Annotated in this window: 51 protein-coding genes and 1 tRNA gene (1 of these 52 running past the window's edge); 29 read left to right on the forward strand and 23 right to left on the reverse strand. The window is 58.6% G+C overall.

Annotated features, from left to right (window positions below; translation table 11 throughout):
• Positions 1-106 precede the first annotated feature (106 nt).
• A tRNA-Pro gene (locus IEX36_RS13050) sits at positions 107-183 on the reverse strand.
• Positions 184-283: 100 nt separating this feature from the next.
• A complete protein-coding gene (locus IEX36_RS13055) occupies positions 284-556 on the reverse strand; it encodes an oxidative damage protection protein (RefSeq protein ID WP_188760017.1) in 273 nt (90 codons plus the stop codon).
• A 42-nt stretch (positions 557-598) separates the two neighbouring features.
• On the opposite strand from IEX36_RS13055, the gene IEX36_RS13060 reads away from it, so the two are divergent.
• Positions 599-1,096 (forward strand): anthrone oxygenase family protein, encoded by a 498-nt coding sequence (locus IEX36_RS13060; RefSeq protein ID WP_188760018.1) that lies wholly within the window; start codon positions 599-601, stop codon positions 1,094-1,096.
• Here IEX36_RS13060 and IEX36_RS13065 read toward each other — a convergent pair.
• The 3 genes from IEX36_RS13065 to tyrS all read right to left on the reverse strand — a co-directional run bounded on the left by IEX36_RS13065 (position 1,093) and on the right by tyrS (position 5,988).
• The gene (locus tag IEX36_RS13065; protein WP_188760019.1) at positions 1,093-3,777 is read right to left on the reverse strand and encodes a ribonuclease R family protein; all 2,685 of its coding nucleotides are present in this window, start codon (positions 3,775-3,777) and stop codon (positions 1,093-1,095) included. The genes IEX36_RS13060 and IEX36_RS13065 overlap by 4 nt on opposite strands.
• A gap of 46 nt (positions 3,778-3,823) precedes the next feature.
• Entirely contained in the window at positions 3,824-4,564 is a 741-nt protein-coding gene (locus tag IEX36_RS13070; RefSeq protein ID WP_188760020.1) for a hypothetical protein, read from the reverse strand.
• Between the two features lie 182 nt (positions 4,565-4,746).
• Entirely contained in the window at positions 4,747-5,988 is a 1,242-nt protein-coding gene (tyrS, locus tag IEX36_RS13075; RefSeq protein ID WP_188760021.1) for a tyrosine--tRNA ligase, read from the reverse strand.
• Between tyrS and IEX36_RS13080 the strand changes: the two genes are divergently transcribed.
• Positions 5,979-6,500 carry an MmcQ/YjbR family DNA-binding protein gene (locus tag IEX36_RS13080; RefSeq protein WP_308422316.1) on the forward strand — a complete coding sequence of 174 codons (522 nt, stop codon included), beginning with the start codon at positions 5,979-5,981 and terminating at the stop codon, positions 6,498-6,500. The genes tyrS and IEX36_RS13080 overlap by 10 nt on opposite strands.
• Here IEX36_RS13080 and IEX36_RS13085 read toward each other — a convergent pair.
• The 4 genes from IEX36_RS13085 to IEX36_RS13100 form a co-directional block, all read right to left on the reverse strand.
• The gene (locus IEX36_RS13085) at positions 6,497-7,336 is read right to left on the reverse strand and encodes a cytochrome c oxidase assembly protein (protein ID WP_188760022.1); all 840 of its coding nucleotides are present in this window, start codon (positions 7,334-7,336) and stop codon (positions 6,497-6,499) included. The genes IEX36_RS13080 and IEX36_RS13085 overlap by 4 nt on opposite strands.
• A gap of 86 nt (positions 7,337-7,422) precedes the next feature.
• Positions 7,423-8,982, reverse strand: coding sequence for a trypsin-like peptidase domain-containing protein (locus tag IEX36_RS13090; RefSeq protein WP_188760023.1), 1,560 nt, complete (start codon positions 8,980-8,982; stop codon positions 7,423-7,425).
• A 27-nt stretch (positions 8,983-9,009) separates the two neighbouring features.
• Positions 9,010-10,341: a M56 family metallopeptidase gene (locus tag IEX36_RS13095; protein WP_188760024.1), complete on the reverse strand. Its 1,332-nt coding sequence runs from the start codon at positions 10,339-10,341 to the stop codon at positions 9,010-9,012.
• A 5-nt stretch (positions 10,342-10,346) separates the two neighbouring features.
• A complete protein-coding gene (locus IEX36_RS13100; RefSeq protein WP_188760025.1) occupies positions 10,347-10,745 on the reverse strand; it encodes a BlaI/MecI/CopY family transcriptional regulator in 399 nt (132 codons plus the stop codon).
• A gap of 500 nt (positions 10,746-11,245) precedes the next feature.
• Between IEX36_RS13100 and coxB the strand changes: the two genes are divergently transcribed.
• The 11 genes from coxB to IEX36_RS13155 all read left to right on the forward strand — a co-directional run bounded on the left by coxB (position 11,246) and on the right by IEX36_RS13155 (position 22,989).
• Positions 11,246-12,247, forward strand: a complete 1,002-nt coding sequence (coxB, locus tag IEX36_RS13105; RefSeq protein WP_229668990.1) for a cytochrome c oxidase subunit II — start codon at positions 11,246-11,248, stop codon at positions 12,245-12,247.
• A gap of 22 nt (positions 12,248-12,269) precedes the next feature.
• On the forward strand, positions 12,270-13,952 hold the full coding sequence (gene ctaD / locus IEX36_RS13110) for a cytochrome c oxidase subunit I (RefSeq protein WP_188760026.1): 1,683 nt from the start codon (positions 12,270-12,272) through the stop codon (positions 13,950-13,952).
• Positions 13,952-14,554 (forward strand): cytochrome c oxidase subunit 3, encoded by a 603-nt coding sequence (locus IEX36_RS13115; RefSeq protein ID WP_188760027.1) that lies wholly within the window; start codon positions 13,952-13,954, stop codon positions 14,552-14,554. The genes ctaD and IEX36_RS13115 overlap by 1 nt, the downstream gene beginning before the upstream one ends.
• Positions 14,555-14,556: 2 nt before the next feature.
• A complete protein-coding gene (locus tag IEX36_RS13120; RefSeq protein ID WP_188760028.1) occupies positions 14,557-15,423 on the forward strand; it encodes a hypothetical protein in 867 nt (288 codons plus the stop codon).
• Positions 15,420-16,202 (forward strand): c-type cytochrome, encoded by a 783-nt coding sequence (locus IEX36_RS13125; RefSeq protein ID WP_188760029.1) that lies wholly within the window; start codon positions 15,420-15,422, stop codon positions 16,200-16,202. Before IEX36_RS13120 ends, IEX36_RS13125 begins: the two co-directional genes overlap by 4 nt.
• The gene (locus IEX36_RS13130; RefSeq protein WP_188760030.1) at positions 16,199-16,888 is read left to right on the forward strand and encodes a QcrA and Rieske domain-containing protein; all 690 of its coding nucleotides are present in this window, start codon (positions 16,199-16,201) and stop codon (positions 16,886-16,888) included. The genes IEX36_RS13125 and IEX36_RS13130 overlap by 4 nt, the downstream gene beginning before the upstream one ends.
• Entirely contained in the window at positions 16,876-18,375 is a 1,500-nt protein-coding gene (locus tag IEX36_RS13135) for a cytochrome b N-terminal domain-containing protein (RefSeq protein ID WP_188760031.1), read from the forward strand. The genes IEX36_RS13130 and IEX36_RS13135 overlap by 13 nt, the downstream gene beginning before the upstream one ends.
• A 190-nt stretch (positions 18,376-18,565) precedes the next feature.
• On the forward strand, positions 18,566-20,062 hold the full coding sequence (locus IEX36_RS13140; protein ID WP_188760032.1) for a hypothetical protein: 1,497 nt from the start codon (positions 18,566-18,568) through the stop codon (positions 20,060-20,062).
• Between the two features lie 70 nt (positions 20,063-20,132).
• Positions 20,133-20,690 carry a bifunctional pyr operon transcriptional regulator/uracil phosphoribosyltransferase PyrR gene (gene pyrR, locus IEX36_RS13145; RefSeq protein WP_188760033.1) on the forward strand — a complete coding sequence of 186 codons (558 nt, stop codon included), beginning with the start codon at positions 20,133-20,135 and terminating at the stop codon, positions 20,688-20,690.
• Complete coding sequence (locus IEX36_RS13150) at positions 20,690-21,688, forward strand: aspartate carbamoyltransferase catalytic subunit (protein ID WP_188760034.1); 999 nt, start codon at positions 20,690-20,692, stop codon at positions 21,686-21,688. Before pyrR ends, IEX36_RS13150 begins: the two co-directional genes overlap by 1 nt.
• Positions 21,685-22,989 carry a dihydroorotase gene (locus IEX36_RS13155; RefSeq protein ID WP_188760035.1) on the forward strand — a complete coding sequence of 435 codons (1,305 nt, stop codon included), beginning with the start codon at positions 21,685-21,687 and terminating at the stop codon, positions 22,987-22,989. The genes IEX36_RS13150 and IEX36_RS13155 overlap by 4 nt, the downstream gene beginning before the upstream one ends.
• An 8-nt stretch (positions 22,990-22,997) precedes the next feature.
• On the opposite strand, the gene ligA is transcribed toward IEX36_RS13155, so the two are convergent.
• Together ligA and IEX36_RS13165 are read right to left on the reverse strand one after the other, a co-directional pair.
• Positions 22,998-25,121, reverse strand: coding sequence for an NAD-dependent DNA ligase LigA (gene ligA, locus IEX36_RS13160; RefSeq protein ID WP_188760036.1), 2,124 nt, complete (start codon positions 25,119-25,121; stop codon positions 22,998-23,000).
• A 54-nt stretch (positions 25,122-25,175) separates the two neighbouring features.
• On the reverse strand, positions 25,176-25,703 hold the full coding sequence (locus IEX36_RS13165) for a hypothetical protein (protein ID WP_188760037.1): 528 nt from the start codon (positions 25,701-25,703) through the stop codon (positions 25,176-25,178).
• 101 nt (positions 25,704-25,804) lie between these two features.
• Here IEX36_RS13165 and IEX36_RS13170 point away from each other — a divergent pair, with 101 nt between their 5' ends.
• Complete coding sequence (locus IEX36_RS13170) at positions 25,805-26,848, forward strand: metal-dependent hydrolase (protein ID WP_188760038.1); 1,044 nt, start codon at positions 25,805-25,807, stop codon at positions 26,846-26,848.
• A 95-nt stretch (positions 26,849-26,943) separates the two neighbouring features.
• Positions 26,944-27,498, forward strand: a complete 555-nt coding sequence (locus tag IEX36_RS13175; RefSeq protein WP_188760039.1) for a DUF6580 family putative transport protein — start codon at positions 26,944-26,946, stop codon at positions 27,496-27,498.
• A gap of 47 nt (positions 27,499-27,545) precedes the next feature.
• Here the strand turns inward: IEX36_RS13175 and IEX36_RS13180 are convergent, their stop codons facing one another.
• Both IEX36_RS13180 and IEX36_RS13185 read right to left on the reverse strand, forming a co-directional pair.
• Complete coding sequence (locus tag IEX36_RS13180) at positions 27,546-28,178, reverse strand: YqaA family protein (protein ID WP_229668991.1); 633 nt, start codon at positions 28,176-28,178, stop codon at positions 27,546-27,548.
• A 15-nt stretch (positions 28,179-28,193) separates the two neighbouring features.
• Positions 28,194-28,712: a MogA/MoaB family molybdenum cofactor biosynthesis protein gene (locus tag IEX36_RS13185; RefSeq protein ID WP_188760040.1), complete on the reverse strand. Its 519-nt coding sequence runs from the start codon at positions 28,710-28,712 to the stop codon at positions 28,194-28,196.
• A 178-nt stretch (positions 28,713-28,890) separates the two neighbouring features.
• Between IEX36_RS13185 and IEX36_RS13190 the strand changes: the two genes are divergently transcribed.
• The 3 genes from IEX36_RS13190 to IEX36_RS13200 all read left to right on the forward strand — a co-directional run bounded on the left by IEX36_RS13190 (position 28,891) and on the right by IEX36_RS13200 (position 31,873).
• The gene (locus tag IEX36_RS13190) at positions 28,891-29,955 is read left to right on the forward strand and encodes an energy transducer TonB (RefSeq protein ID WP_188760041.1); all 1,065 of its coding nucleotides are present in this window, start codon (positions 28,891-28,893) and stop codon (positions 29,953-29,955) included.
• A gap of 166 nt (positions 29,956-30,121) precedes the next feature.
• Positions 30,122-31,084, forward strand: coding sequence for a tRNA (adenosine(37)-N6)-dimethylallyltransferase MiaA (gene miaA, locus IEX36_RS13195; RefSeq protein WP_229668992.1), 963 nt, complete (start codon positions 30,122-30,124; stop codon positions 31,082-31,084).
• A gap of 39 nt (positions 31,085-31,123) precedes the next feature.
• Positions 31,124-31,873, forward strand: coding sequence for a Bax inhibitor-1/YccA family protein (locus tag IEX36_RS13200; RefSeq protein ID WP_188760043.1), 750 nt, complete (start codon positions 31,124-31,126; stop codon positions 31,871-31,873).
• A gap of 81 nt (positions 31,874-31,954) precedes the next feature.
• Here IEX36_RS13200 and IEX36_RS13205 read toward each other — a convergent pair whose 3' ends face one another.
• Positions 31,955-32,851 carry a hypothetical protein gene (locus IEX36_RS13205; RefSeq protein WP_188760044.1) on the reverse strand — a complete coding sequence of 299 codons (897 nt, stop codon included), beginning with the start codon at positions 32,849-32,851 and terminating at the stop codon, positions 31,955-31,957.
• Positions 32,852-32,974: 123 nt separating this feature from the next.
• On the opposite strand from IEX36_RS13205, the gene IEX36_RS13210 reads away from it, so the two are divergent.
• Complete coding sequence (locus IEX36_RS13210) at positions 32,975-34,192, forward strand: glycine C-acetyltransferase (RefSeq protein ID WP_373283048.1); 1,218 nt, start codon at positions 32,975-32,977, stop codon at positions 34,190-34,192.
• Positions 34,193-34,804: 612 nt separating this feature from the next.
• Complete coding sequence (locus tag IEX36_RS13215) at positions 34,805-35,659, forward strand: hypothetical protein (protein ID WP_188760045.1); 855 nt, start codon at positions 34,805-34,807, stop codon at positions 35,657-35,659.
• A 96-nt stretch (positions 35,660-35,755) separates the two neighbouring features.
• Here the strand turns inward: IEX36_RS13215 and IEX36_RS13220 are convergent, their stop codons facing one another.
• The gene (locus IEX36_RS13220; protein WP_188760046.1) at positions 35,756-36,307 is read right to left on the reverse strand and encodes a DUF4262 domain-containing protein; all 552 of its coding nucleotides are present in this window, start codon (positions 36,305-36,307) and stop codon (positions 35,756-35,758) included.
• A gap of 346 nt (positions 36,308-36,653) precedes the next feature.
• A complete protein-coding gene (locus IEX36_RS13225) occupies positions 36,654-39,992 on the reverse strand; it encodes an alpha-mannosidase (RefSeq protein WP_188760047.1) in 3,339 nt (1,112 codons plus the stop codon).
• A 343-nt stretch (positions 39,993-40,335) separates the two neighbouring features.
• On the opposite strand from IEX36_RS13225, the gene fusA reads away from it, so the two are divergent.
• Positions 40,336-42,492 carry an elongation factor G gene (gene fusA / locus IEX36_RS13230; protein WP_188760048.1) on the forward strand — a complete coding sequence of 719 codons (2,157 nt, stop codon included), beginning with the start codon at positions 40,336-40,338 and terminating at the stop codon, positions 42,490-42,492.
• Positions 42,493-42,658: 166 nt separating this feature from the next.
• On the opposite strand, the gene IEX36_RS13235 is transcribed toward fusA, so the two are convergent.
• Positions 42,659-43,042, reverse strand: a complete 384-nt coding sequence (locus IEX36_RS13235; protein WP_188760049.1) for a DoxX family protein — start codon at positions 43,040-43,042, stop codon at positions 42,659-42,661.
• A 167-nt stretch (positions 43,043-43,209) separates the two neighbouring features.
• On the opposite strand from IEX36_RS13235, the gene IEX36_RS13240 reads away from it, so the two are divergent.
• Genes IEX36_RS13240 through IEX36_RS13260 form a run of 5 tightly spaced genes read left to right on the forward strand, consistent with a single transcriptional unit; the run spans position 43,210 to position 47,209 of the window.
• The gene (locus tag IEX36_RS13240) at positions 43,210-44,076 is read left to right on the forward strand and encodes a hypothetical protein (protein ID WP_188760050.1); all 867 of its coding nucleotides are present in this window, start codon (positions 43,210-43,212) and stop codon (positions 44,074-44,076) included.
• A 26-nt stretch (positions 44,077-44,102) separates the two neighbouring features.
• Complete coding sequence (fabZ, locus tag IEX36_RS13245) at positions 44,103-44,642, forward strand: 3-hydroxyacyl-ACP dehydratase FabZ (RefSeq protein WP_188760051.1); 540 nt, start codon at positions 44,103-44,105, stop codon at positions 44,640-44,642.
• A gap of 14 nt (positions 44,643-44,656) precedes the next feature.
• Positions 44,657-45,436, forward strand: a complete 780-nt coding sequence (lpxA, locus tag IEX36_RS13250) for an acyl-ACP--UDP-N-acetylglucosamine O-acyltransferase (RefSeq protein WP_188760333.1) — start codon at positions 44,657-44,659, stop codon at positions 45,434-45,436.
• A 20-nt stretch (positions 45,437-45,456) separates the two neighbouring features.
• Entirely contained in the window at positions 45,457-46,029 is a 573-nt protein-coding gene (locus tag IEX36_RS13255) for a hypothetical protein (RefSeq protein ID WP_188760052.1), read from the forward strand.
• A gap of 16 nt (positions 46,030-46,045) precedes the next feature.
• Positions 46,046-47,209, forward strand: coding sequence for a Gfo/Idh/MocA family protein (locus IEX36_RS13260; RefSeq protein ID WP_229668993.1), 1,164 nt, complete (start codon positions 46,046-46,048; stop codon positions 47,207-47,209).
• Here IEX36_RS13260 and IEX36_RS13265 read toward each other — a convergent pair.
• On the reverse strand, positions 47,198-47,941 hold the full coding sequence (locus IEX36_RS13265; RefSeq protein ID WP_188760053.1) for a hypothetical protein: 744 nt from the start codon (positions 47,939-47,941) through the stop codon (positions 47,198-47,200). The two genes, IEX36_RS13260 and IEX36_RS13265, sit on opposite strands and share 12 nt — an antisense overlap.
• Positions 47,942-48,107: 166 nt before the next feature.
• Here IEX36_RS13265 and IEX36_RS13270 point away from each other — a divergent pair, with 166 nt between their 5' ends.
• Both IEX36_RS13270 and IEX36_RS13275 read left to right on the forward strand, forming a co-directional pair.
• On the forward strand, positions 48,108-48,959 hold the full coding sequence (locus IEX36_RS13270) for an LpxI family protein (protein ID WP_188760054.1): 852 nt from the start codon (positions 48,108-48,110) through the stop codon (positions 48,957-48,959).
• A gap of 124 nt (positions 48,960-49,083) precedes the next feature.
• Positions 49,084-49,635, forward strand: coding sequence for a peroxiredoxin (locus IEX36_RS13275; protein WP_188760055.1), 552 nt, complete (start codon positions 49,084-49,086; stop codon positions 49,633-49,635).
• A gap of 82 nt (positions 49,636-49,717) precedes the next feature.
• Here IEX36_RS13275 and IEX36_RS13280 read toward each other — a convergent pair whose 3' ends face one another.
• The 3 genes from IEX36_RS13280 to IEX36_RS13290 form a co-directional block, all read right to left on the reverse strand.
• Positions 49,718-50,341 (reverse strand): hypothetical protein, encoded by a 624-nt coding sequence (locus tag IEX36_RS13280; RefSeq protein ID WP_188760056.1) that lies wholly within the window; start codon positions 50,339-50,341, stop codon positions 49,718-49,720.
• A 158-nt stretch (positions 50,342-50,499) separates the two neighbouring features.
• Positions 50,500-52,365, reverse strand: coding sequence for a lytic transglycosylase domain-containing protein (locus tag IEX36_RS13285; RefSeq protein ID WP_229668994.1), 1,866 nt, complete (start codon positions 52,363-52,365; stop codon positions 50,500-50,502).
• Positions 52,366-52,470: 105 nt separating this feature from the next.
• Positions 52,471-53,994, reverse strand: a complete 1,524-nt coding sequence (locus IEX36_RS13290; RefSeq protein WP_229668995.1) for a glycoside hydrolase family 30 protein — start codon at positions 53,992-53,994, stop codon at positions 52,471-52,473.
• Between the two features lie 120 nt (positions 53,995-54,114).
• On the opposite strand from IEX36_RS13290, the gene lepA reads away from it, so the two are divergent.
• Positions 54,115-55,917: a translation elongation factor 4 gene (lepA, locus tag IEX36_RS13295; RefSeq protein WP_188760057.1), complete on the forward strand. Its 1,803-nt coding sequence runs from the start codon at positions 54,115-54,117 to the stop codon at positions 55,915-55,917.
• A 351-nt stretch (positions 55,918-56,268) separates the two neighbouring features.
• Here lepA and IEX36_RS13300 read toward each other — a convergent pair whose 3' ends face one another.
• Together IEX36_RS13300 and IEX36_RS13305 are read right to left on the reverse strand one after the other, a co-directional pair.
• Complete coding sequence (locus IEX36_RS13300) at positions 56,269-56,919, reverse strand: OmpH/Skp family outer membrane protein (RefSeq protein ID WP_188760058.1); 651 nt, start codon at positions 56,917-56,919, stop codon at positions 56,269-56,271.
• A 40-nt stretch (positions 56,920-56,959) separates the two neighbouring features.
• A protein-coding gene (locus IEX36_RS13305) for an OmpH/Skp family outer membrane protein (RefSeq protein WP_188760059.1) crosses the window boundary here: on the reverse strand, positions 56,960-57,179 show its end. The gene runs 440 nt beyond the window's last position; only the last 220 of its 660 coding nucleotides appear in the window; its start codon lies off the right edge, out of view; it ends in the stop codon at positions 56,960-56,962.

Below are 57,179 nucleotides of genomic sequence, written 5' to 3' on the forward strand. Positions count from 1 at the left end.
CGCCGACGCCGAGAGTAGAAATCGGCGTTTCCGGGTAATTGAACCCATCTGCACCTGCGTTTGCACCTATTTGCATTACTTGCAGTAGCTAAGTTGTTGAGGTAATTGGTCGGGACGACTAGATTCGAACTAGCGACCTCACCCACCCCAAGGGTGCGCTCTACCAGGCTGAGCCACGTCCCGACTCTGTTAGCACGCAGTCCATGTGAACTGCGGCGGGGTATCAAGCAGTCTTAAGTGTACACTGCGTGAGCTGTTTTTGTGCCGACTGCAATTGCCACAGCTACTGTGAGGGAGGAACATATTCTTTGGGAAGCGCGCTGCCTTCGCCAAAGAAATAGGCATTCATCTGCTCGACCAGGAATTCCTGCGCCTCGCGTGTCCAGGGTTGGAGGCGGTACTCATTCAGCAGCATTTTCTGGTGCTCAACCCACGCGGCCCAGGCCTTCTTCGAGACATTCTTGTAAATCTTCTGGCCAAAGTCTGAGTCGAATGGAGGCTCGTCAAGCCCTTCCATCTCTGCCTTGTATTTTGTGCAAAAAACCATGTGTGCCATGCGTTCATGAGCTCCTGCCACTATTTTACGATGCCTTCGGCTATGCCGGAGCATCTGATCTCTATGTCGATCACTTACGATGTAGTGGCTGCCACCGTTACCGGGACAATGGTGGGAAATGAGATCGCCGTTGCTGCCTTTGTGCATCCGCAGTTGCGCCGCATGAGCGGCAGGGTACATGCGCAAGCCGCGTCCATGCTGGCCTCTGTGCTGGGCAAGTTTATGCCGTTCTGGTATGCACTGGCGCTGATATTGATCATCGGCGCTGCCTTTGAACATCGTCCTCTGGCTAACGGCACAGGGCTGCTTATTATGATGGCAGCGATTCTTCTGGCTGTTGCAATTGTGTTTAGTGTCGCGCAACTTGTGCCCATCAACAATCGCATTGCGCGCATGGATCCTGAACACCCTCACGCTACATGGCTCCAGGACCGCTGCCGCTGGGATAGGTTTCATCGGGCCCGTGTTGTCATTCTGACAATGTCATTGGTGTTGCTGCTTACCGGCATTATTCAGAGCTCTATCGTTGCTGCGTCTTAGCGACGTTCGCCTTTGGGCTTGCCTCTGTGCGGCTTGATTTTTTTGGCAGCTTTCCCTCTGCGCTTCGAGTTATTTTTTGTCGGCGTTCTGGTTTCGCCGGACGGTTTCGATCTTGTTTTACGTGCTGTTCGTGGCCTGCCTTCGGTATCGCCGTTTGATGGAAGCAGCGCAAACTGCAAGCGCCGCTGCTGGCGGTCGATGCGGTCGAGCAGCACACGCACTCGCTGGCCCATGCGAAAGTTGCGCCCTGTGCGGCCGCCGACGATCTGCCTGTCTGTGTCACGGTAGAAATAGCGGTCGTCGTCCAGTGTTCCGATTGGTACCAGTCCTTCGATGAACAGGTCGTCGAGTTCAACGAAGAAGCCATACTTCGTGCAGGAAAGAATGATTGCGCTGAAGTCTTCGCCCACGCGGTCCTGCATAAACTTTATCTTCTTCCACTCGATCAGTTCACGCTCGGCATCGTCAGCTCTCCGTTCGCACTGGCTTGACTCGGTGGCAATCGCCTCCAATTCCGTGGCTGGAATTGGGCTTTCGCCTTCATGCGGAACGATTCTCTTTGCTTTAGCGGGTGCGTTGTGCCATGGCTGCGGGTCGCTGGATAGAATCGGTCCACCGCGTGGGTCCGCTCCACCACGAAGCAGTTCGCGCAGCAATCGATGCACAATCAGATCAGGGTATCGCCGGATCGGCGAGGTGAAGTGGGTGTAGCAGGGCGAGGCTAGTGCGAAGTGGCCTTCGTTCTTCTCGCTGTAGCGAGCCTGCTTAAGCGAGCGCAGCATGAGGTAGGCGAGAATTCGCTCCTCAGGCTTGCCTTCGATCTTTGCAGTCAGGCGCTGGTACATCTGCGGCGTAACTGGAATCGAGTCGGCAATTTCGTGTGTCTTCGCCTGGCGTCCCGAACCGCGAGTGTCCCGGCGGTCGCCCTTCGTTTGAATTTGCTTTACTGGCAGATGGCTGATGCCGAGAGAATAACCCATCTGGTTGGCGGTTTCTTCAAACTCGACGATACGTTTGGGATCCGGTGTCTCGTGGATGCGGTAGATGCTTGCAACACTTTGTGCTTCGATCCAGTGCGCGACGCACTCGTTTGCGCTGAGCATGAATTCTTCGATCAGCCGGTGCGCCCAGGCTCGTTCGGAACGCACGATGGCCTGCATGTTACCTTCGGGGTCGAACTGGATTACGGGCTCGGGCAGGTCGAAGTCAATCGAGCCGCGGTGCTGGCGCTTCTTGTTGAGCTTCAACGATAGCTCCCGCATGCGTTCGAATTCGGGCACCAGTGCCGCGAACTCGGCGCGCGTTGAGGTGTCGCCATCGAGTACCGCTTGCACCTGTGTATAGGTCATTCGTCGTGCGCTACGAATGATTCCTTCGCATACCTCGTAGCTCAGCACTTCGCCGCGATTGTCGATTTCCATGATGCAGCTCTGAACGAGGCGGTCTTCGTCCGGACGCAGACTGCATATTCCGCTTGAAAGCTCGGGGGGCAGCATTGGAACCGCGCGATCGGGAAAGTACACCGAAGTTCCGCGCAGGCGTGCTTCCAGGTCGAGCGCTGTTCCCGGTCGCACGTAGTAGCTGACGTCGGCGATATGAACCTGAAGCTCCCAATTGCCGTTGTTGAGAGGCCGCACCAGCACGGCATCGTCGAAGTCACGGGCCGATTCTCCGTCGATGGTAACAATCGGCAGTCCGCGAAAGTCGCGGCGTTCGGCCAGTTCGTTTGCTTCGAGCTTTGCAACTGTTTGCTCTGCGGAGGACTGCGCCTCTGTGAGTACGTTTGCTGGAAATACGTGTGGCAGATGGTGTTTGCGGATGATGATCTCAACATCGACGCCAAACGCATCTGGAGGGCCTAGTACCTCGATCACGCGGCCTTGCGCCGGCCGTCCGGGCTTTGGGAAGTCCGTGATCTCGACATCGACGGCTAGCCCTTCGAGTGGACTGTGCGGATCAACCTCGCCCGATAGCAGTGATGACCAATGCACGCGCTGTGCTTCGGCCTCTTCACCTATGACTCGATGCGGGCTGTCTTTCAGGACAGCTTGTGCCTCTGCGCCATCGGGAATGTGAATCGGTTGGGTCATGCGCTCGTCGAGTGGCGTGACGAAGTTGCCATTGACCACAACGCTACCGTTCCATGGAGTGCGGCCTCGGCGCGATATCGCATAGTGGAACACGCCGACTACAGTAGGGTTTCTGCGTGTCACTACACGCGCAATGCGGCCGGAACGACGTCCATCGCGTCCGCGCGGGGCTTCATCAACCAGCACTTCGTCGCCTTGCATCGCGTCGTTCAGCGCGTCGGGTGGGATGAAGAGATCATCGTCGCGGTTTGTGCTGCCGTGCAGTCTGACGAATCCATAGCCGTCACGGTGCATGTCCAGACGTCCCGCAACCAGGCGGTCGCGCGTGGCCCGCAATGGTAAGGATTCATTGCCGCCTCGTGCTGTCTTCTCTGGAGCAGCCGAAGGCAGGCTCCACTGTTCCTTGTCCAGCTTTACCAGATCGCGGCGAGCGGTCATGCGGGCAAGTTGCTCCAGCAAGAGGCGCCGCTCGCGTCCGCCGCCAAGGCCCAGTTCACGGACAAGCTGCTTGTATCCGGCGCGATGGCCAGGTGAGCGCTCAATCCTGCGAAGTAGCTCTCGGTCTGTCTGGGGATAGGGTGTCTTTGCCATCAGTCAGAAGCATACCGCTTCATTGTCAGTTCTTTTGCCGCTCGTGCTATCTTTCGCGCGTCTCAGCTTGCTCGTCTGGCGATGAATTCAGTAATTTGACGGCCTCTTCGAAGGTGGTTGAGAGGGGAACGCTCGTGAAATTCGACGAGATCTCATCCTGCTGCTGGCCGATGCTTTTGAAGAAGAGCGCGCGTCCGTTGATGTGCACGTGCGTCTCGACGATCTGCCAGATTCCGGGAGCAATCTCCCGGCGTTCCACATCGAACGTGCCGCCTTTGCGAAGCTTGCCCAGGATTCCCCAGCCGATTGAAACGTCGTCGGTGAGCTCGCCTTTGATGGTGCGGATTCTGTGCGCCTTTCTGTCGATGACCATCTCGCCTGACATTGTGCCCAGGACGCGCGACTTGATGTCTGGCGCATCGAAGTCAGGATCGGGGTCGAAGTGCAGGGTCGTCAGATCGTCCGTCTCGTTCACGATCTTCCACCGAAAGGCGCGCGGCAGCAGGCGCAGTAGATCTTGGGCGCTTTTATCATCCTGTGCGTCATCGCGTTGTTGTTTACGAATCTGTGAAGGGCTGTGGATGAAGTTCTCGATGCGCTGCCGCTCAGCCTGGGAGTCGGCGGCGGAGAGTGATTTGCCGTCGCGCTCGATCAGTTCTTTCACGCTGCCTTGCGAGGTCTGGACGACGATGTAGACGCTGCCGATGTCTTTGTGGTCGTCCCGGTAGCGCCACAGAGAGTGATCTGCCTTGCTCGCCGCGAGCTCTTCGTCCACGGCACGTTGCACAATCTGTCGTGCATCCTGCGCATATGAAGATGTGCAGGTGATAACAATGACCGCTAAAGCCAACGAACGCAACCGCCACCGAGCACTCATATTGATTGAGATGCTGCCTCAGGCGTCCATGTTAGTGCAAGCCCTGAAAAAACACAGAGTTGGCCGGTTACGATGTGTGTTAACAGGCCGTATCAGTCTGCCCATTCGACGCGCACGCTTCGCTTGCCCAGGCGGAGCACAGGTGCTGAGCCAAGAGCTTCTTTGCCGATTAACTTGCCGGTAAATTTCTCGCCGTTGAGGCTTACGGCATTCTCTGCAATCTTCCTCGTCGCTTCTCCAGCTGAGCCGGCCAGTCCGGCGAGCTGCAACAGCTTCGCAACACGAATGCCGCCGTCTTCTTCGCCTAGCGCGGCGCATGAAACTTGCACTACCGGGACATCCTCGCTCACACTTTTCTGCTGGAACATCTTTGTCCAGCCTTCGGCGGCGGCATCTGCTTCTTCGGCAGAATGGAAATCGCGAGTAATCGTCCATGCCAGATTTTTCTTCGCCTGCATCGGATGCAGCTTGCCGCTTGCAACGTCGGCTTGCATGCGAGAGATCTCCGAGCCACGCAGGTCTGTCAGCATCGTCCAGTACTTCCACATCAACTCGTCCGAGATAGACATCAGCTTGCCATACATCTCGGTAGCGGGCTCATGGATGCCGATGGCGTTGCCGAGCGACTTCGACATCTTCTGCACGCCGTCGAGGCCTTCAAGGATGTTGTTCATCAGGATGATCTGCTGCGGCTGGCCGAAGTGTTTCTGCAGGTCGCGTCCACGCATCAGGTTGAACTTCTGGTCGGTTCCGCCCAGCTCCACATCGCACTCAAGCGCGACCGAGTCGTAGCCTTGCGCGATTGGGTAGATCATCTCGTGCAGCGCAATCGGCTGCTCGTCGTTGAAACGCTTGTGGAAGTCTTCGCGCTCGAGCATCTGCGAGACGGTGAACTGCGCGAGCAGCTTCACGATGTCGTAGTAGCTCAGCTTGTCGAGCCACTCGGAGTTGTAGCGCACCTCGGTCTTTTCGGGGTCGAGGATCTTGAAGACCTGTTCTTTGTATGTCTCGGCGTTGGCGGCGATTTGTTCCGGCGTTAGAGGCTTGCGCGTGACGTTGCGTCCCGTCGGGTCGCCGATGAGTGCGGTCGAGTCGCCGATGAGGAAGATGACCGTGTGGCCGAGTTGCTGAAAGTGCTTGAGCTTGCGGATCAGTACGGTGTGGCCGAGGTGCAGGTCGGGCGCAGTGGGGTCAAAACCGGCCTTGATGCGCATGGGCACGCCGGTGGCGATTGACTTGGTAATGCGCTCCTTCAGAGCATCGAGCGGGATGATCTCGGCCGCACCTTTGGTAATCAGATCGAGCTGATCTTCAAGCGATGGAAATGTGGGCATATCTCTTCAAGTATAAAGACAGGCTGCGACCTGCACTTGTCCCGATTCATCTTCCTTATACTTTTGATATGGATGCCGAACGCATTCGCGCGCATTTGCTCACGCTCCCGCATGTGGTCGAGACGATGCAGTGGGGTGCGAACCTCGTCTTCTGGGTTGGCGATAAGGCTATCGGGGGTAAGATGTTCGCCCTCGTCAACCTCGATGACGACCAGCATCGGCAGGTTATCGCGTATGCTGCTGGTCCCGAGCGCTACTCTGAGCTACTTGAGGTCGAAGGTATCTTCCCTGCGCCTTACATGGCCCGCATCTACTGGGTTGCCGTTGAACGATGGAGCGTCTTCCGCTCCACGGAGTGGGAGCAGGAACTTGCGGCGGCGCACAGTATTATTTCGGCTAAGCTACCGCCACACACCCGCGCAGCGCTTGCTTTACCATCAAAAGAGCAGAAACGCCTGATTGCTGAGCGCAGGAAGCTGCTTGCCGCTAAGGCCAAAACGAAGCAGCGTTAGTCCAGGGCGTAGCCACTCCGGCCTTTTGGTTGCAGCATCTGGATGGTGAGAAAGACCACCGGAATAAGGAAGACCAATGAGCCGATCACCCACATGATCGCTGCTCCCGCGGCCTGGTCGGCAAGCGGACTTGCGCCGAAGGGGTTCGGTTCGTGCAGATAGAACGAGTACACTGGCCGGCCGCAGAAGGCGAGAAAGGCCGAAAGCGCAGTGTTGACCAGATCGGCGAGCACCAGGTAAGGGATCATCATCCATCCGAGTGGCTTTAAAGTTGTGGGCCAAGGACGGATGAGCGGCCACCAGAAGAGGATTGACGAGAAGAGGAAGCAAAGATGTTCGATGTCGTGCACGAGTTCGTGCTCGAGCGCAAAGTCGTAGGCTGAGGGGATATGCCAGCTGAGGAAGAAGATGTTCATCAGGAGCCACGCGACCACTGGCGTGATGAGGAAGTGACCGAGGTGGCGTAGTGGCTTCATGCGAATGAGTGGGCCAATGATGTATCGGAGAACGGGGCGGGGAAGTCCGCGCAGCAGTGGCACGGAGGGCTGGCCGAGGAGTACCAGGGGCGGCACGAAGGACATCAGCAGAAGATGCTCGACCATGTGCGCGCTCAGCGACGTGTCGGCGAAGCCGTCCATAGGCGAGCCGATTGAAAGCCAGAGAACAGCAAGGCCGCCGAGAAAAGATGCAAGTCGCCAGTCGGGGAACTGTGCGCGGCGCGTTTTGCGGATGGCGAACCAGCCTCGTGTGTAGACGATGGCCGTCAGGATGGTCATCGTGGTGAGGAAGATCGGCGGAGACCACTCCTCGAAGATGGCATGGTACGCAGAGGGCATTGCTTCTAGGGTAGCGTTTTCCATCAGCGGTTTCGAGGGCATGAAAAAGCGGGCCACTCTAAGCGGCCCGCTTCTGTGAAGCAATACTACTGATTATCGGGGTGGATAATCCGGTAGCTGGCATTGCCCTGCGACCAGACCAGCAGCAGAACGTCTTTGCCTGTCGGGCTGTCGTGAATCGCGTTGACAACAGCATCTGCAGAGGAGACCGCGCGGCGGTTGACCTCCATGATGACGTCGCCAGCGGCGAGCCCCGCGTCGTCAGCCGGACTACCGGGCCGCACGCTCTCGATTACCGCGCCATGGACGCTGCCCGGGATATTGAACTGCTGCCGAACATCAGAGCTGAGGTCGCCAACGGACACGCCGATCTTTGCATGCGAGTTGCCGGGACCTTCATTGCTTGCCGACTCGCTTCCGTTGCCGTGGAATTCGCCCACCTTGACGTGGATGGTCATCGGGTTGCCGTTGCGGATGATGCCGAGTGCGATATCTGTGCCCGGAGCATCTTCGCTGACAGCGACCTGGAGCGCGCTGCCATTTTCCATCTCTTCGCCATTCAGCGATTGGATGACGTCTCCGGGCTTCAAGCCTGCATTGCTGGCCGGAGAGCCAGGCGTCACCTGCGAGATGATTGCGCCGGTTGAGTGCTTCAGGTTGAAGAAGCTCGCATTGGCTGGGGTCACATCATTCATCGCAATGCCCAGATAGCCGTGGTGCACCGAGCCAGTCTTGATGATTTGCTCAGCTACAGAGTGAGCAAGCTGCGAGGGGATTGCAAAGCCAGCACCTGCAAAGGATCCGCTGTTCGAAATGATGAACGTGTTGATGCCGATCAGCTCGCCGTGCGCGTTCACCAGCGGCCCGCCCGAGTTGCCAGGGTTGATGGCGGCGTCAGTCTGGATGAATCCACCGGGTTTGCGAGCGTTATCAGAGTACGGATTTGGCCGATTCAGCGCGCTGATGATGCCGTGGGTTACAGAAAACTGGAAGTAGCCGAACGGGCTGCCAAACGCAAGTACAGTCTGACCTGGCTTCAGCTTGGTCGAGTCACCCCACGCGATTGCAGGCAGGTTCGTTGCATCGACCTTGATAACGGCGAGGTCGGTCAGCTTGTCTACGCCAACGACCTTCGCGTTCAGCACGCGTCGATCATTCAGCGTGACGCGTACATTGACAGCACCGTTGACCACGTGGTCGTTGGTCAGTATGTAGCCGTCCTGAGAGATGATGACACCGCTACCGATGCCATGCTCAATCTGCGGGCGCTGCGGCCCTTGCTGGAAGCCGAACGGACCGTTCGGCCCGAAGAACTGCGAGAAGCCCGGAGGCAGGTTCTGCATTTGTCCTTGCCCCTGCTGGCTCTGGTTCTGTGCGCCGTCGCTGTCAGGTGTTTCCTTAGACGTGACTGCGACGTTGACCACTGAGGGTGTCACTTTGGCTGCGACTGCTTCTACTGCGTGATCCAGTGAAACCAGAGCAGAAACGCTGTTGTCGTCCAAAGGGGTTCCTGAACTCATGCTTGCCGCGTGGACTCCATCACGGTGCGCAATTAGTGTGCCTGCCAGTACAAGTGCGACAGCCACTCCAGTCAATCCGCCGATCCGGGCTATCTTGCCGACTAATTTATTAGTTGAATCTGTCATACTTACACCTCATGTGAATTAAACGAACTAAAGTTGAAGTAAGAGCCAGCCGTCGACGGTTGGCACAGCCGCATAAGACGGACCTGCTCCGCGATTATCCGGCACCGTAAATACCATCCTTGAAACTCCCGAAGTGCCTGTTGCGCCTGATGCACTCCACGAGGTCATCACCACCCATTGCTGTACAAGCTGTGGCTTGGGTTGGACCTTCTTTATCCTCTGCAAGACAGCACCACTGCTAGCGTGCTTCCGTTGCCGATGTACGGCGGGCAGGACTGTTGCAGGAGAAGTGGCTCTGAGCAGCGTTTCATGCGGAGCGTTCTGCTCTGTCAATGCAACCTGGTGATACTCTGCAGGCGATATCGTCGCGGAAGCTTGTGTTGCAGGGGATACGCTGGCGAAGGAGACGATTCTCGGACACCGCGCCAGTTCAGTTGCTCCGCCAACAAGCGCCAGCAACAGCATGCCGAGGACGACCCGCGCCTGTATTCGGCCCATGCCTTCGCATCCCCGCAGAATGCTGTGCACGCGTCGGCCCAGCTCAGACCGCCGCTCCCATGCTCCCAGAGTCAGCGCCGCACTCTGCCGCTCCATTCGCTGCTCGGCAAGGTTCGTAAGGCAACGCGCATATGCCTTAGGCGCGCGGGTCTGGCGCAACACGTCGTCGTCGCAGGCCAGTTCGCGTTCGAAGCAGAGACGCCGCTCGATCCACACGAGCGCTGGATTGAGCGGGAACAATACCAGAGCAATCTTCTGCACAAGATTGGACCAATCATCTCTGCGCCGCAGATGCCCCATCTCGTGCAGCACAATCTGCTCCAGCTCCTGTGTGGACAATCTTTCAATAAGGCTCTCAGGAATCAGGATGCGTGGAGAAAAGAAGCCGATCACGCTCGGACGGTCTACGTCGTTTGAGACGCAGAGCGTGGCACCGTGCAATCCTGCGCTCTGTGCGATTGACGACGCAGCAACCGGAACTGCACGCTTCCAAATCTGGTGAAGTCGCAGCCCGCTTGCCAACAGTCGCGCCGCACGCACCAGTGACAACGTAAGCCAGATGCCCGCAATTACAAAGGTCCACCGAACGTTGAGTCGAAACATCGCGCTATTTGCGGTAAGCGCTGCTCCTGTCCGTCCGGTATAAGCATGAAGGAATGGCAACACGGCGAGTACGGTGAAGACTGCTATCCATACTGCGAACCGGATTGTGGCGGAAGCTCTCGGAAGCATTCGCAGGCAGGCCCAGGCTGCAGCCGCAAGCGCCAATCCCTGCCAGAGACCTGCGACAAATGCGCCGGCTGCCATCTGCGACAACCCCGTGAGCAACTCGCCCGCCCAGTGCATCAAAGTCGCATCCATCGCTGTTATGCTTCCTCCGTCCGGTCGTCCGCCGCACGATCAATTGCCTCTCTCAGGCGCTTCAACTCCGCCGGTGTCACCTCATCGTCACCCAGCAGCGAGAGCAGCAGCCGTTCGCGGGAGTTGCCGAAGAAGCGTCGCATCATATTGCGTACCTCGGAGCGTTCTGCTTCCTGTTCGGCAACGCACGGGCTGTACACAAACGCACGGCCTACCTGTCTGTGCCGCACATAGCCCTTTTGCTCAAGAATCCTGATGGTTGTCAGCACGGAGTTGTAAGCAAGAGCCGCCCCATTGGGCATCGCTGCTACCAGATCGCCGACAGCAGCCTCACCGCGTTCCCATAGGAGCTTCATCAGCCTCAATTCGGCTTCGGTCAGCGTGATGGATCTTTTTGGCGGCATGCTGTCCATCGCAGGCCAACCTATACATCCAACTAGGGTAGGCTTGCGTCCTAACCAGACAGACGGACAACTAATCCATTAGTTAGCAGAGTAGTCGAGATTTTCGCGGAGGAGTCTTTAGGAAGGCTCGCGTCAGATGCAATCACATCTGAGGGCAAGAACGCAACGACATCAGCCCGCGCTTTCTGCCAGCTTTCCAATATATACAACGGAGAAGGCTACAACGAAGAAGAGCCAATTAACCATTACAACAGACCGGAACGATAGTCGGCAAAGCATCGGCGATTACCGGTGAAAGTTCAGCGATTACCGGCGTTTTTTTGCTTCGCCGCGGCAAATCCTTTAGCTATTGAAGTAGCATGTCCACGATGCATGGTGCGGTAACATGCGTTGGGCAAAATAAAGCTTCGTGAGGTCACACTGCTTTGTTGCCATTCGCCAGACACTCGACAGCATCTATCGGCAGGACGTTTCGACTGCCTGGCCAAGCTGTATGCTGTGTGCTCGGTGGCCTGGCACTGACCGCAACTGCCCATGCCGGTTCGGCTACGAGCATCTTTTCTCCAGCAGGCACCCCGGCCCAGTCGATCTTCAGCCTGTCGATGCTGGTGCTTTCTGTTACAGCGGTCATCTTTCTGATCGTTGCGGGACTCCTGCTTTACGCGATCCTTCGCTATCGTCATCGTCCTACTGACACCGACCGCGAACCTCCGCAGATCTATGGCAGCAACCAGATTGAGCTCTCCTGGACCGTCATTCCGATTCTGATTGTGGTGATGCTCTTTCTCACTACGACGCGCGTCATTCTTGGGACCGAACACATTCCCAAACCTGCCAATGCGCTCGACGTTACCGTGGTTGGTCACCAGTTCTGGTGGGAGTACAGCTATCCGAAGTATGGCGTTGTTACGGCCAACGAGCTTCACGTGCCGGTCAGCGATCCGGCCAGCATGACGCCCACCTACCTGAACATGACATCGGCCGACACCGACCACAGCTTCTGGGTGCCGCGCCTTGCCGGGAAGATGGACCTGATTCCCAACCGCATCAATACGATGTGGATCGATCCGCAGCAGCCGGGGCTTTATCTCGGTCAGTGCGCGCAATATTGCGGCACGCAGCACGCCAAGATGCTCCTGCGCGTCTATGCTGAGACTCCCGCGGGCTTTGCTGCCTGGATCAAACATCAACAGCAATCGGCTAATGAGGACTTTACGGGTAATCCAGAAGCGGCAGCAGGCAAAGAAGTGTTTATGCACAACGCGTGCATCAACTGCCACACTGTTCGCGGCACGGTAGCTACCGGACGTTTCGGCCCTGACCTCACGCACTTGGCCAGCCGCGACACGATCGCCTCAGGCGCATTTCCGAACAATGCGGCCAACCTTCGGCAGTGGGTTGATGACCCCAACTCGATGAAGCCAGGCTCTCTGATGCCATCGATGCATCTGAATCAGCACGACCTCGACCTCATTACGGCTTATCTGATCACGCTGCACTAACCAGCAATAGGAAACGAGCGCAATGTCACCCGCAACCCGCGTCATGGAAGCAGTCGATGAGACCCAGGCAGTCAAACGCCCGGCGTTTGAGGTCATCTACGACTGGGTCACGACTGTCGATCACAAAAAGATCGGCATCATGTACATCGTCTATGCGCTAATCTTTCTGGTGATCGGTGGCGTTGAAGCCATCCTGATGCGCATCCAGCTCGCAGTTCCGAATAACCACTTCGTTTCACCGCAGGTTTTCAATCAGCTCTTCACTATGCATGGCACGACCATGATTTTCTTCATGGCGATGCCCATCTTGTTCGGTTTCGGCAATTACCTAGTGCCGCTGATGATCGGCGCGCGCGACATGGCCTTCCCGCGCCTGAACGCGTTCAGCTTCTGGGTCTCTGCTTTTGGCGGGTTCTTGCTCTACTTCAGCTATTTGGGTGGCAGCGGACTCTATGCCGCGGGATCGGCGCCGGATGTTGGCTGGTTTGCATATGCTCCACTTACTGCGAAGGTCTTTTCGCCTGGACACAGCACCGACTATTGGACACTCGCAGTTCTGCTGAGCGGCATCGGGTCCATCGGCACGGCTCTCAATACAGTCACGACGATCCTCTGCATGAGATGCCGAGGTATGAAGCTAACGAAGATGCCGTTGTTGCCCTGGCTCTATCTCGTCATGAGCGGCATGGTCTTCATCGCGGTCAGCCCGCTGACAGCGGCGCAGATCATGCTGATGCTTGACCGCTATGTCGGCTCGCACTTCTTCGATACGCAGGCGGGCGGTTCGGCGGTGCTGTGGATGCACTACTTCTGGATCTTCGGACATCCGGAGGTCTACATCCTTATCCTGCCGACGTTCGCGTTCATGAACGAGATCATTCCGGTCTTCTCGCGCAAGGCCATCTTCGGCTACCCCGCAATGGTCGCGGCATCGGTTGGCATCGGCTTCATCAGCCTCGGCGTCTGGGCGCACCATATGTTTGCCGTTGGTATGGGGCCTGCGGGCAACACGTTCTTCGTCTTCGCCACGATGGTCATCTCGGTGCCGACTGGGATCAAGATTTTTAACTGGCTGGCTACGATTTGGGGAGGCAAAGTCATCTTCTCCCTGCCGATGATGTTTGCCATTGGATTCCTGTTCCAGTTCCTCATCGCGGGACTCACAGGAATCATGCTGTCGGCCGCGCCGTTCGATTGGCAGCTCACCGGGTCGTACTTTGTGGTCGCGCACTTCCACTACGTCATCGTCGGGGGCATTATCTTTTCGCTCTTCGCGGCCTTCTATTACTGGTATCCGAAGGCGACAGGCCGCATGTTGAACACGACGCTGGGCAAGTGGCACTTCTGGCTCTTCCTCATTGGCTTCCATCTGACGTTCGACTTCATGCACATCCCCGGCATTCTCGGGATGCCGCGCCGCATTTATACCTACGAGGCCAGCCGCGGATGGGGAACATGGAACTTCATCATCGGCGTCGGTGCCATCTTTCAGGCGATTGCCGTCATCATCTTTGCCTACAACCTTGTCCGCTCCTACTTCAAGGGAGATATCGCAGGCCACGATCCATGGGATGCCTGGACGCTTGAGTGGGCTACGCCTTCGCCTCCACCGGTCTACAACTTTGCTCACGATCCTACGGTCAACAGCCGCCGTCCTCTATGGGACCTGAAACATCCGGAAGAACCGGACTCGGACTTTGAATAATGACAACAGCCAGCACCATCCCGATCAGTACCGAGAGCGAAGCTCCCTGGCAGTTGCCCTATCGTGGCACGGTGGGCATGGTCTGCCTCATCATCGCTGAGGCTGCTATTTTTGCCATCTTCTTTGTCTCTTATATCTTCTATATCGGCAAGAGCCTCTCCGGTCCAACCCCACGCGAGGTGCTGGAGCTTCCCATCTTCGGCACCATCTGCCTGCTTTCGAGCAGCATTACCGTCCACTGGGCAGTTGCCGCGTTGCGTAAGGACAACATCCGCAGTTGCGCGCTTGGGCTTGCTTCGACAGTTCTTCTTGGCGGCATCTTTATGGTGAGTACGGCCGAGGAGTGGTACCACCTGATTTATGAGAAGGGCCTTACGATCCGCACCAACCTCTTCGGCACAACGTATTATTCGCTCGTCGGTTTGCACGCAACGCACGTTATCGTTGGACTCATTCTGCTCTCCATAGCGCTCTTTACAGCGCTCACCGGGCGCATCAAGGAAGAGCACTCGGAGAAACTGGAGGTAGTTTCGCTCTACTGGCACTTCGTCGACGCCATCTGGGTCGGCGTCTTTCTCGTTGTTTATGTGATCGGCAGATAGATATGGAACATACGAACCTTATCCATCACGAAGACGGCCACACCCACATGACGGGTGAGATTCATCTGCCAGCACCGACAGCATGGCCTTTTGTACTCTCGCTCGGTATCGCCCTGATGATTGCCGGGCTGGTTACGCATTGGGCTGTCAGCCTGCTTGGCCTGCTGCTCACGTTGCGCGCGGCCTGGGGATGGTTTTTCCAAGTTCTGCCGCATGAACACCACATCAATGTCCCGGTCCAGGCTGAGCTGATCGAAATTTCTAGCACTCGCACTACGCAGGAGCGTCTGCCGGTCAGCGAGCGTCACCGCAAGATGATCCCCCTCGAGACCTTTAGCATCACTGCGGGCATCAAGGGTGGTCTTATCGGCGGCTTTGCCATGACGGTTCCGGCGGGCATCTTCTCGGTGGTGAAGTTCCACAGCTTCTGGTATGCGGTGAATCTGCTAGCGGCTGGTGGTTTCGTCAGTTGGGCCAACCAGTCCGACGCGTTTCTCGGACAGTTTCATCTCGAAGGCCTGCTTGCAGCGACCGCGATCCATGGTCTTGCTTCGGTGCTAATCGGATTGCTCTATGGAGCGATGTTGCCGATGTTCCCGCGCAAACCTATCCTCACCTGCGGGTTCATTGCGCCATTTCTCTGGACGGGGATTCTGTATACCGCGCTCGGGGTCATCAGCCCGATTCTGGATCAGCGCATTGATTGGCTCTGGTTCATCGTTTCGCAGGTCGCCTTTGGCCTGGTCTGCGGTTATGTTGTCAACCGCCAGGTAAAGGTCCGCACCTCGCAGTTCCTCGCTCTGCCGTTTTCCATACGCGCCGGACTTCACGGCGCTCATCCGCCCGAACCGAAAGACACTGACCAATGATTCAGGCTTCACATCCATTCAGACGGAGCGGCGCCTTCCTTCTCGTCGCAATCTGCTTTGCGGCGCTTGGCTGCAACCACATTCCGGGACGTCCTGGCCCTGGCCCGGAGGTTGTGCGCCCAGAACAGGTGCTCGACTTTCCGACACTCTACAAGCAGAACTGTTCCTCCTGTCACGGCGTCACAGGCAAAGACAGCGCAGCGCTTCCACTGGATAATCCTGTCTACCTTGCGCTCTCCGGCGAAGACAACATCCGCAAAATCATCGCAGGCGGGGTATCGGGCAAGCTCATGCCGAGCTTTGCCAAGTCTGCCGGGGGCTATCTGACCGATCAGCAGGTGAGTGTGCTTGCTCACGGTGTCATGCAAACGTGGGGCAAGCCTGGCGTGTTGGATGGCCAGAATCCGCCGCCCTATGCTGCAACGCAACAAGGAGATGTTGCTCGCGGCCAGCAGGCATTTACAGCTTCCTGTGCGCATTGTCATGGAGCGAATGGCGAAGGCAGCCAAAATGGCAAATACAGGCAAGGTTCAATCGTCGATCCTTCGTATCTTGCGCTCATCAGCGACCAAGGTCTGCGCAGCATCATCATCGCTGGTCTGCCCGACCGCCACATGCCTGACTGGCGTGGCGAGGGTGCGGCTGGCCATCCTGCTCAGCCGCTGACCGATCAGCAGATCACAGATATCGTCGCGTGGCTGGCCTCGCACCGCACTGCGAATCCGGGTCAGCCTTACCCCACTGCACCATCGCAGACATCCGCAGGAGCCGCACAATGACACCAAACGATCCGACAACAAACGAGCAAACTTCGCAAAACGCTCCCCCGCTGATCCCGCACGCACCTGTCAATGCCGAGTCTGCCGGACATTCACGTCGCGTGTTCCTCTTCAAGCTCTCGCTGCTACTTAATGGGGCTGTGGGTGTCGTTCTCGCCGTGCCGATCATCGGCTATCTGCTTGGGCCAGCAGTTCGCAAAGCTGCCGCGGCCGGTTCATGGGTTCCGCTTGGCCCTCTGACCGATTTCCCTGAAGGCGGGACTCGGCTCGTTGATTTTCGGAACCCAGTGACCACGGAGTGGGATGGCAAGACGGGAAACATTCCCTGCTGGGTTCGTCGTATCTCGGGCAATAAGTTCCAGGTCTTTGCTATCAACTGCGCTCATCTTGGATGCCCAGTGCGCTGGTTCTCGCAGTCGCAGCTCTTCCTGTGCCCGTGCCACGGCGGAGCCTACTATGCCGATGGCTCCCGCGCTTCTGGGCCGCCGGAGCGCGGCCTCTTTGAGTATGACCACAGGGTTATCGCCAATACGCTCATGATCAAGGTTGGCAAGATGCCCAACCTTGCACGGCAGACTGCTTGCGTCGGCCAGAAGCCGCTCGTCAACATCGAAGGCACAAGTCAGATGGCTTCAATCGAAGCGCCAAGCTCTCAGAAATCAGGATGCAGCTCATGCCAGGGATGAAACAACGCGCCACCGCTCTTTATCAATGGTTCGAGACGCGCCTCGGCATCGGAGCTCCTGCCATCGACGCTGCCGTGCACCCTGTACCAGCAAACACCTCAAGCTGGTGGTATGTCTTTGGCAGCGCCGCAACAGTCATTCTGGTGCTGCAGGTAGTCACAGGCATCCTGCTCGGTCTTGTCTACACGCCTTCGGCTAACCATGCGTGGGCCAGCCTCGAATTTCTGAACCACAGCGTGCAGCTCGGCTGGTTCCTCCGTGCACTGCATGGCTGGGGCTCAGATTTCATGATCGCCATCGTGCTTATCCATATGGCGCAGGTCTTCATGTTCGGCGCCTATAAGTTCCCGCGTGAACTGACCTGGATTATCGGTGTCTTTCTGCTGTTGCTCACGCTGGGGATGGCCTTCACTGGTCAGGTCCTGCGCTTCGACCAGGACGCCTACTGGGGCCTCGGCATCGGGGCATCGATTCTCAGCCGTGTTCCTTACATCGGCCAGCGGTTAGTCGACCTTCTGCTCGGCGGGCCCATCATTGCTGGCCCTACACTTACGCGCTTCTTCGCGTTGCACGTCTTCATCATTCCCGGCATTCTGATCGCCTTCGTTGCACTGCACATCCTCATGGTGGTGCGTTTAGGTATCAACGATTGGCCGATGCCCGGTCGCATTGTGACGCGTTCCTCCTATCAGCATGAGTACCAGGAACTTACCCACGAGACCGGCATCCCCTTCGTGCCCGATGCGGCATGGAAAGACGCCGTTTTTGCCGCTGCGATACTGCTTGCCATCATTGCTTGTGCGCTCTTCTTTGGCCCATTCGGTCCCACGGGGCAGCCCGATCCCACCATTATCCAGACTGCGCCGAAGCCAGATTTCGCTTTCCTCTGGATTTACGCGGTGCTCGCATATCTGCCCCCTGCGCTTGAGACGCCGTTCATCTTCATCGTTCCCACAATCGTTATCATCTGCATGCTGCTTCTCCCGCTTGTCGCAGGAGAAGGCGAGAAGCACTGGTCGCGCCGCCCTGTCGCCGTTCTCTCACTGGCGGTCATCGCGGTAACGCTCGGTGTGTTCACCAGACTCGGCACGTACACCCCATGGAGTCCGGTCATGAATGCCTGGACCAGTGCACCTATCCCGACCAAGTATCTGCATGACCGTACGCCGCTTGAGCGTGAGGGAGCCCTTGTGTTCCAGTACAAGCAGTGCCGCGACTGTCACTCTATTGGTGGCGAAGGCGGAATGCGTGGTCCTGCACTGGACTCCATTGCCTCGCGCATGACGGAGGATCAGATCATCCGCCAAGTCCTTCAGGGCGGGGGTAATATGCCTGCCTATGGCAACTCGCTGAGCCCTGCGGAGACAACGGCGCTAGTCCGCTTCCTTACTACTCTGCGTGGCAAGGATCTTGCGCCTGCCATCGATGCCTCGCGTCAGGTTATAGATAATGGCAAATTGCCTACCTCTACTCTGCCTGAGCACTAATGCTAAGAATCTGAACGTCTGTATTTCTTTGTCCGGACGATCCTTAATGGGTTGTCCGGTTTTTGCTGCTCTGTAGGCAAGCTCGATACTTCGCCCATATATCGCCGGTGTTTCTAATCTCTCTGTGTGCTCCTGGCGGTAAAATCAAAGCATCCTTTGCACAATCGAGCAGGAACTAGCCAGAGGTGCCATGAGGTTTCAGGTCAGCGAGATGGTGGAGACGCAGGACGCCGAGCTGGTCTCGCGAGTGCTGGAAACGAACCTGCGGGCGCAATGGAGCGATGTCCTCCGCGAGGGAGATACCATCGTTCTGCACGGTCTGGGGCCGACGCACCGAGTCAATCGCAAAGATCGCGCGATTTTTGCAGTGAAAGCGGTGGAGGGTGGAAAGACTGCCATCGAGATAGATGTAACGTACCTCGCATCGGCTTTGGTCGGAACCGCCGCACCGCAAAACGAGATCGTTCAGCGGAAGCTCGACGGCGTGCTCGAACTCGTCCGTATGGATGTGGACCTGGCGCAACGCCGGAAGGCCCTTGAGAGGGACCGTGGGCTTAAACCCAAACTTGTCATCAACAAGGATGAGTCCTCTTCGGTCGCAGTCGCTGTATCCGATGCAGTTGAACATGATGCCACTGCTGAAGTCGTGGAGAACAAGGCTGCAACTCAGGTTGGTGAGACAGGCGAGACCGTCGCAGCTAGAAAAGCCCCCGTGGATGAGAACATTTCCGTCGTCGAGGAGAAGGCCAAAGACACGCCCATTCCCTCCGAGGATACGTTGAAAAAAGTGCTCGAGAGGATGACACAGCGGGAGAGAGAAAGCGCGATTGTTTCTGAGTCAAAAGGCGACGACATTGGGGATGATATCTTCTCCCCGAAGCGGGCCGATGTTCTGGCGAGGAACAAGGCTGCAATGCAGGCCGCGCAGATAAAGAAGCCAGCTTCATCTGCTATGAACCTGGCTTCTCCGGCATCAGATATGCAATCGACAGTGGAACAGCGCTTGGTTCACCGCGGGGATGTTGATATTGTAGAAGAGGGCGGTAAGCCGGAGCGCATGAAAGAGCGTTCGGCGGGATTGATCTTCGCGACCTTGCTGGTCACGTTTTTTCTCGCCTTTTTGGCACAAATAGGGTGGCAATATCGGGCACAGGTTAGCCAGCAGCTCACAAGCTGGCGTGCGATTTGGAGCGCCGAGCGCGTTGATCAAAGCCAACCCGGCTTGCCTAAACTCACGCCTGATCAGCAAGCCGCCCAGCAACGTTCCGAACGACTCGCTGCCGCAGCCGACGCTGAAAAGGCAGCGGAAGCAGCCAGGCTCGCAGAGCCTGACCCAAAGCAGTGGCTTGAAAATTGGGTAGACACGATGAAAGGGACCGATGCCGGCGCACAAGCTGCTTACTATGCCAACCCTGTCGACAAGTACTTTCTGCGCTATAGCGTGAGCAGGGCCGATGTGATGGCAGCCCGTCAGGATGCGATTGCCAAGCGCAAAGGCACATGGACCATGCGTCTGGATGATGTTGTTGTGGCCCAGCAGACCGATACAACCGCGCGAATCCTGTTTATAAAGTACATCGCGACGGACGAAGGTTCAGGGGTTGTGGAACAGAGGTTGCCGACACAGATCAAGCTTAAGCGCATCGATGGACAGTGGCGGATCGTCTCTGAGCAAACGCTCGGTTAGCGGACAGCTTCATCGGCAGGGGGTGCTGCTGGTATTATCAAGCGCGAATGGTATGAGCGAGACGACTGGAATGGGAACCCAAAAAATCCGCGAGAAGGGGAGGCTGATGTCGGCCTCGGAGATCGAGCGCACGCTGGTGCGGCTGGCGCATGAGATCGTGGAAAAACATGATGGTAGTAAGAACGTAGGCCTCGTTGGCATCAAGAGGCGCGGTGTCCCGCTGGCACAGCGGCTTGGCGCGATGATCGAAAAGATCGAAAAGCACCCGGTTGATACGGGCACGCTCGATATCAGTTTCTATCGCGATGATCTTTCGACAGATGGTCCACGCCCGAAGGTTACGTCTGGAGCAATTGGCTTCGACGTGACCGGACGCGACATCATTCTGATGGACGACGTGCTATACACGGGCCGCACCATCCGTGCGGCGCTCGACGCGCTATTTGATCATGGTCGTCCCAAGAGTGTGCGGTTGCTTGTGCTGATCGACCGCGGCCACCGTGAGCTTCCCATTGAGGCTACGTATGTCGGCAAGAGCGTGCCGACGTCACAACGCGAGATTATCGAAGTGAAGCTGGCCGAAGTCGATGGGCAGGACCAGGTGCTGCTGGTTGAGCGGGTGGATTGATGGGGAGTGCAACGACGCCGAAGGGCTCTGAGTATGCGCCGGGTTCGCTCTTAACAATTTCTGATGTGCCACTTGAAGAGGTCTCCGCGATTCTTGCCGAGACGACGCGAATTGAGCAATTACCTCGCTCTGAACGTGCGCAGATGCTTGCCGGTCGTACGGTCGCGCTGCTGTTCTACGAATCGAGTACGCGGACGCGCACTTCTTTTGAGTTAGCTGCGAAGTCGCTTGGCGCAACTACGACACTGGTCAGCGACAAGTCGTCCTCCATCGAAAAAGGGGAAAGCCTCAAGGATACCGGTCTGACGTTGCGCGCTCTTGGGGCAGAGTGCATCATTCTGCGCCATCCATGCTCTGGTGCACCATTTCTGCTTGCACGCATGACAGGATTGCCAGTTCTGAACGCTGGCGATGGTATGCACGAGCACCCATCACAGGCTCTGCTTGATCTGCGGACAATCCTTACGCGCCTGCATGGCGTTGCGGCGGCGACCACGGCACGGCAAGATTCGCTGCGCGGTGTGACCATAGCGATTACGGGAGATATCCTGCACAGTCGTGTTGCGCGTTCTAATGCACTCTTGCTGCCAAAGTTAGGTGCACGAGTCGTGCTCTGCGGACCGGAAGAGTTATTGCCCGAGACTGCACTCGGCCTCGGTCCTGGCGTTGAGATCGAGCGCAATTTCGATGCCGCGCTCGAACGAGCACAGGTTGTCATGATGCTGCGCATTCAGAAAGAACGGCTGGCTGGTCTCGAACTTGATCTTGCCGATTATGTCGCGCGGTATCAATTGTCCAGCCAGCGCTTCACGAAGCATGCAGCTAGCGCGCTGGTGTTGCATCCAGGCCCTATGAATCGTGGCGTGGAGATCGATGGGGAGGTAGCCGATGGACCGCAGTCCGCCATCACAGAACAGGTGGCACATGGGCTAGCGGTAAGATCGGCGTTATTAGTCCGCGCTTTAGGTGCTGGCAGGTTTGAGAGTGTAACTGTATGAGTGATGTACTCATTTTGAATGGCCGTCTTGTTGATCCAGCAAATGGCATCGATGCGGAACGAGATCTCCTGTTGCGTGATGGCCGAGTGGCAGCAATAGAAATACCTGGTGTGCTGAAGAACGTTGCGGCAGCGGAGACCATCGATGCCTCCGGTTGCATCGTTGCTCCAGGATTCATTGACGTGCACGTACACTTGCGCGAGCCCGGGCAGACGTATAAGGAGTCGATTGCCACCGGAACGGCTGCTGCTGCTGCTGGCGGCTTCACCAGCGTTATTGCTATGCCGAACACAGTTCCAGTGAACGACTCGGTCGCGGGCCTTGAGTGGATGCTCGACGCTGCGCGTGGTTCTGTAGTGAAGCTGTTTGCAATGCCAGCTGCGACGATGGGGAGCATGGGCATTGAGTTGAGCAATTTTTCTGCGCTACGCAAAGCTGGTGCCGTAGGTTTTACTGACGACGGGAAGCCCGTGCTGGAGGATGATGTGATGCGTGCGGCTCTGGTCCGTGCTGCGCGGCTCGGAGTTCCTGTCTCACAGCATGCAGAAGACACGCGACTCACTGGAGGGTGCAGCATGAACGCGGGCCCGGTGGCCTTTCGCCTCGGCTTGCGGGGGATGACTGTCGAAGCGGAAGCGCGCATCGTCGAGCGCGATATTCGTCTATTGCGCGAGATTGAAAAGGCAGAAGGGCTGCGGCCGCATCTGCATGTACAGCATGTCTCAACGGCGCGCGCAATGGAGGCGATCCGCGCAGCTAAACGTGAGGGCCTGCATGTGACCTGCGAGGTCGCCCCGCACCATTTCACTCTGACCGATGAAGCCGTAGGCAACTATGACACGCATGCGAAGATGAATCCCCCACTACGTGTCGAAGCTGACCGCGTGGCAATGGTTGCGGGGCTTATGGATGGAACTGCGGACACGATTGCTACTGATCACGCACCTCATGCTGCGCACGAGAAGGAACAGGAGTTTGAGCGCGCTCCAAACGGAATCACCGGGTTGGAGACCGCCCTTGGACTGACGTTGCGCGTGCTGCATCGCGGCCAAGGAATGACATTGTCGCGCGTGGTTGAGTTAATGAGCGTAAACCCTGCGCATGTAGTCTCACTTGAAGGACGAGGTGGGCTAGCCGTTGGCAACCATGCTGATGTGGTAGTGTTCGATCCCAACACTGACTGGACTTTCCAGGCGACGAATTCAAAATCGAAGTCACGTAACACGCCCTTTAATGGAGCCGCGATGCTAGGTCGAGTCCGGTTTACTATCTGCGAGGGGCGGATTGTGTTTTCGAATTAGCTGACGGTTCACACAGCTTTTGGGCCATGTTCTATCAACTTCAGCAGGCCGGCCTCATCGAGAACAGGAACACCAAGAGAATTGGCTTTGTCGAGTTTTGAACCAGCTTCTTCACCTGCAACCACATAATTTGTCTTTTTGCTGACTGAGCCTGAGACTTTGCCTCCGGCCGACTCAATCTTCTCTTTTGCCTCTTCGCGGGTCAGATTGGGCAGCGTTCCGGTCAGTACAAATGTCAGTCCTTCAAGGATGGTGCCGCGAACTCGCTTTTCTGCAGTAAAGGTAAGTCCAGCCTTACGGAGACGCTCGACAAGATCACGATTCCGTTTGTTGTCGAAGTACTCTCGGATTGCTTCAGCAACCTTGGGGCCGACATCATGGATGCGAGTGAGGTCATCGACACTTGCTTCCATCAACGCATCCAGGCTGCCAAACTCTTCTGCCAGCGCCTGCGCAGTTCGCTCACCGACATGCCGAATACCCAGTCCGAGAAGGACGCGGTTGAGCGGCTGCTGTTTTGAGCGCTCGATCTGTTCAAGCAGTGAGTCAGCCGTCTTCTCGCCAATACGCTCCAGCGTGAGCAGATCTTCTTTCTTCAAGTGATAAATATCAGAGATCGAGCGAACGAGCGCGGTGCGGGTTGGCGTCTCTGCTTCTACGTCTTCGTCATCTGCGGCAGCGGCTGAGATTTGCAGGATGCTATGGCCCAGCAGTTGCGCGACTAATACCTCGCCAAGCCCTTCAATGTTCATCACTGCACGCGAAGCAAAGTGACGCAGCTCTTCTTCGAGTCGCGCAGGACAACTGGCATTCACACAGCGCCAGTCGACCTCGCCTTCTTCACGGACCAGTGGGGTCTTGCAGCGGGGACAATCCCCAGGAAAAGTAATCTCGCGGCGTGCGGTCTTCGAATGTTTCTCTTCCACAACGTGGGTGATCTTCGGGATCACGTCTCCGCCGCGCTCGACTTCAACCAGATCGCCGATGCGCACGCTAAGGCGGGCAATCTCGTCAGCGTTGTGCAGCGTTGCGCGAGTGACAGTAGTGCCACCAATGAAGACAGGTGCAAGTGCAGCTACAGGGGTTACCTTGCCTGTGCGGCCCACCTGGAAAAGCACGTCTTCCAGCCGCGTCGTGCCTGCGCGCGCTGCGAATTTGTACGCGATAGCCCAGCGTGGCGCCTTACCCGTGAAGCCAAGTCGGCGCTGTTGTGCGGTCGAGTCGACTTTGATTACAACGCCGTCGATCTCGTAGCCCAGAGCGTCTCGCAGTTTCTCGGCATCGTTGATAAAGCCGATAACCTTGTCGATGTTCGCTATAGTTTTCGCGTGCTGGTTTACTCGGAAGCCAGCTACTCGCAACGCTTCCAGCGTCTCCGACTGCGCAGGCAACAGCGTCTCCCCATCCTTCAACAAGAAGTAGGCGTAAAAGTCGAGCCTGCGCTGAGCAACGATGTTCGGCTCAAGTGTGCGGATGGTGCCGGCTGCCGCATTGCGGGGGTTCACAGCAGGTGCGAGTCCTTGTGCTACGCGGTCTTCATTCATCTTGACGAATGCGGCCTGTGGCAAAACAACCTCGCCGCGCACCTCGAATGCCTGGGGAAGCTCCGCCGTCTTAAGCTTTGCGGCGGAGATGCTCAGTGGCACAGAACGGATGGTTCTTACATTGGTGGTAACGTCTTCGCCAATTGTGCCGTCGCCACGCGTCAGCCCGCGAACGAGCTGCGCGGTTCCGTGCGGGCCAGATTCATAATGTAGCGCCAGAGAAAGGCCGTCGAGCTTAAGCTCGCAAACGAATTGGACTGGCTCGCCGCTCGGCAGCGCATCCCGAACGCGCTGCGCCCAGGCGCGAAGCTCATCTTCGTTATAAGCATTGTCGAGCGAGAGCATCGGGCGCGAATGTGCGGTTTTGACGAAGCCTTCGCGCGGCTTGCCACCGACGCGCTGTGTGGGTGAGTCCGGCGTAACCAGATTCGGATGCTCGGACTCCAGCTTCTTCAGCCGGTTCATCAGCGTGTCGTACTCGGCGTCGCTGATCTCTGGCGTGTCGAGTACGTAATAGAGGTGCTCGTGGCGGCGCAGTTCGTCGCGCAGCGCGTCGATTTGTCGATCGGGAGTCAAAGCCGCAGCCATAGTCAGGATTATAAAGAGCGCGTGCTATCACAATGCCAGGCTGCAAAGAGAGCACTACTGGCTCGATGCAGGTGCGGCCTGAGCCGTGGGCTGTGCCGTTCTAATCGGGGTGTCTTTGCCGTGTTCTGGATCGTACTCGTGCTTCATCATCCATGCTTTGAAGTCAGCGATGGGTTCTGATCCCATTCGGCCGTCGTGGGCGAAGTAAGCAAAGTCTTTGACGTCTGTCTTCAGATTACATGTGAAGTAGACCCCGCTCTTTCCGAAGACAGGGAACAGTACGACAAGCTCACGGCCGGGCTTCTTCCATTTTGCCGGGTAGGTCTCAAAACCGAAGGATGCCCTGATCTTGTCTGAGCAGTCGTAGCTGAAATCGACCCCTTTGGGTTCGCCGTTCTCGAACAGATTCGCGCGGCCATCGCCCTTCGACTCGTCGTTGAAGCGGTTGTGGTACCAGGTTGTCTGGTTGCGGCCGAAGATATGGATGCGCAGAGGATAGTCCGCCGGGTTTTTGCTTTCGGCGATGAGCAAGGCTGAGACACAGACGAGACCAAAGCAGAGCAGTTGCCTGAATCGTTTCATGAAAAGACTCCAGTTCAGATGCATCGTACCGAAGCGGCAGGCGCGGGGCAATGATTTTTTGTGATTCTGTAGTGTGCCTGTGAGCGGATATGCTGAACGTTATGGAACCCGTAACCCATCTGATGACAGGCGCTGTGCTCTCTCGCGCAGGGTTCAATCGCAAGGCGGCTTACGCTACGCTGGCCATGACGCTTGCTGCGGAAGCTCCTGACCTCGACACACTATGGTCGATCAAAGGTCCGGTCGCGGTCTTCCAGCATCATCGCGGATGGACCCACACCTTTCTCGGATTGCCCATAGAAGCCGCCATCGTGGTCGGCGTTGTGTGGTTGCTTCACCGATGGCGTATCAAACGCAATCCAGCCAAAACTACGGCTGCACCAGTGCGATGGTGGCTGCTCTTCTGCTTCTCGCTGATTGCGCTACTGAGCCATCTGCTGCTGGACTGGACCAACAACTACGGCCTGCGCCCGTTTTTTCCGTTCAACCCAAGATGGTATGCAGGATCGTTCGTATTCATCTTCGAGCCAGTCATCTTTGCTCTTCTGCTGATCGCGCTCATTGCGCCGCCATTGTTTGGGCTGGTCAGCAGCGAGGTCGGCGTACGTAAGGCGAAGTTTCACGGGCGCGGATGGGCCATCGCCGCGTTGGTTGGCATTGTTGCGTTTTGGGGTTGGCGCATCGTGGAGCGGCAGGACGCCATTCAGATTGCGCAGGCACAGAACTACGGAGCGCCTGTTACGAGAGTCTTCGCCAGTCCGCACATGGTTAATCCTTTTCGCTGGAGCGTCATCGTCGAGACACCCGATTTCTATCAACTGGCCACTGTAGACACGCTCGACGACACGGTCGCGACCAGCAAGGAGTCGGACATCTTCTACAAGCCGCCAACCACGCTCGCCACGCTTGTAGCCAAACGTAGCTGGCTTGGACAGGTATATCTGGACTGGTCCAGCTTTCCGCTGGTCACACAGACGTATACGAGCAATGAAGGTTTTGCCACGGTCACCTTCCGCGACCTGCGCTTTATGTACGACGCCTCGTTCCTTACCGGGCGCGAAGACCCTCCGCTCTCCGGTAAGGTCATCTTGAATACAGATCGCCGCGTGGTTCGAATGGAGATGGATGGCCGGGTCCAGCATTGAGACGGCGAAGGACCGAAGTTGACCCTGCCGCACTTAAGTTTGAAAATCGTAGATGTATCGTCATTCGCACGAATCTGGATCGACAGAGGTCTCCCATGGCTGCTTATCTCGTTCTTCTGCTAGCGGTTTTGAGCCGCATCCTGCCTTACGCATTTCATCAGGTCAATCTTGGATTCACAGCCGTGGGTGGCGGTTTGTTGTACTTCGGCGCTCGCCGCAGCCGGTGGCAGACTGTCTTTGCCGTGCTCGCTCTGATGGCGACTGACTACTACCTGACATCATTCGTCTTCAGCTATCCGTTCCACGCGAAGGACTATCTGGTGACCTGGGGATGGGAAGCTGCTGTTTGCCTCATGGCGCATCAGGTCCTCAGCCGCAAGAGTTCGGCCCTGCGGGTTGGTGGAGCGGTGGCTGCGTCCTCGACCTCATTTTTCCTGCTCAGCAACTTTGCAGTGTGGGCGGGAAGCGCGATGTATCCGCATACTGCTGCTGGTCTCGGCGCTTGCTATGTTGCGGGCATTCCGTTCTACGCGAATGACCTGATCTCGACGGCCTTCACCGCAGCTGCGCTCTTCGGTCTGCCTGCACTGGCCCGCAACATCGCGAACACATTGCATGAGACGGGAAACAATAATCTTCCCATGGCGTAACGCGTGCAAGGAGTGAAAAGGCCGCGAGTGTTCGCGGCCTTTTTGCTTTAATCCTCAACAGGAAACTGTGTACCGCGCCGCCGGTCGAAGAGCTTGCGAACGACGTACACGACGATCAGCACAACGACAATTCCTCCCGCTCCTAGAACATATCCCAGGTGGTCGTGAACGGCTTTCGTCATGGTGCTGATGATCTTCGGGCCATAGAGGATCGTAATCACGGCCCAAAGCATAAAGCGGAGGAATTTGCCGGTCAGCATCGCCGAAAAAAACCATGCCGGCTTCATCTCGAAGACTCCCGCAGCCAGCTCGAACAATTTGATCGGCATCGGAGGAGGAAGCATGGCCGGGACCATGATGGCCAGGAACTCCTGCTTCTCGAAGCGATCGCGCAACTGCTCATAACGTTGGCGATTGATGCGCTTGAGTAAGATCAACTCGCCGCCCGCGCGGCCCAGGTAGTACGGCACCAGGCTGCCGATGGCCGAGCCCAGTGCAGCAATCAGGCAGTAAATTACAAATCGCGAATGATTTTCAGCGACGTCCTTGATCAAAAGCGCGTCCAGCGGCATGGGCACCGACGACGAATCGACCAGCGCCATGGCACCCAGTCCCCACACCCCAAGGGCCTGCAAGGCGACGTTCGCTTTATGTATCCAGATAGAGGCGGGAATCTTCACGGGGACATATCTATTCTACCCGTGCTGAGTACTCTTCGCCTCGTGGGTGGTGCGTCCTGCAAGCAGGTCGAGCGCGTGCGGCAGCAGTGGAAGAATTGCAGCCAGAGACGTCTCTGCTCCTGCCACGCTCCCCGGAAGATTCACAATCAGCGATTCGTCCAGTGCTCCGCAGACACCTCGGCTGAGCGCGGCCAGCGGTGTGTGTCGTGAGCCCTCGGCTCGCATCCGTTCTGACAGCCCTTCGATGATACGATCACAAACCGCGCGTGTTGCCTCGGGAGTTACATCACGCGGTGCAAGGCCGGTTCCCCCCGTGGTTACGATCAGCGGTGATGTTGCCGCATGGCGACGTAGCGCCGCTGCAATCTGGTCGCGCTCATCGGGCAATGTCTCTGCATCGATTACTGCTATGCCAGCTTCTGAAAGCAGCTGCGCAACCGCAGGGCCAGACCGATCGGTCTGTTCGCCGCGCGAGCAGCGGTCACTTATCGTCAGCACAGAGGCGCGGGTGTCGGCTCGGAAGCGCTCAATCACAGTTCCAGTCTACCGGCGCGGGCTTGATTGTGTGGGAGTTACGGACAAAACAGCCAGGGAAGGCCCAAAGATGCGAAAATAAAGGTAGCGCCGCACCAGGGTACCGTCGCCTGGCTATCTGGCCAATTGATTCATCTGACGCAACTTTCGCTGCTCCAAACCGTCAGAACCATCATCCATGCCCACGCTTGAAACACCGCCTGACTCCGCATCGCCCACACCGCCTATAAAGGTGCACGCAGGCCGTTATGGTGATCTCGAGGAGCACCAGGTCATCCACCTTCTCGACTCGCTCGACGACGAGCAGGCCAAGGCGCGGTTTCGCGAGTCAGTCTACATCTCGATCATCATCTGCATGGCGCTGGCATGGTTTGTCATGTACGGTCCTCGGGTCATCTTCCGTGAGCCGCGCGTCATCAACCCGATGGATGTGCTCAAACAGCGTGAGAAAGACCTGACATACCTCGAAATGCAGCAGAGCAAGCCCAAGCTGCCGCATAAACCAACCAACGTCGTTAGCGACAAAGACCAGACGCAGCAGACTGCTCATCCGACACTCGATAAGAAGACGCTGGAGCAGCTGGAAGCGATGCGTAAGGCAGGGGCGCCGGGCGCCGCGGCTCCTGCGCCAACACCAACACAGCCTGCACCGGCACAGCAGCAGCCCGCTCCGCAACAGGCGAAGCAGCAGCCTCCGTCTGCGCCTCTGCCACAACACGCTCCACAACAGCAGGCAACTGTGGACGCTCCGCATGCCGCGCCGACGAAGCCCAACTTTGGCAATCAGAATCAGTATGCGGGCGATGCCATCCGTCAGGCAGCAGAGCAGGCCGCACGCAACCATGGTGAGGGCGGTGATTACGGGCAGAATGCTCCGATCGCGCATCAGGGGCTGAACACCGGTGTCGAAGTGCTCTCCGATACCCAGGGGGTGGACTTTGGACCGTACCTGCGGCGTATCCTCGGCGACATCCGCCGTTCGTGGATTCCGCAGATTCCGGAAGAGGCACGTCCTCCGCTGAATAAGCAGGGCGAGACGCTGATCCGGTTTACCATCCTGCCCGATGGCAGAATTGGTGCGATGCATCTGGATGGCTCAACCCACGACCAGGCAATCGATCGCGCTGCGTGGGGCGGCATCGTTGGCGTAGGGCAGTTTCCTCCACTGCCGGCCAGCTTCCACGGGCCTCAGCTTGAACTGCGCATCGAGTTCCTCGTAAACATCACTCCTCCGCAACAATAGTCCTTATGCCCGCACTGACTTCAAGAAATCACGCTGAGCGCAAGAGTGTGGAGCGTCGCCGCCAGATTCGAGCGCTGTTCGTGCTCGCGCTTGGTGTGCTGCTGTTCAGTATTCTTCGAGTCGGATTGCATCGCGTGTTCTCTCCCTCCGGATGGTGGAGGCTCTGGTGAAATTCGTGGCCGAAGATCAGCCATTGATCGTGATTGCAGGGCCAACTGCCAGCGGCAAAACCGCTCTGGCTCTGCATCTGGCCGAGCAGTTTGACGGCGAGATCGTCAGTTGCGACTCGGTGGCCGTCTATCGCGAGATGGAGATCGGAACGGCGAAACCATCGCACGATGAACGCGCACGTGCGCCGCACCACATGATCGACATCGTCTGGCCTGACGAAGCATATACAGCGGGAGACTACAGCCATCAGGCACGTGAAGCGCTTACCGGAATTACTGGACGCAGACGTCTGCCCATTGTTGCTGGCGGGACTGGTTTGTATCTGCGTGCGCTGGTAGATGGGCTCTCGCCAGCGCCTCCGCGTCAACAGGGTTTGCGCGACCGGCTTCGTCAGCGCATCGAAAAGCTTGGCCCGGAACATGGGCCAAAACATCTGCACCGAGTGCTTACGCGACTTGATCGTGTTGCTGCTACTGCTATTCACGAGAACGATATTCCGAAGGCCATTCGCGCTATCGAGGTCTCGCTTGCCGCCAGACGACCGCTGACCGAGCAGTGGAAGATGGGGCGTGACGTACTGACTGGCTATAGCATCCTGCGCCTCGGTTTGGCTCCGCCACGTGAGCGCTTATACGAGCGCATCAATCAGCGCGCAGCAGAGATGTTTGATCGCGGCCTGGTTGAAGAGACAGAGCGCCTGCTGGAGCGTTACGGCGATGCTTGCCGTGCGCTTGGGTCGCTTGGGTATGCGGAAGCCGCTGCCGTTGTGCGTGGCGAGACGAGCCGCGAGGAAGCTGTGCTTAAGGCGCAGCAGGGCCATCGAAACTACGCCAAGCGCCAAGGTACGTGGTTCCGGCGCGAGCGCGAGATGCACTGGCTTCATGGTTGTGGTGGCGATGAAGAAATCATGCGGCAAGCGAGCGAGTTGGTTACACGGCATCTACGCAAAAGAGAATAAAATCTGAGCGGTGTGTCGCAGAAGTCGAAAGGAGAAAAGATGGCTCAACTGATGAAAACGTCGAATCCCGCACTGAATGCACAGGTGTTTCGAGGGCAGTACACAGGGGTTGGCGACGCGATGACGTTGGAGGGTACGGTCAATAAGACTGGAGTCCTCTTGCTTTGCACGACGGCTACGGCTGCATGGGCGTGGCATGTATTTATGCAGACGCGTTCTGCTGCCAGCGTGCTTCCGCTCCTGGGGATTGGGTTGATTGGTGGCTTTATCGTTGCGTTGGTGGTCACGTTCAAAAAGACTTGGGCGCCTGTTGGGGCGCCTGTCTATGCATTACTTGAAGGGTTGGCGCTGGGGAGTCTCTCCGCTGTGCTCGAGGTTCGCTTCCCAGGCATCGCGATTCAATCGGTGGCCCTGACCTTCGGCACGCTACTGGTTCTGCTATTGGTGTACCGCGCCGGCATTGTGCGCGTTACAGACAAATTCCGCCTGGGCGTATTTGCTGCGACTGGCGGAATCGCCTTGTTCTACCTCGCAGAGATTGTCCTTGGTTTCTTTGGAATCCACTTTGCTTCGATCAACGGCTCAGGCGCCATTGGCATTGGGTTCAGCGTCTTTGTTGTGATCATCGCTGCTTTGAATCTGGTACTCGATTTCGATTTTGTCGAGAGTGGTGTACGCGTGGGCGCACCGAAGTACATGGAATGGTACGGCGCATTTGGCCTCATGGTCACGCTTGTCTGGCTCTACCTGGAGATATTCCGTCTGCTCACAAAGGTGCGTAATAACTAATTCACCGCATGCACAACAGTTCACGGTATGCACAACGGCCCACTCGCTCTGAATGGGCCGTTGTGCGTGTTGGGTACTTCGTTACATCCGTACGACGAGATCATCGGCCAGACGGAAGCGCACAAGCGATTCTGCTGGGATTTCGATATCTCGATTGCCGGTGAGTGCTCCTGTAGCGGTGCCCGCGCCCGCACCGGCGAGTCCGCCAATCAGCAGGCCCGTGCCGCCGGAAGCCAGTCCGCCAACCAGCATACCGAGACCAGTGCCTCCACCGATGAATGCGGCGGTGCGCTTGCCTTTACCCCTCTTCGACCGGGTGTAGTCGCTAGTCTGGATGGGATACTGCGTTCCATTGAGCGTTAAGCTGGTCAGCCGCAGCTCAAGAATTGAAGCGCCTTTGAAGTGGCCTCGCTTGTGTGCCGCGACGATCTCGCCATCGACATGTGTGCCACGCGGGATCACGATGTTGCCGTCGGGGCCGCTGACTGGTTCGGCAACATCACCGTCGAAGCGATCGCCTGGGCGGCTGCTCTTGACGCTGATGTGCTCATTGATGCGGATCGCCAGAGGCGTTCCGCGAGGTAGGTCGATCTCAGCAGGACGTGCTGGTTGAACCTGCTCTGTGGTCTGTTGCGGCTGCGCTCCACTGTACGACTGATCACCTGCGACCGTTGGTTGGCCGGGTACAACTGCAGGTTGCCCTGGTGCAACTGCTGGCTGGTTCGCCGCCACTGTGGACTTCGGCACGACTGTAGTAGTAACGACCTGTCCCGTTTGTCCCGGTACCGGCGGCTGCACCGTTGTGGTGATGGTGTTTCCATTTTTGTCGACGCTGACTACTTGTTGAGGCTGTCCGGTTGCTGCGGCTTGTTTCTTTGCAGCATCAAGTGCCGCATCCTGCTGGGAACGACATCCGGCGAGCACAACAAGCCCGAGCGTAATTGCGACAACAAATCTGCCTGGATGTGAGAGTTTCATCGTGTGACTCCATTCTTTGAAGTAACTTATCGTGGTGCACATGTGGAGCATCCGCGCATCACGATAAGTTAAGATGCTCGTTTCCAAGGCAGAGGCTGACGCTATGAGGGGCAAGGGTTTACGATGGTGCGCATGACCGAAGTCAAACGCACCCAACTCTCTCATCTTACTGCGCAGCTCGACGATTTGCGACAGCGCGGAACTTACTTCAAACTGCGCGTGCTCGAAGATGAACAGGGACCGGTGTGCACCTACGATGGCAGGCGCGTCATCAATCTGGCTTCGAACAACTACCTCGGCTTGTGCGACCATCCGAAGCTGCGCGAAGCGGCGATTTCCGCGACGGAGAACTACGGTGTTGGTTCGGGAGCGGTGCGGACGATTGCGGGAACGATGCGCATCCACATGGAGCTCGAGGAGAAGATCGCGGCGTTCAAGGGCGTCGAGGCTTGTGTGGTCTTCCAGTCGGGCTTCGCGGCGAATGCGGGCACGGTGTCGAGCATTCTGGGCAAGGAAGACTTCATCATCTCCGATGAGCTGAACCATGCGAGCATCATCGACGGCGCGCGGCTCTCCAGGGCGAAGATCAAGGTCTTTCGTCACAAGGATGTCGCTCACGCGGAGGAGTTGCTGAAGGAGGTTGCGAGTGAGCCGGGGAGGAAGTTGCTGATTACCGATGGGGTCTTCTCGATGGATGGGGACATCGGGCCGGTGGACAGGCTGTGCGAGCTGGCGGACCGGTACGGGGCGATCATGATGGTGGATGATGCGCACGCCTCGGGGGTGCTGGGGCGGAACGGGCGGGGGAGCGTGGACCACTTCGGGTGCACCGACCGGGTGGACGTGCAGGTGGGGACGCTGTCGAAGGCGATCGGCGCGCTGGGCGGGTATGTGTGCGGCTCGCGCGACCTGATCGACTACCTGTACCACCGGGCGCGGCCGTTCCTCTTCTCGACGTCGCACCCGCCGAGTGTCGCGGCGACGTGCATCGCGGCGTTCGAGCTGCTGGAGCGGGAGCCGGAGCGGATCGAGCGGCTGTGGGGGAATGCGCGGTACTTCAAGGAGCAGCTCGCGGCGGCGGGGTTCGACGTGGGCGGGAGGACGACCCCGGCGAGCGAGACGCCGATCACCCCGGTCATCGTGGGGGACGGGCGGAGGACGATGGAGTTCAGCCGGGAGTTGTTCGAGGCGGGGGTGATGGCGACGGGGATCGCCTTCCCGACGGTGCCGGAGGGGAAGGCGCGGGTGAGGACGATCATGACGAGCGAGCACACGCGGGAGCAGATCGACCAGGCGCTCGAGACGCTGACGACGGTGGCTCGGAGGATGGGGATTCTGTAGGGCCCCTCCCCCGTGTTTTTGCGCAAAGTCTTCCAGGCATTGGGTTTAGGGGTGGACTTCCCGCGAGCCACTGCGCGTAACGTATTGATTTCATGGATCGGCATGGTTCGCCTCCCTGCAAAGTCTTCATTTGAAATGAGAAAAGCCCCGGAGATTGTCCGGGGCTTCTTTTCTTATGTGCTGGTTCTATTTTACCGGGTAGGCCAAAACTAAACCGCCAAGTTGGGCGGGGAAATTTTGGTGGCGGAAGTGGTTTGGTTGGTTTGAGTTGGTGAGTTTTCGCCTGGTTTACGTGGGGTTTGAGGGCTTGACAGGAATTTGTGGCGCGGGGGACTCGGGTCGTTTCGCCCTGCGGGCTTCACTCCGGCCCTTCGACTTCGCTCAGGGCAGAGCGGAATGCGCTTCGCGCGGCTTGTTTTTGGTATCCTTCGACTTCGCTCAGGACAGGCTCTGAAGCCGTGCCCTTCCACTTTAGTGCGCGTCTGATGGTTCCTGGCTGGTGTGGCGATTTTGAGACAGTTTGGTTCCATTTGGCGTCTGTAGAATCAAATCTGCACGGTACTCCCCCCGATGTACCCAAGGCCCCCTCGACGAAGGATCGTTTTCGCCACTATGCCAATTGAATTGAAACACCAGAACCGCCTTCTTTGCGGTGGTGCTGCTCTTATCGTTGCCTTATCGCTGGTGTCTTCGCTTGGCGCACAGCAAGTGACTGCGAATCAGAATGCGGCGCCGATGCTCGATGCGGCTTTGCCGGATGCTCCCATTGCGCAGACGAGTCAGGCCAGCCAATCGGGTCAGGCAGCCGATCCTTCATCAAGTACAACAGGCACAACGAGCCAGACGGATAATCCAGACGCGGTCAGCCCGAATGGGACGCAGCAGACGAAGCGCATTCTGGGCGTGATGCCGAACTTCCGGTCCGTCTCGGCGGACATTCAATTGCCGAGGCAGACGGCGAAGGACAAGCTGGTCGATGCTGCGCATGACAGCTTTGACTACTCCTCGTTCCTGCTGGCGGCGGTGCAGGCCGGGTTTTCGATGGAAGGGAAGTCGTATCCGGAGTTTCATCAGGGCGTGGTTGGGTATGGCCGGTACTACTGGCATACGCTGCTGGACACGGGTACGGAGAACTTCATGGTGGGCGGTGCGGGGCCGATTCTGTTTCATCAGGACAGCCGGTTTTATACGCTTGGGCATGGCTCGTTCGGGCATCGTGTGTGGTATGGTGCGACGCGTGTGTTTGTGACCAAGACGGATGATGGCGGGAGTGCGTTCAACTACTCGGAGATTGTGGGGTCGGGCGCATCGGCTGGGCTTTCGACGCTGTACTATCCGACGAAGTATCGGACGTGGACGAAGGTGGGGCAGAAGTGGCTGACGAGCGACATTATCGATTCGGCCAACTTCACGTTCAAGGAGTTCTGGCCGGATATTCATAAGGCGGTGTTTCATAACCGGTTTTGAACGGGGCGATGATGTTGTCGGGGCTATAAGGCATACCTAGGGGCTAAAGTCCCCTTGCGGTGACGGCTTGATGGAAGGAAGGCATACCCCAAGGGCTTACTGAACCGATCTTTCAGAGCCACTTACGTTCCATAATTGTGTTTCCGCCTTGCCTCGTGGTGCTCCGGGATAGAGCAGAGCCTGCCGGCTTTTCCAGCGTTCATCAAATCCTTCTTCCCACGGAAAAAGACCTTCGAAGTCAGGGCAGATGCATTGGAGGCTCGGGAAGTTGTCGCTTCCGTAGAACCACAGTGTACGCAGCATGAGCCGGTTGACCCAGACTTTGTCAACAGGCTTGAAGATGCAGCTGAGATCATTACCAATGAGGTCACGCGTGGGGATGTCCTCTTGGGCAGCAATTCCTTTGGCGTAGCGCCTACCCATTTCATTGATGATGAACTTCGCGAGATTGGGCGGGAACCCAGTCACAATAATTTCTGGTTGGCCGTATGTGTCGTAAAGCCCAGTGGAATACGTCCAACCTAATGCTCGATCATCCTCGGCTACGGAGATAATGCCGACGCCGAACTCGCGGATATGACGCAGAGTGTCCTCGAATGATTCAAATTTATGGTGGAGGGCGCTGAGTTCTGCAAGGCGGTTTGTCACACGTCTTGTATTCACAATTTTCTAGTTATACCGTGCGAGGTGGTTGGCGGGGCAAGCGGATAACAATGCGCACTCGCCGTCCGATGGAACAACGTCTTGATCTTCTACAGGCGCACCCGTAAAAGCGCCGGTGGAACGTGTTCATTCCCACCCATGCGCGGTGAGACTGCGCATGGATGGGGCACCCGAGCGGTGGTGACTGGCAAGCGAAATATAGGGATCTCTCCACTCCGCTTCGCTACGGTCGAGATGACGTACTTTTGTGGCTTGAATAGGCAAGCAACAACGCAGCCGCTCAGGTTTGTCTGAGCGGCTGCGTTGTTTAATGCGGAGGTGTTGTGGATGGTTATTTTGTCTCGGCGTGCTCCGTTTCGTGTGGGTAGTCTGCGCGGAGGGCGAGGATTTCGTAGGGCTTGATGGGGACTGTGACCTTGTTGTCTGTGATGGTGAGGGCTGAGCCTTCTGGTTTTTCCATCAGGTTGGTTTCGGTGGCTGCGGTTGCGCCGGGAGGGAGGGTGAAGGTGACGTTTGCGCTCTTGCCTGCCCACTCGAAGACGTGGAAGATGAGGCCGTTGGAGTCTTCGGCCTTCTTCACGGCGGTGAGGACGACGTTCTCAGGCTCGACCGAGAGGAAGGAGTGCTCGGCTGGGCCTGCGCCGGTGTGCGATTCGACCTGCACGGCGCGGAGGCGGTAGTTGTAGCTGTAGCCCTTGCGCTCGGTGAGGGCCTGTTGCCAGGTGCCGGTGTGCGGGTAGAGCTCGTAGCTGAAGTGCTGGTGGCCGCGGTCGGCGTTGGGGTCGGGCCAGATGGGCGAGCGCAGGAGCGTGAGGCGGAGCTGGTTGTCTACGCCGTCGTAGCCGTACTTCGACTCGTTGATGAGCGAGAAGCCGTGCTGCGTGTTGCCGAGGTCGGCCCAGCGCTGCGCGGGCACTTCGAAGCGGGCCTTCTCCCACGAGTTGTTGCGCGTGGTGGGACGCTGGATGGAGCCGTAGGGGATCTCGTAGGTGGCGAAGCCGGACGTTGCGGAGAGCGGGAAGGAGGCTTTCAGCAGGACGTGGGTCTCGTGCCAGTCGACGTTGTTGACGACGTTGACGGTGTCGGCGCCGGCGTAGAGCTGGATGTCCTGCACGAACTTCGAGCTCTGCCAGGTGCGGGTGACGCGGATGGTGGCCCGGACGGGCGTGTTCTCGACGAGCTTGACGGAGTCGACTTCGGTGATGGGCGTCATGTGGTCGAGCGTGCCGGGATCGATGTTCCAGGCGTCGTAGTCCTTGGGTAGATCGTGGAAGGTCTGGAGCTGGTTGCCGCAGCCTCCCTGCGCGATGGTTTCGAAGTTGGATTTTTTGTCGTAGAGGCTGGTGATGCAGCCGGTGTTGGGATCGACGACGACCTTGAGGGCGGCGTTTTCAAGCGTTGTGCCCGAGGCTTTGAGGTCGCTGGTGAAGGGACGCTTGCCGGGGACGACGTGGAGGACCTCGTAGCCCATGGAGGGAACGTCTTTGGCTTCGATGAGGAGCTTGAAGGTGTTCGTCTTCGGGTTGCTGGAGAGGATGGCGGAGGGCAGGACGCGGTCGTGCGCGTCGAGCACGGAGACGCCGTTGGGGGAGGCGGATGGCATCTGCACGCTGACGGTGAGGTTGCCGTCGCGGTGCCAGGCGAGCGGGTTGAAGACGAGGACCGGGACGCCGGTGGCTACGTGGGTGTCGACGCGCGCGGCGAGGGTGTTGAGGGCCTTGGTGGAGATTTCGTTGTCGGCCCAGTAGACCTGGTCGAAGTCCTTCTGCGCGTCCTTGTAGATGACGCCGATGCCGGAGCCGGCGGCGAGGTCGTGGAACTGGTTGAAGGTGATCTTCTTCCAGGACTCGGTGAACTCGTCGGTGGGGTAGCGGTCGCCGTCAAGCCAGGCGAGTGAGGCGAGCTTTTCGGCGTTGAGGGTGCGCTCTTCGCTGTAGCGCATGTTGTATTTTTGCCGGGCCTGGGTGGTGAAGACGCCGCGGTGGTATTCGAGGTACATCTCGTCGTCCCAGGTGGGGATGGAGACTTTGCCCTCGACGGGAGTGGGGAACTGGTAGCCGTCGGCGATGGATTTGTAGTCCCAGGTCTTCGAGTCGGGGGCGATGTCCTGCTCGACTTTGGAGAAGTAGGGCTGCGCGGTGCCGAAGTGCATGTTGGGGATGATGGTGTCGGGCTGCGACCAGTGGTCGCCTTCGTCGAGGACGGTGCGGGTGGCGCCGCCGCCGTGGTCGCCGATGCCGTAGAGGTCCATCATGTCGGTGAGGCCGGGTGCGCGCTTGCGTGCGACGACGATGTCTTCGGCGAGGCGGACGGGGTTGAGGTTGTTGTTGCCGTAGCCCTGCGGGAAGTAGGTGAGGACTTTGGAGCCGTCGGGCGACTGCCACCAGAAGAGCTTGAAGGGGAGCGGGTTGGTGTCGTTCCAGGTCATCTTCTGGGTGACGAAGTAGTCGATGCCGGAGCGCTTGTAGATCTGCGGGAGCTGCCAGTTGTAGCCGAAGGAGTCGGGGTTCCAGCCGATGCGGACGTCGACGCCGTAGTGCTGGAGGTACCAGCGTTTGCCGAGGAGGATGGAGCGCGCGGTGGACTCGCCGCCGGGCATGTTGAGGTCAGGCTCGACCCACATGCCGCCGACGACCTCCCAGCGGCCTTCTTTGATGCGCTGCTTGATCTCGTCGTTCATCGGGGGGTATTTGTCGGCGAGCCACTCGTTGTACTGCGCGGCGGACTGGGTGTAGGTGTATTGCGGGTACTCGTTCATGAGTTGCAGCGCGGTGCCGAAGGTGCGCTTGACGACGTCGACGGTCTCGGTCCAGGGCCAGAGCCAGGCGGCGTCGATGTGGGAGTTGCCGGTGACGTTGTAGGTGAGCTCGCGGAACATGGGCTTGAGCGGCTCAAGCTCGGTGGCGGCCTGCTTGAGCGAGGCGTCGAACTTGGCCTGGTCGCCGGAGTCGAGCGCGGAGAGATCGACGGTGGTGATGGCGTGCTCGAGCGTGGCCATGTCGGCGGTGGGGTTTTTGGAGAGCGTGGGGATGAGGAGGGTCGAGGAGAGGAACTCGGTGCGAAGGTCTTCAGGGCTGGGACGGTTGGACGCGAAGTCGATCTTGAGGGTAACGCCGCGGAAGGACTTCTTGTCGACGGTGTTGAGCAGCTTGACGGCGACGAGGACCTTTTCGCCGGGCTGGGCCTTGTCGAAGAGGATGATGGGCTCGAGGTCGTCGCCGAGCGCGACGCGGCGGCCGTTGAAGTAGATGATCTGCGGCATGGGGCCGTTGGCGCTGGCGTGGAAGGCGAACCAGATGCGCGCGCCGGTGAGGTCGTAGCCGTTGAGGGTCTTGGGGACTTCGATGGTGCGGCGATACCAGACGGACTCGTTGGGGGCTTCGCTGCGGGCTTTGACGACCTGCCAGGAGCTGTCGTCGAGCGCGGGGTCTTCGCCGTGCGGGAGGTCGCCGGCGTGGTAGCGCCAGTCAGGCGCGGAGAGCTCGTCGAAGGTGGAGAGGCGCTCAATTACCTGCTGGGCCGCGGGCGAGAGCGAGCTGGTGATGTTGGCGGCTTGTCCGCGCCTCTGTGCGTTGGCTGCGGGCGCGAGGGCTATGAGGAGCGATGTTGCGGCCAAAGTGAGGACCGAGGCGAGTTGGCGGGCGCGGGCGAGATGGGGATGGTTGGTCACAGGTGCTCCTTGTGTTTTTGAGAGGCAGAGAAAGCCCGTTGAAGCGAACAGAGGAAGTCTAAACCAAAATTATGATTGCGCTCTCAGAAAGTGTTGAGGAGGCGGCAAAATCTTCCGGTACGCCCGACTTTGGGCCGCGCAATTTCCTTGCCTGTGTGATAGCATCCGTTTCCCCTGGGAAGCGCCCTCCGGCTGCGCTCCGAACGTGGTGAGTCTTTGAACGCTGCCGGGCGGGGGATGGCGGAAGTCTGAAGCGGCGCTGCTGTCGGTTGAGCGCGTCTATATACACAGGCGCAATAGAAAGGCGCACGCTAACGGACTTGAGCTGAGGAGGGACTGCGGTATGAGGGTCTATCAAGGGAGAGAGATTCGCAATGTGGCCGTGGTGGGCCATGCGCATAGTGGCAAGTCGACACTGATTGCAGCGCTGCTGCATGCGGCGAAGATGACGCCGGCGCAGGGGCGGGTGGAAGACGGGTCGGCGGTGACGGCGTATGACGAGGAAGAGGTGGCGCGGCGGACGACGATGTCTAACGCAGTCGCGTTTGCGGAGTGGGGCGGGGTGAAGATCAACCTGCTGGATACGCCGGGGTTCCATATGTTTGTGCAGGAGTCGCGCGCGGCGATGCTTCCGGTGGAGACGGCGCTGATTGTGCTGAACGCGCAGGTGGGCGCGGAGACGGTGACGGACCGGGTGTGGCACTATGCGGCGGAGGTGAACCTGCCGCGTGTGCTGGTGATGAATCAGGTGGACCATCCCAAGGCCGATAGCCGCGTGGGACGGATGGAGATGATCGAGCACCTGCAGGGGAAGTGGGGCAGGCAGGTGGTGCCGGTGCAGTTGCCGATTGTGGACAAGGACGGCTTTCACGGGGTGGTGGACCTGGTGACGATGCAGGCCTTTCTGTACAAGCCCGGTGGCGATGGACGCGGCGAGGTGGGCAAGATTCCGCATGTGATGGAAGAGGACGCGAAGAAGGCGCATGAGGCGCTGGTGGAACTGGTCGCCGAGGGGAAAGATGAGCTGATGGAGGAGTTCTTCCGCGAGGGCACGATTCCGGAGGAGCATCTAATCGCGGCGCTGCATGAGGCGATTCGCGAGGACCGCATCTTCCCGGTGCTGTATGTGAGCGGGCTGCGGAATGTGGGCACGGACCATCTGCTGGATTTTCTGAAGGTCTATGCGCCTTCGCCGGTGGAGCGCGAGCCGGTGGCTGCGCGGGGATTGCAGCGCCCGGTCGGGACCAATGGCCATGCGAATGGCGAGGCGGTTACGGCGCAGGAAGAGATTGTGATGCGCGGCATGGACGATAAGGAGCCGCTGGCGCTCTACGTCTTCAAGACGATGTCGGACCCGTTTGCCGGACGGATCTCATTTTTCAAGGTGCTGAGCGGCACGTTGAAGAATGACAGGACGGTGGAGAACTACACGCGGCAGGAGCAGGAGCGGCTGGTGCATCTTTCGATCATGCAGGGACGCAAGGCGGTCGAAGTGCCGGAGCTGCATGCGGGCGATCTGGGCGCGGTGGCGAAGCTGCACGTGACGCTGACGGGCGATTCGCTGGGCGACCGTGGACAGGATATCTTCCTAGAGCCGGTGGCGATGCCGGAGCCTGCGATGACCTATGCGATTGAGCCGAAGTCGCGCGCCGACGAGGACAAGCTGGCCCCGGCGGTGCACAAACTGATGGAAGAGGACCTGATGCTCCGGTTCTTCCGCGACCCGCAGACGAATGAGTTTCTGGTGGCGGGCGCGGGGCAGCAGCATATCGAGACGGTGGTCTCGAAGCTGAAGAAGCGGTATCACACGGAGGTGACGCTGAAGGCGCCGAAGGTACCTTATCGGGAGACGATTCTAGGCCACGCAGACGCGCAGGGCAGGCACAAGAAGCAGACGGGCGGGCATGGGCAGTTTGGCGACTGCAAGATTCGCATGGATGCGTTGCCGCGCGGCAGCGGCTTTGTGTTTGAGAACGATATCTTTGGCGGCTCGATTCCGCGGCAGTACATTCCGGCGGTTGAGAAGGGGATACAGGAGTCGGCGGCGCGCGGATTTCTGGCCGGGTATCCGGTGGTGGACTTCAAGGTGTCGTTGTATGACGGGAGCTACCACGATGTGGATTCGAGCGAGATGTCGTTCAAGATGGCCGGGCGACTGGCGTTTCGTAAGTGTATGGAACAGGCCCGGCCCGCGCTGCTGGAGCCGGTGATGAAGGTCGAGATCGAGACGCCGGATGAGTTTGCGGGCGCGCTGCTGGGCGATTTGAACTCGCGCCGTGGACGGGTGCAGGGCATGGAGCCGGGAAGCGCGGGTACGGTCGTGCGGGCCGAGGTGCCGATGGCGGAGATGCTGAGCTACGGCACGACGCTGACTTCGATTACGCAGGGCCGGGGCAGCTTCAGGATGGAGATGGGCCACTACGATATCGTGCCCGCGATGATCGCGCAGAAGATTCTGGCGACGGCGAAGCGGCCGGTGCATGATGAGGCGGAGGAATAGCGCTCTGTTCCGGGTGAAGTTTCGGTAGAGAAGCAGGTTTCTCCGCTACGCGATGGACGATGAGGCCGTCCATCGCTTCGGTCGAAATGACAGAGTTGTAGTGGTGAGGAACCCATTCATGCCGCGATGGGCTGCGGCATGAATGGGGCACCCGGTTCGTGACTGGTTAGCGGAGCCAGCCTGCGGTGAACAGCGCTTTGAAGTGTTCGCGGTAGGCGTAGATCAGGAAGATCTCGAGGATCGTGACGACGACTCCGGGACCGATTCCTGACATGTTGAAGGTGATGTGGAAGAGCAGGATGTTGACGATGACCGGGCCCAGCAGCACGAGGCCGATCGGGACGAATCGTCCAATCAGCAGCAGGATTCCGCCGACAACGTAGAAGAGGCCGTAGAACGTGAACCAGCCGTGTTTGAACATCACGGCCATCAATGTTCCTGCGTCGCCGGGAGGGAGTTGCATGGGGAGGAAGTGGAAGTAGATGTTGAGGCCGAAGAAGACGAAGATAAAGCCCAACAGGATACGCGCGATCAGGACAGCGATCTTCATAGAACTGACTCTCCTTGAAGAGTGAAATGTTCAGCGATGTGCCCAGGTGAAGGTGCTTTATAAGAAAAAGACCCACAGTTGCACGAGGATAAGATGATTCAGTAGCGTCAAATATGCAGAGAATTTCTTGCCCGGCCTGCCTGAGGCTGGAGCGAGATGGAGCTTGAATGAAGAGCGTGGCTGTTCGGATTGCGATTGTGCTGTCTGCCTTGTCGATGACCTTTGCATCTGTGCAGACGCTCAGGGCGCAGGCCGATGCGATTCCGAGCGCTTCGCCGGCGCAGCCTGTGGGGCAGAGCGATGAACAGCGCGGCAAGCAGCTTATCGACGAGATGGTGAAGGCGCTGGGCGGGCAGGCGTGGCTGGATCGTCAGGACGAGACGGAGGATGGCCGCGTGGCCTCGTTTTTTCAAGGACAGCCGAATGGACTGGGTACGCTGTTTCATGCCGACCGGCAATTTCCGGGGCCGGGCCGCCCTGAGGCGCTACGCATCGGCTTTCTCTCGTGGCGGGGCATGATTATGCCCGGCAAGAAGACCGATGTGGTGCAGATTTGGCGCGACAAGACCGGCTACGAGATTACCTACAAGGGCAAGACGACGCTGCCGAAGGAACAGGTGGCTAATTTCTATCTGCGGCGCGATCACTCGATTGAGGTTGTGGTGAGGGACTGGATCAAGGCGCCGGGCGTGATGATTGTGGCCGAGGGCACGACGATGGTGGAACGGCGCATGGCGGACAAGGTGACGGTGTTGAGCGCGAATAACGATGCCGTCACGCTGGAGCTGGATGCGACGACGCATCTGCCGCTGCGGAGCACCTTCCGCTCGCGCAATGCTCAGTTCAACGATTGGGACGAGGATGTGGAGGAGTATGACGACTACCACACGGTCCAGGACCTGCCGACAGCGTATACGCTGACCCGTTATCACAATGGCGAGATGGTGGGGCAGACGTTTCTGACCAGCGTTAAATACAACACAGGGTTGTCGCAGGACCTGTTCAATCCGGACCTGCTGCTCAAGAAAAAGTAGCCGCGCGGTTTATACTCAGGGCTGCCATGAGTGAGACGACTGCAACATCCACTGCCGCGACTGAATCCGCAGCGCATGCCCAATCCGCTGAACAGAAGACGATGGACATCGTTGAGATTATGTCCATTCTGCCGCATCGCTATCCGTTTCTGCTGATCGACCGCGTGATTGAGGTGGAACGGAAGCAGCGCATCGTCGCGATTAAGAACGTGTCGTTCAACGAGCCGCAGTTTCAGGGGCACTTTCCCGATTATCCCATCATGCCCGGGGTGTTGATGGTGGAGGCGATTGCGCAGGCGGGCGGCGCGCTGCTGCTGACCGAGATTCCTGACCGCGATAACAAGTTGATGGTCTTCACAGGCATCGACAGCGCGAAGTTTCGCCGGCCGGTGGTGCCGGGTGACCAGGTGCGCATTGAGGTGAAGGTGTTGAACTGGCGCTCGACCGCGGTGCGGATGCAGGGCACGGCGACGGTGGAGGGCAAGGTGGTTTGCGAAGCCACGGTGATGTGCGCGCTGGTGCCACGGGCGGCGAAGAAGCAAGAGAGCGGGGCTGCTTCGGCGTGAGCGAGCGGGCGAGGATTCATCCTACGGCGATTGTTGAGCCGGGCGCGCAGGTTCCGGCGAGCTGCACGGTTGGGCCCTACTGCACGATTGGGCCGAATGTTGTGCTGGGTGAGGAGTGCGAGCTGGTCTCGCACGTGGTGCTCGACGGGCACCTGACGATGGGGCGCAACAACCGCGTGTTTTCGTTTGCGTGCCTCGGCGTTGCTCCGCAGGATTTGAAATATAAGGGCGAGCCGACTGCGCTTATGATTGGCGACCGTAATGACATCCGCGAGTATGTGACGATCTCGCGCGGGACGACGGGCGGGGGCGGTACGACGCGCGTTGGCTCGGGCTGCCTGATTATGGCTTACACGCACATTGGGCATGACTCGGTGATTGGCGATGGCGTGATTCTGGCGAATGCAGCTACGCTTGCCGGGCATGTCACGGTGGAGGATTACGCCACTGTTGGCGCGCTGAATCCGGTGCACCAGTTCTGCACGATTGGCAAGTATGCCTATGTGGGCGGAGGCACGACGATCACGCAGGATGTGCTGCCGTACTCGCTGACTTCGATAGAGCGCAACAACCATGCGTATGGCATCAACAAGGTGGGGTTGGAGCGCAAGGGATTTACGCCGGAGGAGATCAAGCAGCTTCGTGCTGCGTATCGTCTGCTGCAGGCTTCGAAGCTGAATGTTTCGGAGGCGCTGGCGGCTATCCAGGAGAAGGTTGCGTCTGGCGAGTTCGGCGAGCGCGTGGCGTATCTGGCGGACTTCATTGCGAAGAGCGAGCGGGGCATTATCAAGTAGGCAATCTATAATTGCGTGCCATGAGGAAATACCTTGCTGCGTCTCTACTCGGGCTGAGTCTTTCGCTTGCCGCGCAGACAAACACTGCAGCTTCTCAAAGCCAGTCGAACGAGAAGCTGATCCAGATGGCTCAAGAGGACCAACTCGCTCGAACCAGCGCCTTGACGCAGGCTGAACGCGCGAAGGCTTTTCAGGCCGATGCGACCCGCCTCGCTGCAGTGAAAGAAATGATTGCGCAGAATCAGCTTGCAACTGGTCTGGATTACTTCAATGCGGCTCTCATCATGCAGCATGGACAGACCAGCGATGACTATCTTTTGGCCCATACACTGGCGGTCATTGGAATTAGCAAGGGAAACAGGAATTGCATCTGGCTAAGTGCGGCTACGCTGGATCGATACCTCTTCTCCATGAAGCAGCCACAGATCTACGGAACTCAATCTCATCGTCTTGATCCTGCAAAGCCATTCACGATGGAGCCTTATGCAGACCAACTGGTTACGGATGGTCTTCGAAAAGAGCTTGATGTGCCGGCTGAAGCTGTGCAAAAGCAGCGGCTTGATAAGCTCAATCAATCTTTACTAGCGAAATAGACCGGGAGCAATTTCAATGCGTTTTTCTGTTCGGATGATTGGCAAGAAGCTGTCTGGGATGGTCGTGCTTTGTGCGCTCGTAAGCTCATCATCTGCTTATGGCCAGGCGTCAGCGCCCATTCGCGTCGCCATTGTTGGGCTGGTGCATGGGCATGTGCAGGGATTTCTGCATAGTCTGCCGCAGCATCCTGAGGTGCAGCTTGTCGGTGTGACTGATCCGGATGCTGCGCTGCGCAGGCACTATCAGGAGCAGGCGCACCTGCCTGCGGGTATCTTCTATCCGACCGAGGCGGCGATGCTGAAGGCGACGCATCCGCAGGCGATTCTGGTGTACACGTCGATTGCGCATCATCGCGCGGCGATTGAAGAGGCTGCGCCGCTGCACATCGCTGTGATGGTGGAGAAGCCGCTGGCGACGACGGTGGACGATGCGCTCGCCATCGAGCGGCTCTCGCGCAAGTACAACGTTCCTGTCCTGACCAACTATGAGACGACTTGGTATGCGTCGAACATCGCGGCTTACGGGATGCTTGAAAAGGGCGAGATTGGTGACGTGCGCAAGTTGGTGGTTCACGACGGGCATCGTGGTCCGAAGGAGATTGGCGTTGGGCCGGAGTTTCTTTCGTGGCTGACGGACCCGGTGCAGAACGGCGCGGGCGCGCTGTTTGACTTCGGTTGCTATGGGGTCGATCTGGCTACGTGGTACATGCACGGCGAGCTTCCGCTGACGGTGACGGCGGTGACGCTGCACATCAAGCCGCAGATCTATCCGAAGGTTGACGACGACAGCACGATCGTCCTGACGTATCCGCATGCGCAGGTCATCATTCAGGGCTCGTGGAACTGGCCGTTCGACCGCAAGGATATGGAGGTCTACGGGGCCACGGGTTATGTGGACACCATCTACGGCGACAACACGCACTTGCGCATCCGCCTGCCGCACGAGCGCGCCGAGCATGTTGATCCGATTCCTGCGCTGACTGCGCCGGAGGACAACTCGCTCGACTATCTGAGCGCGGTTCTGAACGGGAAGCTGAAGCCAGAGCATGACCTGACTTCGCTGGATACGAATGTGACGGTGGTGCGGATTCTCGATGCGGCGCGTCGCAGCGCGCAGACGGGGCGGACGATTCGGCTGGCTGATGAAGTTGCAGGCAGCCATCGCAGTTCAGGAATGTAAGCGGAGAATTGCGTCTGTGATTCTGACCCATCGTGTCGGCGCGGCGAAGTACAGGTGCAGCGCTATCGCATGGGTGATGATCAGCGTGGGAAGCACATAGAGATAAGCTGCGTGGATTCGTCTGTTGACAAACAGATCTCGCAGGACGCCGAGGAAGATGAGCGCTTCGACGCAGTGATATGTCCAGTGCAAAGGGACTGCCGGGAATCGTGCAAAGGCGGCGGACATCAACGTACAACTCGCCATCAGGACGAGCCGCCGGTGCCACTCGGGCTTTTTGCGCCATAGGACGGCGAGCGCAAACAGGATGGCGAAGCTTCCCATGTCCTGAAGCTGAATGGCGAGGAATGGTGACTGCCCGGTCTCGTGGAAGTGGAGGATGTTGAACCGGTCCATCGTGAATGCAGTCGCCAGGCCGATGACGACCATCGCCGTCGCCAGCGCCGCGCCAAACCAGCCCAGCGTGCGGTGGACATTCACTTTGTGGACGCGGACCAATGCGGACTGCACGATGAAAAAAATGATCCAGCCGGAGAATGCGGTGGCGTGCAGGTAGAGAATCCACGGGCGCACCGGCACGGCGTGGATGAGAAAATGATTGACTGTGTGGCTGAAGCCGTAGACAACGATGGCTGCAATGAGCAGCGACATAAAGAGGTAGAAATATCGGGCGACCATGCCACGGAGCTTTGCTATGCGCGGAATTTCAATGGTGCGTGTCGTGCTGCCCATGATGTGCGGGTCATCATAGCATTGGGATGGTGGAGTGACACTGCGCAATATCCTGCATTGTTGCAAGCTCGGAAGCGGATCGGAAGAAGCGGAGTCTTGTGCCTTGCCACGGCTGCTTCTGCTGCGGAGTTTTGTCCTGGCCTGAATTGCGGCTAAAGTAGAGCGAATGCCGAAATTGGGTTTGATTGCGGGCAATGGGCGGTTTCCGTTTCTTCTGCTAGAGGCGGCGCGGGCGCATGGCTTGACTGTGGTGGTTGCGGCCATCAAGGAAGAGACTGATCCGGAGATTGATGCGCGGGCTGCGGCTGATGCGGAGATTCATGTTCACTGGATGTCGCTGGGTGAGCTTTCGCGGCTGATTGAGATGTTCAGGCAGGAGGGCGTCACGCGGGCCACAATGGCCGGGCAGGTGAAGCATAAGCAGATCTTTTCGAGCATTCGTCCGGACTGGCGGCTGGCGAAGCTGCTGCTGAACCTGCGCACGCGGAATACGGACATGCTGTTGGGAGCGGTGGCGAAGGTGCTGGCGGATGAGGGGATTGAGCTGATTAGTTCGACCGAGTATCTGGAGCCGCTGCTTGCCAAGGCTGGTGTGCTGACGCGGCGCGCGCCCGACGAGGAGGAGCAGAAGGACATTGCTTATGGGCGGACGGTGGCGCGGGCGATTGCGGGGTACGATCTTGGCCAGACCGTGGTGATTGCCGCGCAGGCTTGCGTGGCGGTCGAGGCGATGGAGGGTACGGACGCGACGATCGAGCGTGCTGGGGCGCTCTTTCGCACGCTGGATACTGAAGCTGGCGAGACGACGCTGCGGCGGTCGCTGACCGTGGTGAAGGTCGCCAAGCCGAATCAGGACATGCGCTTCGATGTGCCGGTCGTTGGCGTGCGGACGATTGAGGCGATGCAGCGGGCTAGGGCTACGTGTCTTGCTGTGGAGGCGGGCAGGACGCTGCTGTTCGACCCGGAGGCTATTGTGCGGGCGGCGGATGCGGCAGGCATTGCTATTTCTGCTGAATAACCAGCAGGTTGTCATTGTTTTGTCACGGCGGCGTAAAATTGCTTCGCACGCCCTCTGGCGCGAGTCTTATCCGCATATTTATACGTCACCACTAAATAGATTCAGCATATAAAGGGGATTGATGATGCACAAACGAATTCTGACCGCCCTCGTGGCCGGCGCCGTTGTTGCAGGATGTGGAATCGGCGCGAAGGCCTATGCAGCACCCCCGACCGAACTTGCCGTCGGCACAACCGCACCGAACTTTACGCTGCCCTCGCAGGAGAACAAGGACATCAGCCTGTCCGAGTTCAAGGGCAAGTGGGTGGTGCTCTACTTCTACCCTAAGGACCAGACGCAGGGCTGCACGATTGAGGCGCACAACTTCCAGCGCGACCTCACCAAATATCATGCGCTGAATGCTGTGGTGCTGGGCGTGAGCCTGGATACGGTGGCCAGCCACAAAGCCTGGTGCGCGAAGGACACGTTCAACTTCAAGATGCTTGCCGATCCCGACCACAAGGTGGTCGATATGTACGGCGTGCCCTTGAAGACGTTCGGCACGATGCACTTTGCCAATCGCGAGACGTTTTTGATTTCTCCTGAAGGGAAGATCGTGAAGGTGTGGCCGAAGGTTGACCCCAATGTTCATAGCACTGAGGTGCTTGCGGAGTTGACGGCCGACGAGAAGAAGTAAACGGTCGAGTTGCAAGCAGACGCAAAAAGGCCCGGGTCTCTTTCGAGAGTCCGGGCCTATTTGCTTGCCTTAAGGGTTAAGACTACTTCTTCTTTGCAGCCTTCTTGGCGGCCTTCTTCGCGGGGGCCTTCTTCGCCGCCTTCTTAGCAGGAGCCTTCTTCACTGCCTTCTTCGTTGCCTTTTTTGCTGCTTTCTTCGTTGCCAATTTAGTACCTCTCGTTGTTGATTTTTTACTGCGCGCCGTGCCCTTCTTGACGGACACCTTTTTCAAGGCGGCCTTGCCACCGCGACGGGCTACGGCCTTCTTCGCGGTAGAACCTGATTTCTTTTTCGCTGCTTTCTTCGGAGCAGCCTTCTTTGCCGCTTTCTTTGCGGCCTTTTTCGCTGGAGCTTTCTTCACTGCCTTCTTGGCGGCTTTCTTCGCCGCTTTCTTGGCAGGAGTCTTCTTCTTTGCCGGAGCAGCTTTCTTCGCTGGCGCGGCGGCGACTGGGGCCGGTGGCGGCGGCGTGTAGACGGCCGTCTCGCGAACGACTTCAATCTCTACCGGGCGGATTTCATCGGCGTAGTCGTCTTCCTCTGAGGTCATCGTGACCTCTTCTTCTTCGTCATCATCGAAGCCGCGTGCGAGATCGTTGTCTTCGTGTCCATCGCCGAAGAGATCATCGTCAGGCGCTGCATAAATCTTGATCGTGTCGTCAAACATCATCGCTGTTTTCCCTCGCTCCGCTTATGTCTCTTTCGCTCGACTTCGTCTGCTCAAAATACGATGCTGTGAAAATGGCCCTTTACTGCCCGGCACGAGATTCTAGCAACAGGATGCATCTACGCGCCAGCGAAGGCAAGCATTCTTTTTAGCCTGGTAGCTTATCGAACAGCTTTGTGTTTCTTTTTGGACGAGCTCGATTTGGTAGTCGTGTGCGATTTCGACTTTGTGTGATGTGTGCTGGTGTGCTCCGGATCCGCGTGGATCGCGGTCTTTCGCGTGCGTGAGGAAGCGCGCGTGTGCGAGGAGCGCCGGCGTGTGCGGCTGTGCGGGGCCAGCCGGATGGGTTCGGCGACGGTTAAATATTTTCCTGACGGAAGCGTGTTGGAGCGGAGATGATTCCACCTTCGCAGCGATTCGACGGTGACGCCGAAGCGGTCGGCGACGGTGACGAGCGTGTCTCCGCGGCGTGTCTTGTAGTGTTGCGGACGCACGCTGGCAGATACGCTGGCGACGGGGATGACGAGCTCGTCGCCTGTATCGACGCTGTCGCCGGCGGCGATGTCATTCTCTTCGGCGATCTCGCTGGCGCGGGTGTGGAACTGGGTTGCGATGCCGTCGAGCGTCTCGCCGTCGCGCACGACGTGGAAGCGCCAGGTGTTGCGCTTGTCGTCGGGAATGTCTTTGATGCGCGAGTGGAAGGTGTCTGTGGTGCCGACGGGGATGTGCAGGTCGAACGGCATGTCGTTTGGTGTCGTCATGCGCAGCAGGCTGGGATTGAGGGCGACGATCTCGTCGAGCGGCGCGCCGGTGACGTCGGCGACGAGGCGCAGGTCGATCGCGCTGTCGACCGTGACGGTGTCGGAGACGACGGGCGGGTCGGGCACGAGCTTGTCGAGTCCATACTGCGTTGGGTTCTTTGCCATGATGATGGCGGCGATGATGCCGGGCACGTAGTTCTTGGTCTCGCCGGGAAGCACGTTGCGTTTGTAGAGCTCCCAGAAGTCGGCGTAGCCGGTCTTCATGACGGCGCGCTGTACGTAGCCTGGGCCCCAGTCATAGGCGGCCATGGCGAGATACCAGTCGCCGAACTGATCGTAGAGCGACTTCATGTAGCGGGCGTATGCCTTCGAGCTTTTCTCGGGATCGAAGCGTTCATCGTACCAGCCGTTACGCGCGAGGCCGTAGGCTCCGGTGGGCATGAACTGCCACATGCCGCCCGCGCCTGAGCGAGCATTGAGCGCCTGCGGCTGAAAGCCGGATTCGGCGACGGCCAGGTACATGAGGTCCTGCGGCACGCCCGCGTCGCGGAGGTCCTTCGAGATCATGTCCTTATACTTGCCTGCGCGTTCGAGCGAGGCAATCAGGTGCGCGTGGCCTTTGGGATTATTTGAGAAGTAGCTGATGAAGCCGGCGACGTAGTCGTTGATGACGAGCGGGAAGTCGGAGTGCGTGGTCTTGAGTTCGTTTTCGAGTTTTGCGGTCAGCGCGGCGTTGGCCGGGAAGGTGACTTCGTTGGCGGTGTCGAGCGGCGCGGCCTCGATCTGCTGTGAGAAGCCGTTGCCCTGCTTGAGCGAGGCCATCTCGAGCGAGTTGACGCGGTCGAGCAGGCGCTCGAATTCGTCGGAGAGCTGCGGGTCGCTCTTGAGGTCCATGCCGCTGGTGAGCATGAGGTCGACGGCGGCGTCGAAGTTCAGGCGCGCGGCGTCGAGCTGTCCAGCCTGATAGCTGGTGACGCCCTGGCGGTAGGTCTGCTCGGCCTGCTGGATGAGGTGCTGCACCTTTGCGGCGTGGGCCGCGTCCTGCGCAGTCTGTGGTGCTGAAGGCACTGCGGCTGTCGATGCCTGCGCGGGCTTTGCTCCGGACGGCTGGCCGATGGCGGGGGCCATCGCATTCGCCGGCGTCTTGCCCGGGGCTGCGGCTTCATTCTGCTTGCAGCCAGAGAAGAGCAGAGGAACGCAAAGAAGCAGGAACGCCCATCGGCGCAGGTCTGCTCGCAGGTCAACTGTGGAAGGGGCCAGAAACATTGTTACTGCTCATTGTATGACGCTCGGCACGCCGGAATAGCTCTTTCTTGCGCGACGGAGAACATGAGAGAGCACCGCGCCTGCGGACGATCCGGTTCGCTTGCGCTAGGCTTCGCGGACGAGCAGCGTGTTGAACGAGTCAGGCTCCATCGAGCCAGCGATGGTTCGTTCACCGATGGCCACGTTTACGGGACGCTCGTACGCGCTCTCGTTGCGCAGGATGACGGCGAGGCTCTTGTCTGGATTGAGGAACGCGAGCGCGTTGTCTTCGGTGCCGGTGACTTCAAGACGCTGAGCGCCCTTCTGGACGAAGTGGCTGACGTGCTTCATGACGTAGTACTCGTGGTTGAAAGCATAGGTCTTTGCCTGCGGCGTGACCGTGATGAGCGAGTTTTGCGGCCAGCCCCAGTGGCTTTCGCCGCCGGGCACAAGCGCGATGTTCCAATACATGTAGCCGCTGGCTCCGGAGCGCAGGTAGTGCTTCATCAGGTCCCAGCAGTAGCCCGCGTAGGCCCAGGTATTTTTGCCGTCGCCGCACTCCTGTTCCGACTGGTAGAGGGTGAGCGCAGGGTGGTCGCGGTGGATCTGTGCGATGGCTCCTTTGCCCGCCCACTGCACGCCGACGCCTTTGATGTATCGGCCCGCGTCCTGATCGGCCAGCACGACGTTGAGCAGGGATTCGTTGGCGCGCTCGAGCGTGCCGAAGAAGACTTCGACGTCGCGCTTTGCCATCTCAGGCCCAAGATGCCGCACGAAGCGTGCCAGACCCTCGGGCGTCCACGTGCAACTGGGGAAGGGCTGTGCTGAGTTGAACTCATTTTGTGGCATCACCATCCCTACGCGGATGCCTTGCTCGCGGTAGGCGTCGATGAAGCGGCCGAAGTAAAGTGCGTAGGCCTGGAAGTATTTTTCATCCTGAATGAAGAGATCGGTGCCTTCTTTGCCTACGCGGTCGGGTGTGAGTCCGTTTGGCGGCTGGCCGGGAATAAACTGCATGGCCGCGGCGTAGTGTTTGTTGCGCTTCATCCACGAGGGCGGACTCCAGGGCGATGCCCACAGCTCGAGGTCCGGGCTGTACTGCTGCGCCTGCTTGATGAACGGCACCAGCGTCTCGAGATCGTTGGCGATGCTGAAGTGATCGAGCGCAAAGTCGCCGTCGTGCTCGTCATAGGAGTACCAGCCGCGCGAGAAGTCGTTCGCGCCTAAGGGCATGCGGCAGAGGTTGAAGCTCGCGCCGAAGCCAGGCTCGAAGAGCTCCTTGAAGATGGCGTCGCGGTTGCTGCTGTCGAGCGCGTTGAGCGCGGTCCAGCCGAGCTCATTGAAGCATGCGCCAAAGCCCGCGAGGACGGGGCCTGTGGCCTCGGTGGCGACTCGGGCGTCGAGCGTGTCCCACTGCCACCCCGGGCCGCGCAGCGGCTTCTGCTGCCAGCGCGAGGCTGCCGTCGTGGAGATCCATGTCACGCCACCGATGGAGTTTTGTGCAGCGATCTGCCCGGTCATTCCTGGCGCGACGGACGCCGCTGCGCCTGCTCCGGCGAGCATTGCCGCCTGCCCTAGAAAATTGCGCCGCGTCAGTGGATGGAGCGTCTTGTTCTTTGCTGTCGAACTTTCGTGCCGGTTTGGACTCACCTTGACCTGTGCCCTCGCTGTCGCTGAATCTCGGCTGAACGTGCTATTTCACGCCGCTGTTGCACGCCTGCCGGCAACGCACAGATGTTAACATGGAGATTGAGGCCTTCCAGCTACACAATGGATCCAAACCACATTCGCAACTTCGCGATCATCGCGCATATTGACCACGGCAAAAGCACGCTCTCGGACCGTCTGCTGGAGTTGACCGGCTCGCTGACTTCGCGCGAGATGCAGGCCCAGGTGCTCGATGCCATGGACCTGGAGCGCGAGCGCGGCATCACGATCAAGGCCCACACCGTCCGCATGATGTACAAGGCCGAGGACGGCCAGACGTATCAGCTGAACCTGATCGACACGCCGGGCCACGTGGACTTCAGCTATGAGGTCTCGCGCTCGCTGGCTTCGTGCGAAGGCGCGCTGCTGGTGGTCGATGCGTCGCAGGGCGTCGAGGCGCAGACGCTGGCGAATGCGTATCTCGCCATCTCGCATGGGCTGGAGATTATTCCCATCATCAACAAGATTGACCTGCCCTCGGCGGACATCGAGCGCACGAAGGAGATGATCGAGAAGTCGGTCGGGCTGCCGGCGAGCGATGCGATTCCGGTTTCGGCGAAGACGGGGCAGAACGTTGAGCAGATTCTTGAGGCTGTAGTGCATCTGCTGCCGCCGCCCAAGGGCGATCCCGAAGCTCCGCTGCAGGCGCTGATCTTCGATAGCTGGTTCGATCCGTATCGCGGCGTGATTGTGCTGGCGCGTGTCGTCAGCGGCACGCTGCGCAAGGGCATGAAGATCAAGGTCATGTCGAACGGCAAGGTCTTCGACATTGAGAGCATGGGTGTGATGACGCCCAAGCCGGTCGAGCTGACTGAGCTTTCGGCGGGCGAGGTGGGATTCTTTGTCGCGACGATCAAGAATGTTGCCGACACGAAGGTGGGCGACACCATTACCGACGCCGAGCGGCCTTGTGCTGAGCCGCTGCCGGGCTTTGAAGACATCAAGAGCATGGTCTTCGCCGGGCTCTACACGGTCGATTCGCATGAGCATGCGCTGCTGCGCGATGCGCTTGAAAAGCTGCGGCTGAATGACAGCTCGTTTACGTTCGAGCCGGAGTCTTCGGTTGCGTTGGGCTTCGGTTTTCGCTGCGGCTTTCTTGGCCTGCTGCATCTGGAGATTATTCAGGAGCGGCTGGAGCGTGAGTACAACCTCGACCTGATCACGACCGCGCCCGGCGTGCGCTACAAGATCACGCTCACCGACGGTAAGGTGGTCGAGGTGGACAATCCTTCGCGCTGGCCTGACCCGTCGGAGATCGAGCAGATCGAAGAGCCGGTGATTACGGCGAAGATTCTGACGAACGAAGAGTATGTCGGCGGCATCTTGAAGCTGGTGGAAGACAAGCGCGGGCGGCAGCAGAACTTCGAGTACGTCTCGGAGACGCGCGTGATGCTGACCTACGAGCTTCCGCTCAATGAGATTGTGCTCGACTTCTACGATCGGCTGAAGTCGGTCTCACGCGGCTACGCTTCGCTGGACTATCACCTGGCTGGGACGTGGGTGTCGCCGATGGTGAAGATGGATATTCTGGTTTCGGGCGAGCCGGTCGATGCGCTGTCGATCATTGTGCACCGCGATTTTGCGTACGAGCGCGGCAAGGCGCTGGTGTCGAAGATGCGTGAGCTGATTCCGCGGCAGATGTTCGAGGTGGCGATTCAGGCGGCGATTGGGTCGAAGATCGTTGCGCGCGAGACCGTCACGGCCATGCGCAAGAACGTCATTGCCAAGTGCTACGGCGGCGACATCAGCCGCAAACGCAAGCTGCTCGAAAAACAGAAAGAAGGCAAGAAGCGCATGAAGCGCATCGGCAAGGTCGATATCCCGCAGGAGGCCTTCCTGGCCGTCCTGAAGGTCGGGGAAGAGTAGCTATCACACCAGCCACGGCGGCGAATCTATGCCTGTTGCGAATTGGAGACACCGGGTTGTAACCAGGATGTAACAAAAACCTGTGGAAACCGCTTATGCAAGAGATACTTGCCCGCCGGGGTGACGAAAATGCTGTTCCAGCCTGGTGCCTGTCAGTAACTAGCTTATTTGCAGATGGTTGCAGCATGGTTTTTTGGACTGCAACTTGCTGTGTTACCTGAAATCTGCACAGTTTCAAGTGAAGCGGGGAAAATGATCCACAGAATTTTCCACAGATGGCTGTGCTTTCCCGTGAAAATGACAGACAAAAAGGGAGACCTCATTGAGGTCTCCCTGATACTGCACTGCGTACTATTTTTTGGTGGTCGGAGCGGCCGTGTGCGCGGGCGCAGGAGCGACTGCGGCGGGCAGCGGCGCGGAGGCGTTGTAGGCCTCAACCACAGCCTTGGTCACGTCGATGTTGGGGCCAATCCACATAATGTTGCTGGCCTGGCTGGAGACGTCCATCAGCATGGTGAAGCCGTTGTCGGAGGCGTACTTCTTTGCCACGACAGCGACCTTCTGGGCGACCTGGCCGTAGGCCTCCTGGAGATCGGTGTTGTAGGAAGACTGAGCCTCTTCGGCTTCGCGGGTCAGGCTCTTCTCCTTAGCGTCGATCGCCTTGACCTTAACCTGACGCTGAGCGTCGGTCATGGTCGCGGGCGCGCTCTGAAGCTCTTTCTTGAGCGAGTCAACTTCCTTCGAGAGCGAGTCGATCTCGGCCTTCTTCGGCTCGTACTTCTTCTGGACGGCCTGAACGGCCTGCTGTCCTTCGTTGGTAGCGAAGACGGCCTGCTCGAATGCGATCAAGGCGATCTTTGCAGGAACAGCCTGCGGGGCTGCTTCTGCGGCTGCGGGCCGCGGCGCGGAGGGAACGGCGGGCGCTGCGGTCTGAGCCACACCAGCGGCGGCCGTCATGAGGCCGGCGCTGAGGGCGGAGATGAGTACGAGATTGCGGTTCATGCGAGGTGTTGCTCCTTCGAGATGTCTTCCAGGTTGAGTCTTACTTCGTGGTGGTGTGGTGGGCCGCGGCGGCTGGGGTGTGCGCGGTCGGAGCCGATGGCGGCAGCGCGGCAACTCCGGATTGAGCGTTATAGGCATCAACCACGGCCTGCGAGATATCCGTGCCGTTGACGGTCCACATCACGTCGAGCCCGCCCTGTGCACCGGTGTTGTTCAACAAAATGGTGTAGCCGTTCGCCTGAACATACTTGAGAACGACC

It is taken from the genome of Edaphobacter acidisoli, from assembly GCF_014642855.1.
GTDB lineage: Bacteria > Acidobacteriota > Terriglobia > Terriglobales > Acidobacteriaceae > Edaphobacter > Edaphobacter acidisoli.

Excerpts from the sequence above, each read along its gene's own strand:
- IEX36_RS13210 (WP_373283048.1), top strand. The coding sequence starts at position 32,975 with ATGGTGCGCATGACCGAAGTCAAACGCACCCAACTCTCTCATCTTACT.
- IEX36_RS13205 (WP_188760044.1), bottom strand. The coding sequence starts at position 32,851 with ATGAAACTCTCACATCCAGGCAGATTTGTTGTCGCAATTACGCTCGGG.
- IEX36_RS13175 (WP_188760039.1), top strand. The coding sequence starts at position 26,944 with ATGGCTGCTTATCTCGTTCTTCTGCTAGCGGTTTTGAGCCGCATCCTG.
- IEX36_RS13260 (WP_229668993.1), top strand. The coding sequence starts at position 46,046 with ATGCGTTTTTCTGTTCGGATGATTGGCAAGAAGCTGTCTGGGATGGTC.
- fabZ (WP_188760051.1), top strand. The coding sequence starts at position 44,103 with ATGAGTGAGACGACTGCAACATCCACTGCCGCGACTGAATCCGCAGCG.
- IEX36_RS13300 (WP_188760058.1), bottom strand. The coding sequence starts at position 56,919 with ATGAACCGCAATCTCGTACTCATCTCCGCCCTCAGCGCCGGCCTCATG.
- IEX36_RS13085 (WP_188760022.1), bottom strand. The coding sequence starts at position 7,336 with ATGCCCTCTGCGTACCATGCCATCTTCGAGGAGTGGTCTCCGCCGATC.
- IEX36_RS13240 (WP_188760050.1), top strand. The coding sequence starts at position 43,210 with ATGAAGAGCGTGGCTGTTCGGATTGCGATTGTGCTGTCTGCCTTGTCG.
- IEX36_RS13115 (WP_188760027.1), top strand. The coding sequence starts at position 13,952 with ATGACAACAGCCAGCACCATCCCGATCAGTACCGAGAGCGAAGCTCCC.
- IEX36_RS13090 (WP_188760023.1), bottom strand. The coding sequence starts at position 8,982 with ATGACAGATTCAACTAATAAATTAGTCGGCAAGATAGCCCGGATCGGC.
- IEX36_RS13275 (WP_188760055.1), top strand. The coding sequence starts at position 49,084 with ATGCACAAACGAATTCTGACCGCCCTCGTGGCCGGCGCCGTTGTTGCA.
- IEX36_RS13170 (WP_188760038.1), top strand. The coding sequence starts at position 25,805 with ATGGAACCCGTAACCCATCTGATGACAGGCGCTGTGCTCTCTCGCGCA.
- IEX36_RS13200 (WP_188760043.1), top strand. The coding sequence starts at position 31,124 with ATGGCTCAACTGATGAAAACGTCGAATCCCGCACTGAATGCACAGGTG.
- IEX36_RS13065 (WP_188760019.1), bottom strand. The coding sequence starts at position 3,777 with ATGGCAAAGACACCCTATCCCCAGACAGACCGAGAGCTACTTCGCAGG.
- ctaD (WP_188760026.1), top strand. The coding sequence starts at position 12,270 with ATGTCACCCGCAACCCGCGTCATGGAAGCAGTCGATGAGACCCAGGCA.
- IEX36_RS13130 (WP_188760030.1), top strand. The coding sequence starts at position 16,199 with ATGACACCAAACGATCCGACAACAAACGAGCAAACTTCGCAAAACGCT.
- IEX36_RS13060 (WP_188760018.1), top strand. The coding sequence starts at position 599 with ATGCCGGAGCATCTGATCTCTATGTCGATCACTTACGATGTAGTGGCT.
- IEX36_RS13285 (WP_229668994.1), bottom strand. The coding sequence starts at position 52,365 with ATGTTTCTGGCCCCTTCCACAGTTGACCTGCGAGCAGACCTGCGCCGA.
- IEX36_RS13055 (WP_188760017.1), bottom strand. The coding sequence starts at position 556 with ATGGCACACATGGTTTTTTGCACAAAATACAAGGCAGAGATGGAAGGG.
- IEX36_RS13125 (WP_188760029.1), top strand. The coding sequence starts at position 15,420 with ATGATTCAGGCTTCACATCCATTCAGACGGAGCGGCGCCTTCCTTCTC.
- IEX36_RS13150 (WP_188760034.1), top strand. The coding sequence starts at position 20,690 with ATGGGGAGTGCAACGACGCCGAAGGGCTCTGAGTATGCGCCGGGTTCG.
- IEX36_RS13280 (WP_188760056.1), bottom strand. The coding sequence starts at position 50,341 with ATGATGTTTGACGACACGATCAAGATTTATGCAGCGCCTGACGATGAT.
- IEX36_RS13235 (WP_188760049.1), bottom strand. The coding sequence starts at position 43,042 with ATGAAGATCGCTGTCCTGATCGCGCGTATCCTGTTGGGCTTTATCTTC.
- IEX36_RS13270 (WP_188760054.1), top strand. The coding sequence starts at position 48,108 with ATGCCGAAATTGGGTTTGATTGCGGGCAATGGGCGGTTTCCGTTTCTT.
- pyrR (WP_188760033.1), top strand. The coding sequence starts at position 20,133 with ATGGGAACCCAAAAAATCCGCGAGAAGGGGAGGCTGATGTCGGCCTCG.
- IEX36_RS13135 (WP_188760031.1), top strand. The coding sequence starts at position 16,876 with ATGCCAGGGATGAAACAACGCGCCACCGCTCTTTATCAATGGTTCGAG.
- IEX36_RS13265 (WP_188760053.1), bottom strand. The coding sequence starts at position 47,941 with ATGGGCAGCACGACACGCACCATTGAAATTCCGCGCATAGCAAAGCTC.
- fusA (WP_188760048.1), top strand. The coding sequence starts at position 40,336 with ATGAGGGTCTATCAAGGGAGAGAGATTCGCAATGTGGCCGTGGTGGGC.
- IEX36_RS13080 (WP_308422316.1), top strand. The coding sequence starts at position 5,979 with ATGTGGGCATATCTCTTCAAGTATAAAGACAGGCTGCGACCTGCACTT.
- IEX36_RS13165 (WP_188760037.1), bottom strand. The coding sequence starts at position 25,703 with ATGAAACGATTCAGGCAACTGCTCTGCTTTGGTCTCGTCTGTGTCTCA.
- IEX36_RS13140 (WP_188760032.1), top strand. The coding sequence starts at position 18,566 with ATGAGGTTTCAGGTCAGCGAGATGGTGGAGACGCAGGACGCCGAGCTG.
- IEX36_RS13095 (WP_188760024.1), bottom strand. The coding sequence starts at position 10,341 with ATGGATGCGACTTTGATGCACTGGGCGGGCGAGTTGCTCACGGGGTTG.
- IEX36_RS13255 (WP_188760052.1), top strand. The coding sequence starts at position 45,457 with ATGAGGAAATACCTTGCTGCGTCTCTACTCGGGCTGAGTCTTTCGCTT.
- IEX36_RS13100 (WP_188760025.1), bottom strand. The coding sequence starts at position 10,745 with ATGCCGCCAAAAAGATCCATCACGCTGACCGAAGCCGAATTGAGGCTG.
- IEX36_RS13215 (WP_188760045.1), top strand. The coding sequence starts at position 34,805 with ATGCCAATTGAATTGAAACACCAGAACCGCCTTCTTTGCGGTGGTGCT.
- IEX36_RS13120 (WP_188760028.1), top strand. The coding sequence starts at position 14,557 with ATGGAACATACGAACCTTATCCATCACGAAGACGGCCACACCCACATG.
- lepA (WP_188760057.1), top strand. The coding sequence starts at position 54,115 with ATGGATCCAAACCACATTCGCAACTTCGCGATCATCGCGCATATTGAC.
- tyrS (WP_188760021.1), bottom strand. The coding sequence starts at position 5,988 with ATGCCCACATTTCCATCGCTTGAAGATCAGCTCGATCTGATTACCAAA.
- ligA (WP_188760036.1), bottom strand. The coding sequence starts at position 25,121 with ATGGCTGCGGCTTTGACTCCCGATCGACAAATCGACGCGCTGCGCGAC.
- IEX36_RS13190 (WP_188760041.1), top strand. The coding sequence starts at position 28,891 with ATGCCCACGCTTGAAACACCGCCTGACTCCGCATCGCCCACACCGCCT.
- IEX36_RS13155 (WP_188760035.1), top strand. The coding sequence starts at position 21,685 with ATGAGTGATGTACTCATTTTGAATGGCCGTCTTGTTGATCCAGCAAAT.